Source organism: Oscillospiraceae bacterium, assembly GCA_022483045.1.
Taxonomy (GTDB): domain Bacteria; phylum Bacillota; class Clostridia; order Oscillospirales; family Acutalibacteraceae; genus Caproicibacterium.
On the sequence record JAKVOA010000001.1, the window covers coordinates 1743872 to 1801542 of the forward strand.

At 49.2% G+C, this 57671-nt stretch carries 62 protein-coding genes and 5 pseudogenes (2 of these 67 running past the window's edge); 20 read left to right on the plus strand and 47 right to left on the minus strand.

All coding sequences use genetic code 11. The annotated features are described in order from the left end of the window. From LKE53_08305 to LKE53_08320, 4 genes and pseudogenes are all read right to left on the minus strand, one after another. A pseudogene (locus LKE53_08305) lies at positions 1-203 on the minus strand (recombinase family protein); it reaches 463 nt to the left of the window's first position. Between the two features lie 51 nt (positions 204-254). Continuing rightward, positions 255-428, minus strand: coding sequence for a hypothetical protein (locus tag LKE53_08310; GenBank protein ID MCH3972747.1), 174 nt, complete (start codon positions 426-428; stop codon positions 255-257). 104 nt (positions 429-532) lie between these two features. Continuing rightward, positions 533-919 (minus strand): type II toxin-antitoxin system PemK/MazF family toxin, encoded by a 387-nt coding sequence (locus LKE53_08315; protein MCH3972748.1) that lies wholly within the window; start codon positions 917-919, stop codon positions 533-535. Positions 920-1452: 533 nt separating this feature from the next. Continuing rightward, positions 1453-1740 (minus strand): helix-turn-helix domain-containing protein, encoded by a 288-nt coding sequence (locus tag LKE53_08320; protein MCH3972749.1) that lies wholly within the window; start codon positions 1738-1740, stop codon positions 1453-1455. 475 nt (positions 1741-2215) lie between these two features. Here LKE53_08320 and LKE53_08325 point away from each other — a divergent pair, with 475 nt between their 5' ends. Then, a complete protein-coding gene (locus tag LKE53_08325) occupies positions 2216-2572 on the plus strand; it encodes a helix-turn-helix domain-containing protein (protein ID MCH3972750.1) in 357 nt (118 codons plus the stop codon). 165 nt (positions 2573-2737) lie between these two features. Here LKE53_08325 and LKE53_08330 read toward each other — a convergent pair whose 3' ends face one another. The 11 genes from LKE53_08330 to LKE53_08380 form a co-directional block, all read right to left on the minus strand. Then, positions 2738-3427, minus strand: a complete 690-nt coding sequence (locus LKE53_08330; GenBank protein MCH3972751.1) for a response regulator transcription factor — start codon at positions 3425-3427, stop codon at positions 2738-2740. A gap of 165 nt (positions 3428-3592) precedes the next feature. Further along, positions 3593-4936, minus strand: a complete 1344-nt coding sequence (locus LKE53_08335) for an MATE family efflux transporter (protein MCH3972752.1) — start codon at positions 4934-4936, stop codon at positions 3593-3595. 34 nt (positions 4937-4970) lie between these two features. Further along, on the minus strand, positions 4971-5372 hold the full coding sequence (locus tag LKE53_08340; GenBank protein MCH3972753.1) for a GNAT family N-acetyltransferase: 402 nt from the start codon (positions 5370-5372) through the stop codon (positions 4971-4973). Between the two features lie 14 nt (positions 5373-5386). Next, the gene (locus LKE53_08345) at positions 5387-5770 is read right to left on the minus strand and encodes a helix-turn-helix transcriptional regulator (GenBank protein ID MCH3972754.1); all 384 of its coding nucleotides are present in this window, start codon (positions 5768-5770) and stop codon (positions 5387-5389) included. Next, on the minus strand, positions 5767-6354 hold the full coding sequence (locus tag LKE53_08350; GenBank protein ID MCH3972755.1) for a LysE family transporter: 588 nt from the start codon (positions 6352-6354) through the stop codon (positions 5767-5769). Before LKE53_08350 ends, LKE53_08345 begins: the two co-directional genes overlap by 4 nt. A 73-nt stretch (positions 6355-6427) precedes the next feature. Then, positions 6428-6619, minus strand: a complete 192-nt coding sequence (locus LKE53_08355; GenBank protein ID MCH3972756.1) for a 4Fe-4S binding protein — start codon at positions 6617-6619, stop codon at positions 6428-6430. A 70-nt stretch (positions 6620-6689) separates the two neighbouring features. Beyond that, on the minus strand, positions 6690-7085 hold the full coding sequence (locus LKE53_08360) for a pyridoxamine 5'-phosphate oxidase family protein (protein MCH3972757.1): 396 nt from the start codon (positions 7083-7085) through the stop codon (positions 6690-6692). Positions 7086-7369: 284 nt separating this feature from the next. After that, positions 7370-8776, minus strand: coding sequence for a relaxase/mobilization nuclease domain-containing protein (locus LKE53_08365; GenBank protein MCH3972758.1), 1407 nt, complete (start codon positions 8774-8776; stop codon positions 7370-7372). A gap of 70 nt (positions 8777-8846) precedes the next feature. Further along, positions 8847-9137 carry a CD1845 family protein gene (locus LKE53_08370; GenBank protein ID MCH3972759.1) on the minus strand — a complete coding sequence of 97 codons (291 nt, stop codon included), beginning with the start codon at positions 9135-9137 and terminating at the stop codon, positions 8847-8849. After that, entirely contained in the window at positions 9134-9442 is a 309-nt protein-coding gene (locus LKE53_08375; GenBank protein ID MCH3972760.1) for a hypothetical protein, read from the minus strand. Before LKE53_08375 ends, LKE53_08370 begins: the two co-directional genes overlap by 4 nt. A gap of 78 nt (positions 9443-9520) precedes the next feature. Then, the gene (locus tag LKE53_08380) at positions 9521-10081 is read right to left on the minus strand and encodes a DUF1273 domain-containing protein (GenBank protein ID MCH3972761.1); all 561 of its coding nucleotides are present in this window, start codon (positions 10079-10081) and stop codon (positions 9521-9523) included. A 114-nt stretch (positions 10082-10195) separates the two neighbouring features. Here LKE53_08380 and LKE53_08385 point away from each other — a divergent pair, with 114 nt between their 5' ends. Beyond that, positions 10196-10594 carry a helix-turn-helix domain-containing protein gene (locus tag LKE53_08385; GenBank protein ID MCH3972762.1) on the plus strand — a complete coding sequence of 133 codons (399 nt, stop codon included), beginning with the start codon at positions 10196-10198 and terminating at the stop codon, positions 10592-10594. 141 nt (positions 10595-10735) lie between these two features. Here LKE53_08385 and mobC read toward each other — a convergent pair. The 29 genes and pseudogenes from mobC to LKE53_08530 all read right to left on the minus strand — a co-directional run bounded on the left by mobC (position 10736) and on the right by LKE53_08530 (position 38779). Next, a pseudogene (gene mobC, locus LKE53_08390) lies at positions 10736-11080 on the minus strand (plasmid mobilization relaxosome protein MobC). Further along, positions 11077-12411: a DUF3849 domain-containing protein gene (locus LKE53_08395; GenBank protein ID MCH3972763.1), complete on the minus strand. Its 1335-nt coding sequence runs from the start codon at positions 12409-12411 to the stop codon at positions 11077-11079. The pseudogene mobC and the gene LKE53_08395 overlap by 4 nt, the downstream one beginning before the upstream one ends. Next, positions 12411-12770 (minus strand): hypothetical protein, encoded by a 360-nt coding sequence (locus tag LKE53_08400; protein MCH3972764.1) that lies wholly within the window; start codon positions 12768-12770, stop codon positions 12411-12413. The genes LKE53_08395 and LKE53_08400 overlap by 1 nt, the downstream gene beginning before the upstream one ends. Next, positions 12767-16105: an SNF2-related protein gene (locus LKE53_08405; GenBank protein MCH3972765.1), complete on the minus strand. Its 3339-nt coding sequence runs from the start codon at positions 16103-16105 to the stop codon at positions 12767-12769. The genes LKE53_08400 and LKE53_08405 overlap by 4 nt, the downstream gene beginning before the upstream one ends. Beyond that, positions 16072-17211 carry an N-6 DNA methylase gene (locus LKE53_08410; protein ID MCH3972766.1) on the minus strand — a complete coding sequence of 380 codons (1140 nt, stop codon included), beginning with the start codon at positions 17209-17211 and terminating at the stop codon, positions 16072-16074. The genes LKE53_08405 and LKE53_08410 overlap by 34 nt, the downstream gene beginning before the upstream one ends. Positions 17212-17876: 665 nt before the next feature. After that, positions 17877-18233: a TnpV protein gene (locus tag LKE53_08415; GenBank protein ID MCH3972767.1), complete on the minus strand. Its 357-nt coding sequence runs from the start codon at positions 18231-18233 to the stop codon at positions 17877-17879. A 902-nt stretch (positions 18234-19135) separates the two neighbouring features. Further along, on the minus strand, positions 19136-19615 hold the full coding sequence (locus LKE53_08420; protein ID MCH3972768.1) for an MGMT family protein: 480 nt from the start codon (positions 19613-19615) through the stop codon (positions 19136-19138). Positions 19616-19744: 129 nt separating this feature from the next. Continuing rightward, complete coding sequence (locus LKE53_08425) at positions 19745-19963, minus strand: transposon-transfer assisting family protein (GenBank protein MCH3972769.1); 219 nt, start codon at positions 19961-19963, stop codon at positions 19745-19747. Positions 19964-19965: 2 nt separating this feature from the next. Further along, entirely contained in the window at positions 19966-20496 is a 531-nt protein-coding gene (locus LKE53_08430; protein MCH3972770.1) for a YodL domain-containing protein, read from the minus strand. Then, on the minus strand, positions 20442-21197 hold the full coding sequence (locus LKE53_08435) for a hypothetical protein (protein ID MCH3972771.1): 756 nt from the start codon (positions 21195-21197) through the stop codon (positions 20442-20444). The genes LKE53_08430 and LKE53_08435 overlap by 55 nt, the downstream gene beginning before the upstream one ends. A gap of 318 nt (positions 21198-21515) precedes the next feature. Beyond that, positions 21516-23310, minus strand: a pseudogene (locus LKE53_08440) (CHC2 zinc finger domain-containing protein). 34 nt (positions 23311-23344) lie between these two features. Continuing rightward, positions 23345-23632, minus strand: a complete 288-nt coding sequence (locus tag LKE53_08445; protein ID MCH3972772.1) for an immunoglobulin — start codon at positions 23630-23632, stop codon at positions 23345-23347. After that, positions 23589-25727, minus strand: coding sequence for a DNA topoisomerase 3 (locus LKE53_08450; GenBank protein MCH3972773.1), 2139 nt, complete (start codon positions 25725-25727; stop codon positions 23589-23591). Before LKE53_08450 ends, LKE53_08445 begins: the two co-directional genes overlap by 44 nt. Continuing rightward, positions 25708-25920 carry a hypothetical protein gene (locus LKE53_08455; protein MCH3972774.1) on the minus strand — a complete coding sequence of 71 codons (213 nt, stop codon included), beginning with the start codon at positions 25918-25920 and terminating at the stop codon, positions 25708-25710. The genes LKE53_08450 and LKE53_08455 overlap by 20 nt, the downstream gene beginning before the upstream one ends. Next, positions 25917-26669 carry a DUF4366 domain-containing protein gene (locus tag LKE53_08460; GenBank protein MCH3972775.1) on the minus strand — a complete coding sequence of 251 codons (753 nt, stop codon included), beginning with the start codon at positions 26667-26669 and terminating at the stop codon, positions 25917-25919. The genes LKE53_08455 and LKE53_08460 overlap by 4 nt, the downstream gene beginning before the upstream one ends. Before the next feature lies 1 nt (position 26670). Further along, positions 26671-26913 (minus strand): DUF4315 family protein, encoded by a 243-nt coding sequence (locus LKE53_08465; protein MCH3972776.1) that lies wholly within the window; start codon positions 26911-26913, stop codon positions 26671-26673. A gap of 18 nt (positions 26914-26931) precedes the next feature. Beyond that, positions 26932-28683, minus strand: coding sequence for a C40 family peptidase (locus LKE53_08470; GenBank protein ID MCH3972777.1), 1752 nt, complete (start codon positions 28681-28683; stop codon positions 26932-26934). Positions 28684-28716: 33 nt separating this feature from the next. Beyond that, a pseudogene (locus LKE53_08475) lies at positions 28717-30435 on the minus strand (conjugal transfer protein TraE). After that, positions 30389-30841, minus strand: coding sequence for a PrgI family protein (locus tag LKE53_08480; GenBank protein ID MCH3972778.1), 453 nt, complete (start codon positions 30839-30841; stop codon positions 30389-30391). The pseudogene LKE53_08475 and the gene LKE53_08480 overlap by 47 nt, the downstream one beginning before the upstream one ends. Positions 30842-30861: 20 nt before the next feature. Further along, a complete protein-coding gene (locus tag LKE53_08485; protein MCH3972779.1) occupies positions 30862-31731 on the minus strand; it encodes a CD0415/CD1112 family protein in 870 nt (289 codons plus the stop codon). 68 nt (positions 31732-31799) lie between these two features. Then, complete coding sequence (locus LKE53_08490) at positions 31800-32015, minus strand: Maff2 family protein (GenBank protein ID MCH3972780.1); 216 nt, start codon at positions 32013-32015, stop codon at positions 31800-31802. Between the two features lie 160 nt (positions 32016-32175). Further along, positions 32176-32391 carry a Maff2 family protein gene (locus tag LKE53_08495; protein ID MCH3972781.1) on the minus strand — a complete coding sequence of 72 codons (216 nt, stop codon included), beginning with the start codon at positions 32389-32391 and terminating at the stop codon, positions 32176-32178. A gap of 40 nt (positions 32392-32431) precedes the next feature. Continuing rightward, a pseudogene (locus LKE53_08500) lies at positions 32432-33748 on the minus strand (type IV secretory system conjugative DNA transfer family protein). 52 nt (positions 33749-33800) lie between these two features. After that, positions 33801-33995 carry a transposon-encoded TnpW family protein gene (locus tag LKE53_08505; GenBank protein MCH3972782.1) on the minus strand — a complete coding sequence of 65 codons (195 nt, stop codon included), beginning with the start codon at positions 33993-33995 and terminating at the stop codon, positions 33801-33803. A gap of 92 nt (positions 33996-34087) precedes the next feature. Continuing rightward, positions 34088-35179 (minus strand): helicase RepA family protein, encoded by a 1092-nt coding sequence (locus LKE53_08510; GenBank protein ID MCH3972783.1) that lies wholly within the window; start codon positions 35177-35179, stop codon positions 34088-34090. Further along, a complete protein-coding gene (locus LKE53_08515) occupies positions 35088-35759 on the minus strand; it encodes a CHC2 zinc finger domain-containing protein (GenBank protein MCH3972784.1) in 672 nt (223 codons plus the stop codon). The genes LKE53_08510 and LKE53_08515 overlap by 92 nt, the downstream gene beginning before the upstream one ends. A 44-nt stretch (positions 35760-35803) precedes the next feature. Beyond that, entirely contained in the window at positions 35804-37372 is a 1569-nt protein-coding gene (locus tag LKE53_08520) for a MobA/MobL family protein (protein MCH3972785.1), read from the minus strand. A gap of 285 nt (positions 37373-37657) precedes the next feature. After that, positions 37658-37960 (minus strand): DUF3847 domain-containing protein, encoded by a 303-nt coding sequence (locus LKE53_08525; protein ID MCH3972786.1) that lies wholly within the window; start codon positions 37958-37960, stop codon positions 37658-37660. A gap of 75 nt (positions 37961-38035) precedes the next feature. Beyond that, the gene (locus LKE53_08530) at positions 38036-38779 is read right to left on the minus strand and encodes an MT-A70 family methyltransferase (protein ID MCH3972787.1); all 744 of its coding nucleotides are present in this window, start codon (positions 38777-38779) and stop codon (positions 38036-38038) included. A gap of 142 nt (positions 38780-38921) precedes the next feature. Here LKE53_08530 and LKE53_08535 point away from each other — a divergent pair, with 142 nt between their 5' ends. Further along, positions 38922-39128 carry a helix-turn-helix domain-containing protein gene (locus tag LKE53_08535; protein ID MCH3972788.1) on the plus strand — a complete coding sequence of 69 codons (207 nt, stop codon included), beginning with the start codon at positions 38922-38924 and terminating at the stop codon, positions 39126-39128. A 13-nt stretch (positions 39129-39141) separates the two neighbouring features. Then, the gene (locus LKE53_08540; GenBank protein ID MCH3972789.1) at positions 39142-39750 is read left to right on the plus strand and encodes a MunI family type II restriction endonuclease; all 609 of its coding nucleotides are present in this window, start codon (positions 39142-39144) and stop codon (positions 39748-39750) included. Between the two features lie 370 nt (positions 39751-40120). On the opposite strand, the gene LKE53_08545 is transcribed toward LKE53_08540, so the two are convergent. Genes LKE53_08545 through LKE53_08555 form a run of 3 tightly spaced genes read right to left on the minus strand, consistent with a single transcriptional unit; the run spans position 40121 to position 42720 of the window. After that, positions 40121-40396, minus strand: a complete 276-nt coding sequence (locus LKE53_08545) for a hypothetical protein (GenBank protein ID MCH3972790.1) — start codon at positions 40394-40396, stop codon at positions 40121-40123. Between the two features lie 12 nt (positions 40397-40408). Continuing rightward, the gene (locus LKE53_08550) at positions 40409-40786 is read right to left on the minus strand and encodes a TnpV protein (GenBank protein ID MCH3972791.1); all 378 of its coding nucleotides are present in this window, start codon (positions 40784-40786) and stop codon (positions 40409-40411) included. After that, positions 40786-42720, minus strand: coding sequence for a recombinase family protein (locus tag LKE53_08555; GenBank protein MCH3972792.1), 1935 nt, complete (start codon positions 42718-42720; stop codon positions 40786-40788). The genes LKE53_08550 and LKE53_08555 overlap by 1 nt, the downstream gene beginning before the upstream one ends. A 253-nt stretch (positions 42721-42973) precedes the next feature. Here LKE53_08555 and LKE53_08560 point away from each other — a divergent pair, with 253 nt between their 5' ends. The 16 genes from LKE53_08560 to LKE53_08635 all read left to right on the plus strand — a co-directional run. Next, on the plus strand, positions 42974-43792 hold the full coding sequence (locus LKE53_08560) for a ParA family protein (GenBank protein ID MCH3972793.1): 819 nt from the start codon (positions 42974-42976) through the stop codon (positions 43790-43792). Continuing rightward, on the plus strand, positions 43749-44687 hold the full coding sequence (locus LKE53_08565) for a ParB/RepB/Spo0J family partition protein (protein MCH3972794.1): 939 nt from the start codon (positions 43749-43751) through the stop codon (positions 44685-44687). Before LKE53_08560 ends, LKE53_08565 begins: the two co-directional genes overlap by 44 nt. A 68-nt stretch (positions 44688-44755) precedes the next feature. Continuing rightward, a complete protein-coding gene (locus LKE53_08570; protein MCH3972795.1) occupies positions 44756-45343 on the plus strand; it encodes a hypothetical protein in 588 nt (195 codons plus the stop codon). A gap of 48 nt (positions 45344-45391) precedes the next feature. Continuing rightward, positions 45392-45982, plus strand: coding sequence for a hypothetical protein (locus LKE53_08575; protein ID MCH3972796.1), 591 nt, complete (start codon positions 45392-45394; stop codon positions 45980-45982). A 67-nt stretch (positions 45983-46049) separates the two neighbouring features. Then, positions 46050-47912 carry a DUF5057 domain-containing protein gene (locus tag LKE53_08580; GenBank protein ID MCH3972797.1) on the plus strand — a complete coding sequence of 621 codons (1863 nt, stop codon included), beginning with the start codon at positions 46050-46052 and terminating at the stop codon, positions 47910-47912. 28 nt (positions 47913-47940) lie between these two features. Next, positions 47941-48822, plus strand: a complete 882-nt coding sequence (locus LKE53_08585; protein ID MCH3972798.1) for a helix-turn-helix domain-containing protein — start codon at positions 47941-47943, stop codon at positions 48820-48822. Between the two features lie 57 nt (positions 48823-48879). Next, positions 48880-49245: a hypothetical protein gene (locus LKE53_08590; protein MCH3972799.1), complete on the plus strand. Its 366-nt coding sequence runs from the start codon at positions 48880-48882 to the stop codon at positions 49243-49245. Between the two features lies 1 nt (position 49246). After that, on the plus strand, positions 49247-49471 hold the full coding sequence (locus LKE53_08595; GenBank protein ID MCH3972800.1) for a hypothetical protein: 225 nt from the start codon (positions 49247-49249) through the stop codon (positions 49469-49471). 39 nt (positions 49472-49510) lie between these two features. Further along, positions 49511-50002 (plus strand): PcfB family protein, encoded by a 492-nt coding sequence (locus LKE53_08600; protein MCH3972801.1) that lies wholly within the window; start codon positions 49511-49513, stop codon positions 50000-50002. Next, positions 49999-51789, plus strand: coding sequence for a type IV secretory system conjugative DNA transfer family protein (locus LKE53_08605; GenBank protein MCH3972802.1), 1791 nt, complete (start codon positions 49999-50001; stop codon positions 51787-51789). The genes LKE53_08600 and LKE53_08605 overlap by 4 nt, the downstream gene beginning before the upstream one ends. Positions 51790-51830: 41 nt before the next feature. Further along, a complete protein-coding gene (locus LKE53_08610) occupies positions 51831-52046 on the plus strand; it encodes a Maff2 family protein (protein ID MCH3972803.1) in 216 nt (71 codons plus the stop codon). Positions 52047-52108: 62 nt separating this feature from the next. Then, positions 52109-52978 carry a CD0415/CD1112 family protein gene (locus LKE53_08615; protein ID MCH3972804.1) on the plus strand — a complete coding sequence of 290 codons (870 nt, stop codon included), beginning with the start codon at positions 52109-52111 and terminating at the stop codon, positions 52976-52978. A gap of 16 nt (positions 52979-52994) precedes the next feature. Next, the gene (locus LKE53_08620; GenBank protein MCH3972805.1) at positions 52995-53402 is read left to right on the plus strand and encodes a DUF3848 domain-containing protein; all 408 of its coding nucleotides are present in this window, start codon (positions 52995-52997) and stop codon (positions 53400-53402) included. Next, the gene (locus tag LKE53_08625) at positions 53403-53861 is read left to right on the plus strand and encodes a PrgI family protein (protein MCH3972806.1); all 459 of its coding nucleotides are present in this window, start codon (positions 53403-53405) and stop codon (positions 53859-53861) included. Beyond that, complete coding sequence (locus tag LKE53_08630) at positions 53788-56166, plus strand: ATP-binding protein (protein MCH3972807.1); 2379 nt, start codon at positions 53788-53790, stop codon at positions 56164-56166. The genes LKE53_08625 and LKE53_08630 overlap by 74 nt, the downstream gene beginning before the upstream one ends. A 34-nt stretch (positions 56167-56200) precedes the next feature. Continuing rightward, positions 56201-57671: the 5' portion of an NlpC/P60 family protein gene (locus LKE53_08635; protein ID MCH3972808.1), read on the plus strand. The gene runs 257 nt beyond the window's last position; 1471 of the gene's 1728 nt are visible here — the first part of the coding sequence; its start codon is at positions 56201-56203; its stop codon lies off the right edge, out of view.

Sequence of the window (57671 nt, forward strand, 5' to 3'; positions counted from 1 at the left end):
CGTAGCATCTTTTGGAATGCCGGACGACCCTCAATTGATTTACCGGATTTGCCGGCATCCTCATAAATATCCACTATTACCATTTCTTCTCGATCAGCAAAACGAGATAACACATTTCGCTGTCCCTCAAGACTGTATCCATCGACCTGCATCTCTGTACTTACACGAGGATACAGAACACATCGTTTTCCATAACGGTTCATTATCATACCTCCAATTTGTATTCTGGAAAATACCGATATGTAAAAGCTGCATTACGCAGCTCCTTCAAGCTCAGCCAGCACATCATCACCATATTTTGCAACGATAACTGCCAGAGAGTTGATAGAGGCTTCAAATTTCTGCGAAGCGTGCAACCTATCTTCACGCAACGCTTTACTATACGAAACCGATAATTTCCGATTATCAGCCATACCGGTATTTTCCATGTAGAACCACCTCCGTAATTCTCAACCTCATTATAGTAGAACCCTGATATAAAATTAAAGATGTCGCTATGTACTGCGACATCCTTGCTTTTTTGAAACTGATATTAAATTGTTTCTGACTTTGTTTTGCCAACGCCGAGCGACAAACTGATATAAAGTGCCTTATCAACCCCAATCTGCTCTTTATTGGAAAGCCTACCTAAATACCTCTGCACACGCTGCTTATCAATCGTAAAGAGCTGTTCCAGTTGCACAACAGATGCTTTTGTAAATGCACTGTTTTTCTTTATCAGAAAGTGTGTCGGCTGGCTCAACTTCTTATCAGCACGAGATGTGACCGTGCCTACAATCAAGGTCGGCGCGTGGTAATTGCCCCGATTGTTTTGAATGACTACAACCGGGCGAATGCCGCCCTGCTCAGAACCGAGGTACTGTGTCAGGTCGGCATAATAAATATCGTCTCTGCGATATACCCAATTTTCTCTTATCATTGCGGTTCCTCCTTTCATTGGGTATGTACCAAAGAGCAGCACGATGGCTGCCCTTTCTTAAAATATGTGAGTTTCAAATTTGTCCTCGACACCCCTGAAACAAGGAAGCTGTTGTCAGCTCCATAGGGAAATCATCAGGCGGCCAACAGCGAACCGGCTCCACAGGTGTTCAACCTCCCCATCTTCTTTGTGATCGGGCCGCGAATTACGGAAGTATCATTATTCCTGTCATGTGTTATCGCCATATCGGTTGCTGCCCGATATTTACAAGCCGGTCTTTCTCGCTCCAACAGCCAAAAATCGTTATCAACATACAAGGAAACAAATTGCATGATTTTGTGCTGCCATCATGGCGTACCGCTGATGTGGCTGCTGCATTCGCATCCATGACAGTAATGTACCTGATGAATGATATGTAATTTTCAAGGTGCCGTCAGCTTATATATTTCCTTTCGCTGTAAGTAAAGTTTATCGTGGATAGCCATGTTTTTTTAGCGCATAGCTTTCCCGGTAACCGCCCATCTAAAGGGCGGTTAATATTCATTCACACAGGTGTTGAGTATGTTAATTGCAGCGTTAATCCGCTTGCGCATGATTTCCTCCGAAAGTGTTTTTCCAAGAACCAGATAATCCAAGGAAACATCAAAACACTCTGCAATCTCAACAAGCAGGTCGATAGAGCCGCCACTCACGCCGGACTCTACTTTTCTTAAATGGCTGTCACTGATATTCAAATGCTGGCTGAACTGCTCCTGCGTCAAGCCGTGGGCGGTACGGAGCTTCTTAATTCTTGCTCCGCTGGATTTAGGGTCAAAATACATAGTCTGTTTCCTCCAATTTTTTGAAATTTGAATGGGCGAATTTCAAACCCGGTCGGAGGGGACCGGCAATGGAATGGTCTGCCTAAAAGAGCGCAAAAAAGCGCACCAGAACTCTTAATAGAGCTACTGGTGCGCCAATAGAAACCGATATGATATTTCTTGTTCAGATACCCCGATAATGCCGATTGTGCGGTAGAATAAGTTTGTGCAGTTGCTGCAATTTTTTTAATTGTTTACCGATGCGTGGCTTTTCTACCGCCAGCAACTTTATAAAAAGAAAGACCAAAGCTACCTCCAGAACGGCAACCTTGGTCGAAGCATGACAAACCGCCCTGATGAGTTACCGTTTTTTTAACTCATCAGAGTGGTTTCTTATATTATGAGATAATCGGCATAATCGTACTGATTTAGAAGACCGATAAGGTCATACCACGAAGCAAATCGGAACGATAGAATAAGGTTGAGGTGAACAATTATGCCGAATAGTGATTTGAAATACTTGGGTCAACAGCTGCGCGCTGCAAGGAATGAGGCCAAACTCACGCAGGAGCAGCTCTCTGATCTTAGCCATGTGTCCATCAAGCATATTGCAGGGATTGAAAAGGGACAGAAAAATCCGTCCTTTGAAATACTGCTTGCACTCTCCAAAGTGTTGAAGCTGTCTTTAGATGGGCTGGTAGTATCCAATATGTCTGAGGAAGAAAAGGCCTGCAAGCAACTTGCAGTCAGCTATATGTCCTGTCCTCCTGCAGCACGGGATGCACTGTTAAAGTCCACGCAGGCACTTGCAAATGAGTTGAGTACGCCGGTTAAACACATGGAAACGAAATAAGCCAGTGGGTGAGGAGAAGTCCTTACCCACTGGTTTTTTGCTACACAAAATAAAAACAGCACTGCATCATTCCCAACTCGATAGGTATGATTATACAGTGCTGTTTTGAGATAACACGGAGTAAATTTAGAGATTTTGCAGAGATTTCAGCAATGGGATTTATTGTCACTCATTGCCGCATCTGATGCGGTATCCAATCCCATGCACGGACTTTATCAGCTCTGGGTCACCCAGCTTACGCCGGAGCTGCTTTATCTGAAAGAAAATGGTGGACTTGTCCTCCATATAGATGTCATTCCAGACTGTTTCATAAATTTGCTCGTATGTAAGCACCCGGTTTCGGTGCTTCAGAAGATAGTACAACACATCAAATTCTTTCTTGGAAAGAGCAACCTCCTCGCCCTCCACCAGAACGGTGCGGCGAGCAATGTCCAGCAATAGTTTATCATAGCTTACAACAGCATATCCACGCTCCGCAATGTAGTTTAGCTCCGTGTACCGCCGAAGAAGCGCCTGCGCTTTGGCAAGGCATTCATTCAGTTCATACGGTTTCGCAAGAAAATCATCTGCACCATGATTGAGCGCTTCCACTCGTTCTTGTGTGCTGGCACTTTCTGAAAGGATCAGGATTGGCATAGGCTGTAAATCCCGCATAGCCGCAATCACTTCACGCCTGGATTGTTCCGAGAGAGCCACATCCATGACAATCAAGCTGTAATTATTCATCCGCATACGAAACAAGCCTTCCTCTGCAGTGTAAACATGGCTCACGCTAATGACTTCATTTTCAAAAGCATCCCTGATGTGTTCAAACACTTCCTCGTCCCGGTCAATGACCAATATTTCTTTTTTCATTATGCTCCTCCTTTCAGATAAGGACGGCATTTTTCTGTCGCACTTAAATTTACTATTTGATGCATATAACTTTTAATTTGTATGATACCTCAGTCTTACTTAAATAGGCCTATTCTTGAAGAGAATCAAATATATTCTGCCGTATCATCTATTTGCTTCTATCAATCACTTTATTGAACGATAGTATTTATAAAACATTGGTGCTGTTGTACAAACCGCAATAGTATCTGCAATCGGCTCTGCGAGATATACGCCCATGACTTGATTTTGGATTACAAGAGGCATCACAAAAATTAAGGGGATCAACAAAATGATTTTTCTCCAAATAGTTAGAAAAATTGCAGTAGGCGCTTGATCCAATGCTACAAAGCTATACTGACAAGCAACTTGAATTCCATAAATCAGTAGCATAGACAAATAAACTCGCATACTCCACCCTGAATATAAGATAAGCTGTGTATCACTTGTAAAAATACCTGCAACTGTTTTCGGCATAGTCATGCATACAATCCAAATAATAAACGAACCTGTCACGCATGATATTAAAAGCATACGGAATATTTGTTTTACTCTTTTTAAGTTTCCAGCTCCAAGATTATAACTTAATAGCGGCTGAGCCCCCTGCACTAACCCCGGCAGGAGAAGCATGACAAATTGCATGACGCTGTTCAAAATACTCATTGAAGCAACCGCCATATCTCCGCCATATTTTTGAAGCGAAGTATTAAAGCTGATTGCTACCAAATTTTCGGTTAGCTGCATAAGCGCTGGTGAAGCACCAAGTAAAATACAAGGCAGAAGAATATTCTTGCGAAATCGTATCATACTCCACTCTAACTGAAGTGTACTTTTTTTCCCTCGCAAATACCTCACCACGAAAAATGTTGATACCGCCTGCGAAATAACAGTTGCCAAGGCAGCTCCGCATACTCCCATCTGAAATATGTTTATCAAAATAGCATCTAAAACGATATTCGTTATTGCGCCAATTGCTACGTTTTTCATGCTTACAAAAGTTTTCCCTTGTGCGGTAATAAATGCATTTAATCCCAGCGTAAGTTGAGTAAATACTGTGCCAAGGCAATAGATGTTCATGTAATCCGTAGCATAGCCGATTGTGTCACTACTTGCACCAAACAGCAATAAAATAGGTTTTCCAAAGGCCAGCATAATTATCGTGATTAATACTGAAATCCAAATCAGCATCCATGTGCAGCTTCCTAATACCTCCCTTGCTTGCTCTTTATCCCCTTTGCCAAGGAATATAGATGCCTTAGGTGCGCCGCCCATACTGACCAGTGCAGCAAAAGCAGAAATTGCTAAAATGACTGGTGTAGTTACTCCGACTCCTGCAAGAGCCTGTTTCCCTGCAACTGGAATATGCCCGATAAACATTTTGTCAACGAGATTATATAAAATATTAATCAGCTGTGCCATGACTGCCGGAACAGCTGATTTTATAAAAGCTTTGTGGACTGGCATAGAGACCTGCAGATTTTCATCCTCCATTTTTATCCTTCCAAACTTCGATGTTATATACTTTTTATCTGTGGCAAATCTGCATTGCTACTCCATCTGCCATAATTTGAAAACCATGTTTTTGGTAGAACGATGCATTCTTGCTCTCTTCCGGCATGATTTCAATATAAAGATAGTTTTTATATTTTTCTTTAACCAGTTCTATCATCTTGCTTGCAATGCCATGTCCATGATAATCCGGATTTACCAATACATAATGCATATATGCAACCATTTCTGTATCATCTAATAAGCGTACCAACCCCACCAGTCTATCTCCATCCCATGCGGTAATGACAGTAGATGAATTTATTAATGCTTTATAAAGCCTTTCGGGATATTGACCGGATACCCAACCTACAGACAAAAAGAGTTTTTCCGTCTGCTCCATTGTAAAAATTTTGTCCTCTGTATATTTGATTTCCATGAATATCACTCTTTCTATTTATAATCACATTTCTGGCAATGAGCCATCTTCATATCGGAATCTTCTTTATAAAAGATACCCGCCCAATGGCAAATGCTTTGCAAAATAGGAACAACGGTTTTTCCACGCTCAGTTAATGTATATTCAACTCGTGGAGGAATCTCGTCATATGATTTTCGATCCACAATTCCGTTTGCAATCAATTCCTTTAGCGTAGCTGCAAGCACAGCATCAGTAATATTTCCCATCTCTTTACGCACTTCGCTATAACGAAGTGTTCCTTTTGAGGCAAGCACACAGATAATACGGGAATTCCATCTCCCACCAAAAATATCCATTCCATATTCCAATGGACAACGAATGTCTTTATCCAGTTTTCTTTGATACAAGTCGATCATCCTTTCACGATACTGAATGCACAGTAAGCAAGGAATACTCCTAAAACAGCATTTATCAGCTTAAAGTGCTTTTCATAGATTGTTTGTAATTTAACTCCAAGAAAAGCCCATGTAAGACACGCAACACTTCCGATGCTCACAGCAAATATTCCGTATAATGCCAGGTCAACTGATGTTTTGCTATTTGGAATAAAATAAACACTAAGTAGCGTAGAAATATAAAAATAGATTTTTACATTCACCAGTTGTAATAATAGCCCTTCCTTTAGTGTGGGATTTCCACTTTTACTGTTTTCAGCCGCTGTACTACGAACAATATGAATGGCGAGCCATATCATATATACTCCACCAACATATTTTAGAATCGACAATAAGGAAGCAAACTGATGGGCCAAGCAGTAAATTGCTATTGTACACATCGTTTGTACAAGAGCATACCCCAAACAAATCCCAAGAATCAGTTTTTGGCTTTTTTTCCAACCGTACTGACTTGTTGTGTTGATCGCAAGGATATTCCCCGGTCCCGGTGTAAAAGAACAGGTAATCATATATAAAAATAAAGGTATCAGTACAGATAGTGGCATAGCTTTTCTCCATTTCAGTATAAGGGGACAACTTGTGATTGACAAGTTACTATTAAATTTATGAGTGTCAATTTTATGAATCTATCAATGAAACTGCTTTACGGTGGCAGAGAACTGTGCAACGCCCGCAGCCAATGCACTTTTCCCAATCTACAGTGCTTTTCCAACCAACCACTATTTTTATAGCCTGAACAGGGCAAACTTGCGTACAGGCTCCGCAGCCAACGCATTTTTGTTTATCTACAATCGCTTTTGCATTAGCCAAAATTCCACCTCCCAAATAAGAAAAAGCGAACACGGAGCTTTGACCACTCTGTGCCCGCTTTTCTTGACCATTACAGAATTTTCTTGTTATCAGCACCTGGCGTTGTAACAATAATCTTTTCTGGTGTAATGATCAATGCTCCCTTTGCTGTGGCTGCATTGTTAAACATCTTTTCCACCATAGCTTTGAACGTGTCAACCACAGCACCCTCAGTCACATATTTTGCAGTGCCTTTGATCTGGTAACCTTCCAAGTTCTGTGCATCATAAACGGAAATTGCAATTTTACCGTTGTTTGCTTTGATGTTTGCCAGAGTGGTTTCAAGAAATACGTCACCAACCAAGAGAGTACCATCCTCGGCTACATCCTTGAATGCGACCGGAACAACATTGGGCTCTCCATTTGCACAGGTTGCAAGATCCCACATACTGCTTTGCAGCAATTTTTTCACATTTTCATTCAACATAAAATAACCTCCCTAAGATAATTGTTTTGGGGCTTGTGCCTTATGCAATATTATATTTAAGCAACGCATCTGGAACAAGATATTAGTTAGTTTATAAGTAGCTATTAAATTTAATAGTATTGGTTGTATTGACTCACATAAATTCGGATATGAATGTCCAAATTTATGTGACAACAAATACTGGCAAGCAATGCTTGTTGAGGGCAACGCCCCCAAGCCCCTTTGAACACAGAATTTCATTCTGTGGCTGCGCGTTCTGCGAACGCTTTTAGAACATGACCGGCTCATCGCTGGCCATGTTCTTTTTCTTTCTCGGCATTCTGTTCCTCCGTTCCCATCAGCCGGTCAACATTGACTTTGGCGGTCAAAACCTCCTGCATTTCCTGACGAGCCTGCTGGTATTCCGCATAGGCTTTTTTCTTTGCTTCCAGCAAAGTCGCATACTCAATCTGCAATTCTTTTACCCGTGGCAGCTTCTGTACGCCCAGCTCATCAAATGCTTTCTTTGCCGCCTTGTGGAGCAGAATATCTGCTTCATGCTCTGCCAAAAACTTTTTGGAATACCCGGCTTTCCGATAAGCGGTATAGACCTCGCGGGTTTTAGAATAGTTGATGATCTGTGTCCGCAGTACCGCAAGCTCTGCCATACGCTTTTCTGCCGCCTTGATTTGTCCGGCAAGTGTATTATAGCGGTCAGTTGCAGTCTTTGCTTTTTCAGCAAGCGCCGCATACTCTAACAGCCCATTCTCCGAGAGATAGTTCATAGTCTTTGCCATCTGCTTTAGATTGAACACCTTTGCCCAACGCGCATAACCGGAGCTCTTGCCTGCCTGCAATTTTGCCTGAATGTCCACCAGAAGATTGACCTTTTTTGGCTCTGCCTGAACCAGCTTTTTATTTCTGGGTGCATGACTTTTTTCTCTGGCAAGAACGGCGGCAAGTGCGCTTTCTGTGTAATCAGCACCCAGCGTATCCATGCGGGCAAAGCGTTTTTGTCCCGGTGCTAACAGCGAAGCCGTCTTGCCGCGCTTCACTTGAACACCTTCACTCTGGAGCAGCGCGAACAACGCATTCAAGTCCTCTGGCTTTTTCGCAAGAGCGTTGTCGATGGCAACACGCAGCAGCTCCCGGTGTGACGGTTTTGCAGCATCACCCAGCCACTTGTTGTAGCTCTTTCCGTGTGGCTTCGGGTTCTCCTCGATAGACAAACCATTCTCAATACAAATGGTATCGTTCAGACGGCGCACCGCTTTTGTGCTACCCCAGAAGTTACGAAACTTTCTTTCACAATCCACCGTGACGGCGTTCCAGATAATGTGATTATGAATGTGCGCTTTGTCGATATGGGTGCAGACCACAAACGCATTGTTGCCTTTTGTAAATCGCTTTGCCAGCTCACAACCGATGCGGTTTGCTTCCTCCGGCGTAATCTCTCCCGGAGCAAAAGACTGGCGCAGATGATAAGCAATCACATCATCCGCACCACGCACCCGTCCTGTCTTTGTAATGTACTCCCGCTTGGCTAACACAAACTCTGCATCAGCGGTACGGCTGTCACAGCCATAGCAGGAAATCAATTTACCCTTTTCTGTTTTCTGCGGATTTTCCACATAGTCGATGATGTCGGAAACGGCTTTGCTGACTGTCCGTCCTTTGCCAATATGAAGCGGCATAATTCTTGTTGTTGCCATATCAAAACACCTCCTTTGGCATACTCAGAAAAAGAAAATGCGGAGTGGTTTTGTCCACTCCGCAAACGCTTTATCCATATATCAAGTCTTGAATCCAATACCGTAAGTCCTGCACCTTGGCGAGCAGCCATGCCGCCGCCATTGGAAGCCCCATCGGGCTGACCAAAAAGGCAATCACCAGCAGGATAATGCCGTTTGTCACTGAATATGTAATCAGCACTGCCAATCCCAACAGTGCGATTACTGAACCGGCAATACCGAACACAAATGACGAGCAGTACAAAAGCCCCATGCAGAGCCAAACGAACAGTGCCAGCAGTGCTATTGCCGGTGCGAATAAGATTTTTAGCAAAATTCTCATAGTTCTTCCAGCTCCTTTCGCTTCTCATAATACGGCTGGCACAACTGCTCTACCAGTGCATCATCTTCGGCTGTAACTTCTCGTTTTCCTTTGGTCAGCATCAGCTCCTGATAAGTCTTGAAATCCCCCAGCAGCTGCTCAAATAATTCTTCCGGCGTGGCGCAAAGGTAAACCTCATTATAACAGGGGGAATGCTCATCCCACTCAATCTTCAAATAACCACGGCTGGTTTTTACAACCTCTATTTCCTGATCCTGCTTCAAATATTCTTGAAAAATTTCAATGACATTTTCGTTAGTCAACACGGCATTTGCCTCCTTTTTCATTCTTTACCTTAATATTAACTGCGTTGGCCAACCTCATGCAAGGATGCGGCGGAAAAATCATATTTCAGATGTTTTCTCCTTGTGACCGAGCAGCTTTTTCGTTTTCTCCATCTCCTCGTTTCCATGCAGCACAACAAGGTTTGGAACAATGGTCTGTTTTTCCGAGTCAATCCGTATAACATGGCAACCCTTTTTTCGTGCGTAATCAACCGTATAGGCAGTGCCGCCTTTTTTCTCACCGTTATAAACTGCCAACAAATATTTAGCATGGTCTACCATCCAGCGGTTTCGGCGGAACATACAATCCGGCGTGTAATGATTACTGATATAAACTGTTTCATCACATTGGACAAGCAAATCAAAATACCGCTCCCGCTGTTCCACAGACCATTTATTTGCCTGCGTTTCACAGGGAATGGCGGCAATTAGTTGAATCTGCGGGTTCTTTTCCTTTTGCGCCAGCACCAGTTCGGCACCCCAAATATCCACGCCCAGCGCCACACCTGATATAAAAGTTTTAACACCATGCTCCATCAAAAAAACAATTTCCTGCTGCATCAGCTCTTTGAGCCGGATGCAGCCCGGGTGTTCTTCATCATATCCAAAGCTAAAACTGATGGGGCGATGCCCCGTAAATGCAAAGTTGTATTGTAATCCATTGTTTTTCCTCGCTTTTGTATAATATCGTATTACTAATGCGATAATTATAATGCCAATAATGAGTTTAAGTCAATGACACCATTACATAAACTAATGGTGATAGGTGGTGTTGCAATGAAAGAGAAGAAAACAATCAACATGGAAATCGGAGCGCAAATCCAATCCGCGCGAGAAAAGGCAGGAATGACCCAAGAACGCTTTGGGGAACTGGTAGGGCTTGGCACAAAAAGTGTTTCCGCGATTGAGCGCGGGGCTGTCGGCGTTTCGCTTTCTTCTATGAAGAAGATCTGTCAGGTATTGGCCGTGTCCAGTGATACGCTGCTGTTTGGTCCGGCAGAAACACGCGATATGCGGGATTTGACCTCCCGCCTTGAACGGCTCTCCCCAGAACAGTACGCGATTGCCGAGCGCATCCTAAATGCGTTGGTCGAGGGATTTGCACTAAATTCAGAGAATAGCAAGGATAGCTGAAAAAGCTGCCCTTGCTTTTTTCTTTTATCATAACCGTATCACGCCTTTTTCTGCAAGGATACGGCGGCATAAAAAAATCAGCGGAGGAAGCAGCGGCGCGTTATGCCGTTCTCCCTCCGCTGATTGGGGTTTATACCCCTGTTAGGAAATAGCACTGAGCCGAGCCAATACCTCGTTCAGCCCCGACCAGATTGCATCCTGTTTCTAGTGTATATCCTCCATATCCGCATCATAAATGCGCCCGGTTTCATGCACCCGTTTGGTGAGCTGATTTAGGTTATTGCTGCTGCGCCGCATGAGGGAAAGCAGCTCCTTGATTTCCGGCAAATCCAGCTTTACCACATAACCGTCTATTGCCATTTTTCGCAAATAGGCTTCTCGGTTGATGGTTCCCATCTGCGCCATTTTGGTTTCGATCAGCTCCAGCTCATGGGGCGATACCCTGAAATTCAGCTGCACCTCACGCTTGCGCTTTGGTGCGCTCATCGCTCCACACCGCGTTTCTTCGGAATGGGAGCCTTGGGCTGTTCCTCCGTGGCCTGCGCCAGCTTCTTACGCACGGATGCCTTTCGCAAAGGCTGGCTGCGATTTTCCTCTTTGGAAATCAGGGCGAATAGTCCTTTGCGGTCTTTCATGCCGGAAAAGGTAAGGGATGCAAAGGGCAGCATGGCAAAAAGTTTATCCTGATCTTTGGACGAAGCACGCAAAAGAAAGTCCTGCGAAATCTGTGCCATAAAGTGCGTTTCGTTGGGGCTGTTTGGTTTCTGCGGCTCCTGCAGGCGGCGAAGCAGCCGCGCCGCTTCTTGCTGAATGTCCTCTTTGGTAAGGGGCTGTGTCAGCAAATATTCACGCCTTGCTTGTGTGGTAAACAAATCCAGCAAGCCGGGGTGCGCCTGATTTACCACAAACTCATGGTTTTGGTCACTGCCCCAGCTGTCTTTATCCTCATAGACAGGAATGGTCTTTGCCCAGCTCTTGTTGTCATGGGAGATGCGCCCGTCCCAATCCTTTTGGCGCACGGTATTCGCCAGCACATAAAGGGTGCGGTCATAACCGAATTGCGCCACTACCTGTTTTACAGCATCACGCCCCAGCGCATTGTTGCGATAGTTGTCCGCAATGGCGGTATCAATGGCATCACGGCAGGCGATATTTGCTTTGTGGGATGCCCGGTACTCCGGCAGTTCCTCATGCTCATGTGCATAGGATGCCGGATACGGATACACTGGCAGCTGCAACAGCTCCAGTTTTGCTTCCTGCTCTTGCTGCACCACATCATTTGCTCTGGAAGTGATGCAGTCCAGCACCTCGTCCATGTAGCCGGTTTCCCGGTTTTCAAATTCGTGGAACACATCACCCAGCGGGATGGGCGATGCAAGAAGTGCCGAAACCTGTTCAATGTTCAGGCTGTTATTTTCCAGCGACATCAAAATATCCTCCCGCACCGTATATTCATAGGTATGGTGCAGGATTTCCTCCGGGGTCTGCTTCAAGAGCCAGCCCCGATAGGTGTCCTGTTCGGCAAACATCTTTTCATACAAAGCGGTGTTCAATGCTTCTGCCGCTTTTTCCTGATGCTCGGTTTCCGTACTCTGGTAATGCGCCAGATCGTGCGGGTTATCCTCGCCGTATTCGTTATAGACCAAATCGTCCACGGCTTTTCGGGTGGTGGCATCTGCCGCCATCACCTGAAAAGTAAAGCCGGAAGTGCTGCGATAGGGCAGCTCCTCTTGCACGGTCTGGATAAACTTTTTCGGGTCAGTAAAAATTTCCTGCTCTCCACTTGCGTAGGATGCAGTTCCAATAATATTCGACATTATAATACCTCCTCATGTGGTTTCGGTTTCTTTTCGCTGGTGCGCGGCGGCAAGGGGCGTTTCAGGCCCTCCAGCACAGAGGGGCGGCTGCTTTTGGCAATCGCCTGCTCCGGCACAGAACGCCGTCCGTCCATATTCAATAGGGCATCCAGCTCGGTGAGCCGCGCAGTTTTCACTTTCAATTCTTCTTCCTGCGGGAATGGCTTTCCGACCTCTGCCTGTGCCGCCTTTTGCTGCTGGTAAAGGTTTTCAAGCTGTGCTTGTACGCTGGTCAGGCGCTCCGGCATTTTATCCAGGGCGTTGTCAATGCGGACAAGGTTGCCGCGCGGGTCAGCGCCAAGGACAGCCCGGTGTGTCATCTGCCCACGCAGAGCAAGCTCATAGGTTTTTCAAAGGCGTTAAAGCTGACGGACATGGTAAAGCCGCGATAAGTGCCAATCTGTACCGGGTCACTTCCTTTGACCTCCTTGCAGGCATCCAGCAATGCCGCGCCTGCGTTTTCCTTATCGGTCAGAACATCACCACGAATTTCCATGCCAGCAAAGCCGTCTGTCGGGTGCGGGTGTGCCGCCAGCGTTTCCATATCTGCCTGCAAGCCCTTAACAAATCCTTTGTTGGCTTCAATCTGCTCCGGGTAGTATTTCAGCAGATTGTCCTCCATACGGAATTGTTTGCTTTGGTGGTCGGCTTTCATGATTTTGAGCCTGCTGACCTCCACATCCAAATCCATGCGCTCCTTGATACGGGGATCTCCGGCACACAGCGCCTTGATTTCGGCAAAGGACAATGCGGTTTCGTCCACATCTTCACAGGAGCGCACCGGGCTTTTGCTGGACATTATCTGACTGATGAATTTCTGTTTGTTCTCCACGGTCTGCCACAGGTACGCATCAAAGGTTCCCTCAGTTACATAGCGGCAGACATGGACTTTCTCGTTTTGATTTCCTTGGCGCTCGATGCGCCCTTTTCTCTGGGTCAGGTCACGAGGACGCCACGGACAATCAAGGTCATGGAGCGCCACAAGCCTGTCCTGCACATTGGTTCCGGCTCCCATTTTGGCAGTGCTGCCAAGGAGAACGCGCACCTGACCGCTGCGGACTTTGCCGAACAGCTCTTTCTTTCGCACATCAGTGTTGGCTTCATGGATGAACGCGATCTGCTCCGCAGGGATACCTTTTTCAATCAGCTTTCTGCGAATATCCGCATAAATCGTAAAAGGCGGCTCCGGCGCATCCAACGGAATGGCAGTTTCCAGACCGTGCAGCTCCGGGTTATCCAGATTGCTGCTGACGGCTTTTGCAGCTTTCACGCTGGGCGTTGGCTGGGGTGTGGAAATATCACAGAACACCAGCTGGGTCAGCTTTTCCGCTTCGCCGTCACGCCAAAACTGCAAGACATTGTCCACGCACTGATTGACCTTGGTGCTTTCCTCATCCGGCAGCATCGGGTTGATGATACGCTGGTCAAGCCCCAGCTTTCTGCCGTCCGAGGTGATTTTGAGCATATTGTCAACGGTAGGCTCTACTTCGCCGCTGTGTACCTTGCTGGCGCGTTCGGAAAGGCTTCTCACCATTTCCTGCTGAATTTCGGTAGGCTTGGATGCGTAGGTGTGATACTCCACTTCCGGGGTCGGCAAATGCAGCTGGTCAGCGGTCTTGATATCCGCTACTTCCTTAAACATCGCCATCAACTCCGGCAGGTTGAAAAACTTTGCAAACCGCGTCCGCGCCCGGTAGCCGGTGCCTTCCGGGGCAAGCTCCAACGCCGTGACGGTTTCGCCAAAGCAGGAAGCCCAGCAGTCAAAATGTGTCATGCCTGTTTCCTGCAAGCGGTCATACTGCAAGTACCGCTGAATGGTATACATCTCGGTCATGGAATTGGAAATCGGCGTTCCTGTTGCGAATACCGTGCCGCGATTGCCGGTGACTTCATCCAGATACCGGCACTTGGCAAACATATCGCTGGATTTCTGGGCATCGGTGGTAGACAGTCCTGCCACATTCCTCATTTTGGTGTAGAGGAACAGGTTCTTGTAATTGTCCGACTCATCTACAAACATTCGATCACAGCCCATCTGCTCAAAGGTCACTACATCGTCCTTGCGACTGTCTGCCCGGAGCTTTTCTAAGCGGGCTTCCAATCCCTTTTTCGTGCGTTCCAGCTGCTTGACGGTAAACCGTTCGCCGCCGCTGTTCTGCACTTCCTCAATGCCGGATGTAATCTCCCAGATCTGCTCCTGAATTAAGCGTTCCTGACGCTCTCTGCTGATGGGGATGCGCTCGAACTGACTGTGACCGATGATGACCGCATCATAGTCCCCGGTAGCAATGCGGGCGCAGAACTTCTTGCGCCGGTGGGTTTCAAAATCTTTCTTTGTGGTGACTAAAATGTTGGCTGACGGATATAGCCGTAAAAACTCAGATGCCCATTGCTCCGTCAAGTGGTTCGGCACGGCAAACAGGGCTTTGTGGCTGAGTCCGAGACGCTTGGATTCCATGCACGCCGCGACCATCTCAAAGGTTTTGCCCGCGCCCACTTCGTGCGCGAGAAGCGTGTTTCCGCCGTAGAGAATATGCGCCACGGCGTTTTTCTGATGTTCGCGCAGCGTGATTTCCGGGTTCATGCCGGAAAAGCGGATGTGGCTGCCGTCATATTCGCGCGGCCGGGTGCTGTTGAAAATTTCATTGTAGCGTTTCACAAGATCCTGCCGCCTCTGCGGGTCCTTCCACACCCAGTCCTGAAAAGCTTCCCGGATTGCCTGCTGTTTCTGCTGTGCGAACGTTGTTTCCCTGCTTTTCAACACCCGGCGCTCCTTGCCGTCCGGGTCTGTTACGGTGTCGTAGATACGGATGTCGCGCAGATTCAGCGAATCCTCAAGAATCCGGTAGGCGTTAGCGCGGTCAGTTCCGTAGGTGGTATAGGCGGCAACATCATTTCGCCCCACCTGTGTCTTGCCGGTAATCTGCCATTCTGCCGTAAAAGCAGAGTATTTTACATCAATGTTGCCGCGCAGATAACGGGGCGTGTCCAGTAGCTCATACATAAACTGGCGGTAATAATCCGGGTCAATCCATGTAGCACCCAGACGCACCTCAATTTCCGATGCATCCAAATCTTTAGGCTGCGCCTTTTCCAATGCCGCTACATTCACCTGATAAGCCGGGTCATGGTCAGCAGCGCGTCTTGCTTCCCGCAGCTTCTTTCGGACATTGCCGGAAAGGTATTCATCTGCGGTCTGCCAGCCGGATAAGGGGTCACTGCCAAAGGCAGGGTCTTTGAAGATAACGCCGGACAACTCGGAAATAATTTCATCCTCACTTTTACCGCACAGCTCTGACATATACGGCAAATCCACCCGCGCCTTTTCTCCGATGGAAACCGCAAGGGCTTCGCTCGGCGTATCCACGGTGGAAACAGCGGTGTGCTGCTTGATGGTGCGTTTCGTGAACATATCCGCCTTGCGTTCCAGCTTGCCGTCATCATCCACGATTTCCAGAGAACAGAGCAGATAATAGGAAGAATCTGCTGAAAATGCCAGACGGTTGGCGCGGTCATTGATTAGACCATTCTTTGCGGAAAAGCTGTCATAAAGCCGGTTTAGCTCGCCCTGTTTTTCGGTGATAACACTGTCCGGGGTATAGGCATCCATCTGAAGGTCAATCAGCTCATGCACACAATCCCGGAGTGCCACCATGCCCCGACGCGCTCCTCGGCAGTCGCGTTTAGCTTCGGGCGTACCATGATGCTGTTTTCCCGGTAATACACCTTGCCATCCACTACGGTATAGGAATAGTTTTTCACATTGGTGTCGGCAGGAATAGAGCTATCCGCTGCTTCGTTCTCGTCCAGATCCGGGAGTTCTGCCTGCGTGTACTGACCGCGAATGTATTTCACGGCATCATGGAGCTGGTCGGGAAGCTGCAAGGCTTCGATAGACAGTACAGTAAAATCCTGCCTGCCATATTGGGTGCTTTCCTCGGATACCGTTCCCAAAATCATCTCGGGGTGGTCGGCAAAATAGCTGTTGATGGCATAACCGTTGTCACTCTCTCCCAAATGCACCCAATCCGGCTGAATGTCGATTACCCGGTCACGCTTCTGGAAAAAGAGAATATCGGACACCACTTCCGTACCGGCATTTGCCTTAAACGCATTGTTAGGCAGACGGATAGCACCCAGCAGCTCAGCGCGTTGCGCCAGATATTTGCGTACCGCATTATCTTTGGAATCCATTGTGTAGCGGGAAGTGACAAACGCCACCACGCCGCCCGGACGTACCTGATCTAACGCCTTGGCAAAAAAATAGTTGTGAATGTTAAAGCCCAGCCGGTTATAGGCAGGGTCATTGACCTTATACTGACCGAATGGCACATTGCCTACGGCAAGGTCGAAAAAATCACGGCGGTCAGTTGTTTCAAAACCGGCAACCGTGATATTGGCTTTGGGGTAAAGCTGTTGTGCAATGCGCCCGGTGATGCTGTCCAGCTCCACACCGTACAAGCGAGAATTGCTCATGCTTTCCGGCAGCATACCGAAAAAGTTGCCGACACCACAGGACGGCTCCAAAATATTGCCGGTAGTAAAGCCCATGATGCCGACTGCTTCATAAATAGCGCGAATAACCGCAGGGCTGGTGTAATGGGCATTTAGGGTACTGGCTCTTGCCGCTTCATACTCCGATGGGGAAAGTGCTGCCAGTAGTTCCTTGTATTCCTCTGCCCATGCCGGTTTTCCGGCATCAAAGGCATCTGACAGACCGCCCCAACCTACATAGCGGGATAACCCTGCCTGCTCCTCCATCGTGGCTGTGCGGGGTTTGAACATATCTGCCGCCAGCTTAACATTATCGCTTTCAATCTTTTTCAGCGTGGCAATGGCATCCATATTGGCGCGGAATTTTGCTTTTGCACCGCCCTCTCCCAAATGGTCATCGGTGATGCGAAAGTTTTCCGAAGCTGGCAGCTCCGCTTCCTGTTCAATGCGCTCTGCATCTTCCATGACCTGACGGACAAAGGGACTTTCCTCACCGCTTTCCAGCTGCTCCCTGACATAATCGGTGTCGATGTTGTCAAAGTTATTCTGTTCTTCCTCGGTGAAAAATCTGTCCTCTTTGACCAGCTTTGCAAGATGGCGCTGCACCTTTGCCCACGGCAGCGTGGCGGTCTGGTCTGTGCCAGATAACGAAACCGAAAATACCGGCAACTCTCCGCCAAATTCAGCTTTCAGCCATGCCGCTGTATCCTTATCACGGGCATGGTCAAGCATATACCGTTCTGTACGCTGTTTGCTCTTTATATCGCCGTTCCACACCTGCAGGGCAGCATCAATATCTGCCTGTGTAACTTCCCGCACTGGCTGGGGCGTTTCTTCCTGCGGTTTGGCAAAAGAAAAAGCGAAGGGCGTTTGTTGTACGCTCTCCGCTTCATCAATGCGATAGATTTGTTCTGTTTCGGTGGGAAAAAAACTTAGCTGTGAATAAGCTCCTTCAGGACGATTTCCTCCGCCTGTGCCTTGCAGTTGTTCATCAGCCCGACCCACATCATCTGGTCGGTGGCTTTCAGGCTCTCGGTCACGCCTGCCGCCTGCATCAGTCCCGGCATCATCAGCTCGATGCGGCTGTTCGCCGTCTGCTCGATCTCCGCGAGGTGCGGATACAGAGTTTCCGAGAGAAGCATCTGGCTGTAAATCACCGGGCGATGCTGTTTCAGGTACGATTTTCTCATTCTCCCGTACTTGCCCAACGGCTGGTTGGCGGTCTGGCTCAGTTCGAGGTCGGGTATCTGATAATCCCCGTTCGTTTTGTAAGTTAAGCTGTTGTTCATCTCTGTTTCTCCTTTCCTCGATGGCTTCGCGTTCCACATTTTGAATGGTAATTCCAATCTGGCGTAGCACTTCCTGACAGGACTTGCTGACTGCTGTGCCGAGTGCCGCCACCGTTGCCGGGGTATTGAAATCGAATATCGCCATGAAATCCTCATGGTCGAAATAGCGTTCCGGCTCCAGCCCGCAGTGTGACATCAGGGCGTAGGTGATACTGATGGTTGTAGCGGATTTGAACTGCACCGCTACATTGAGGTTATCGTACTCCTCCAAAAAGGAACCGTCAACGATGCGAAGAATGTCCGCGCCGTTGTCCGTCCAAAATTCATCTGCCAGCTTTCCGGCAACATCGGCAAGCTGCTGGGGCAGGCTGTCACCGCTAATATCATAGCGGCGCTCAAGCATTGCCTGTACCGGGGCAGTATGCTCCTGATCCATGCTCCACAGATAAGGATGGCGGGAATGTGGGCGTGTGCCGGTATCTGCAATATCAAAGACATAGCGCAGGCGCGGGGTATCGCCGCTGTCGTCCACCAGCGCAATGCCCTTGGAGCCGCGCCGGATATAGCGCCCCATTTTATCATTCCATAAATCATATTCCGCACAGGATGTTGCTTCCGGGCGCTGGGCGTAGATCATCAGCTGCTCGTGGTAGGATATTTATACAGACGGGCGGCGGTAGTCAAAAAAGCCGCCCATTCCTGCCAGCTGCCGGTGAGCCGTGTGGCAACGCTGTCTGCCATCTGTGCGTATTGTTCTGCTTTTGTTGCCATAGTCTTGTATCCTCCTCTCAAAATTTTGACAAATAAAAAGGACAGCCGCTTTTTGAACGGTTGTCCTCATGTAATTTGGGGTTATCTACTTTGTAGGGTTTTAGTTTTGCAATTCAACAAATCGGAATTGTCTATTTCAAATCAAAGAGAGAGTTTTCATAGTCCTTTACATAGTATCGTATATTTTTACGACCTTTTTGAAAAATGGTGTGTCCCTCAGCTTCTAATTTCTCTTTCTGTGCTTCAATACCATTTGGATATTTGGCATTTAGTTCTCCGTTTGCTTTCAATGTTCTCCAATAAGGTGTTTCATCTTCGGAACGCTGATAACTCGCCCATGCAGCGATGGAAACAAAAATTCCTGCTGTAATCGGTTCTGTAAAATCTGCACCACTCGATTTTGCAAAGTATTCTCGTATTTCCCCGACGGTAATCACTTTACCGTATGGAACTTTTTTCATTACTTTGTCATAGTCGATTGGTGGTGCAAAATACATTTTGCTTCCAGCATATTTTTCAATGCTTTTCTGGTCTGTTATGATTTGAAATTTTGGCATATCTTTATTATCGTGTAGCATAGCATTGAAATCTTTTTTATCTTCGTTTGCCATTTCTACCACCTTCTACCTTAAGGATAGCCTGTTTGTCATTACTATGCAATGAGGCTGTTTGAAAATTTTGATAAATTCAAATTTGTCTTTGAAGATATTATAGCTTACTGCGCCGCAGATGTCACCCATTTACTCGTCAAATTCAGGGATAAGCTCCATCTGGGCAAATGCCGTATCGTCCATGCGTTCCAGTTTTTTCAGTGCAGAGTTTGTCAGCTCCATCATCTCGGTTTCGTCTTTATCCAGATACCCGCGCATTTCCGTCAGGGCTTCCATCAGTCCCTCACGGGTGCTGCTGGCATTGTAAATCGCCATCAGGTTCATTTCTTCAAAGGTAAATTCATTCATAATCAAAGCTCTCTTTCCGCGCTCCGCTTGGGCGCTGTCTTTTTGGTTTCCTGTGCTGACTGGCTATGCAGCTGCTCCACCACAGATTTTTTCTTTTCCTGCCGTTCCCGATGCACGGCATCTGCCAAGTCCATAAGTGAAATCGGCTGCCCTGTGCGGGCTTGCTGTTCCAGCTCTGCCACGGTGGGCTGCTTCGTGCCGTTGTTGATAATGCCGTCAATCATTCCGTAATCATCTTCGGTAGAAATCTCCGCCGCTTTCAGATAATTTTCCGGCTTGATGAAATCCGGCACTGGTGTAAATCCGAAGCTATCAACATAGTGACAGGATAGCGTACCGTCCTGCCTGATCGCAACGATGTCGCTGACCGAAAGGGAATGTCCGCGATAATCTGCAGGGTGGTCGAGATTGAATTTCTCATACAGCTTATCCAGCTGGGTGTCGGTATCGCCACCAACACTAAGAGGTGCCGTGTAAATCAGATCGTAATGCTCACGCTCCACTGCAAGTCCGTGTTCCTGCAAACGCTCCATTCCCTCAAAACGGTAATCTCTTGTTTCATCGGTATGTTGGAGCTGGTAAATTGCAAAGCAATCTCCCTCATGGTTGAGAAACGCCTGCTCTCGTTCCTGCTTGTGCGTTTGCCGGTCATCCAGCTTACCCGAAAAGCAGAGCTTTCCTGCCATTCCTCGCGGCTCATGGCAAATATCATATCGGCGGACTGTGATACCAAATCTTCCTCGTCAAAAATCATCTGTGCGCCCTCATGGGTTATGGCATACACAGTAAAGTCCTGTGTAAGAAATTCCTGCGCCATCTCTCTGAAAAGAGGGAGCATATCACCATCCAGATAGCCGATCTGTTCAAGGTCGGCCTGTGTCAGTTCTTCATCCGGCATGGGATATTCGTCCAACGCCAGCTCCGGCGTGTCCGGGCGCATTTCACTTTCATAGACCGCCTGCGCGTCCTGCAACTGTTCCAGTAAATCCAGAGAAACCGGCTCCACAGTTTCACCAGGCATTCCGTGTATCAGGAAAATCTCTTTGCAGGCATCCAGCAGGGAAATATCGGGGTTAGCAAGTACACCACCATCTACTTCGTGGCTGCTTTCTTTCTCATAAATGGTGTAATCGTAACCCTCGCCACAGGTCTGAATGTGCAGATAATTGGCATCATCCACAAGGAACAACGCTTCTTCATCCTGTATGGGCTGTAACACACGCGCATCCGGCATAGCGGCAATCAAATCCGCAACAGCTTTCTGCACCAGCGGGCTGTCCCGGAAATAGGCAATACTGTTGATGGTATCCACATCAATGGTGTTGCCATTCAAAATCGGAAAGTCCCCCTCATAATCGCTACCGTCATTCAGGGTAAAACCTATTCCCTTGATACCGTTCATGCGCTCTGCCGGAATTGCTTCATAGTGCCGGATGGCTTCCTCCAGTGTAAGGCTTTCGTGATATTCGCCCATAGAGGGAAATTCCATGCACTCAGCGGCATAATAGGTCAGCGGTTCGGGCGTTGTCAGAGGAACTTCCGGGTTGTTCTTGGAAGATAGCAATGCTACTTCGCTCAGCTGTGTTTCGGTCAGCGGCTGCGGATAGTCAATGTACCCGTAGGCTTGCACCGCACCGTCCTCATAATCGGTAAGCTGCGCCGCTTCATGGGTTTGTCCACCCTCCATAAAAGGATATGACCCATGTGTCAGAGCTTCCGGGGTAATGTAATAACGATAGGTTTCCTCTGCCTGTTCCGGCTCGATTGCCTTTTCTGCCACCTCCGGCGTAGGCTGTTCCGGCTGGGCTTGCTCCTGCTCGGCACTCAAATCTATGCCGCGCTCCTTGCAGACCTCCGCAAAATGGCGGTCAATATCCATAATCAGACCGCTGGCTGTTTTATTGATGGTTTCCAGACTGGCTTTCAGCTCTGCCAGCTCCTTGCTCTCGCTCCATGAAGCAATATAGCCAAAGCTGTTCTCGCCGGTCTGAATGCCGTAATATTGGCAGACCACATAGGAAACGCTTTCGGCTTCCATCCTGCGTGTGACGGTCTTTTTCTTTGACCGGCTCCTTGGTTTCCGTACCGGCGGCAGCTGCAAGGCGTTCCTTTTCGGTGTTGTGAAGAATAGAGTGTGCGATTTCATGCACAGCGGCAGATACCGTCTGCACCTCGCTCATGCCCTCACGGATGGCAATGCGCTGGTCGGTCAGGCTGAAATAGCCGTCCGTATCGCCAGCAAGCGGCACAACCGCCATCGGCACAGGAGAAGTCCGGCGCAGGGCTTCCATAAAGGCTTCATACTGCTGGACATTTCCCGAAAGGTCACTTGCCAGCTGGGGTAACGGCTTTCCGTCTGTCTGGCTCACATCAAATACCTTGACCGGGCGAAACATGGGAATTTCCACCTCTTTTTCCTCGGTGACGATTTTGCCCTCTTTATCAAGCACTGGGGCTTTGGTGTCCGGGTCAAGTTTCTGTTCCTCTATTTTCTTCTTAAAGGGCGTGGGGGCAATGATGGTAATGCCATGCTCACCCTTTTTCACATGGCGTTCAAACTGGTTAATCCACTTGTTGAAGCCTGCCACCAGCGTGGCATCCGGCTTTTGCAGATAGATCAGCATGGTGTTGTTGAGAGAATAGCGGTGAAACCGTGACATGGTAGAAAGATACTGCCGATATTTATCACTCTCGAACAGTTCCTTAATGCCGGTTTCAATGTTCTCGGTTATCTCCCTTAAACGGTCTTTATTGCTTATTTTCTCAGGCATGGGTGTGTTCCTCCTTTGTTCCATTCTTTTAATTTCTTTTTCGCATTCTGCAATCAAGGCTTTCTTTTCCTCAGCGCTGTCAAAAATCAACGCATCCAGCAGATACTCCACATAATCGGTTTTCTGCACCGCTTCCACAAACAGGTTATGCCATGCTTCGTCCTGTGTGGTGGGCGCATATTCTGTTTTCCATCGTTTCAGCTGATGGGAGTAATCAGCAAGCACAAAAAAGCATTTCTGTTCCTTTTCCCGAAGCAGCTGCGCTTTTGTCTTTTAACGGACAGGGCGTTTTCTCACAGGTGCATGGCTGTCATAGCCCAGCCCGAAATCCTGTGCCAGCTTTTCGGCGGCTTCCTTGGGCGATAGATTGTAGAGCTTAGATGTGAAGTCGATGACATCGCCATCTTCCCCACAACCAAAACAATGAAAGCGTTTGTCCACCTTCATGCTGGGATTGCGGTCATCGTGGAATGGGCAGACTGCCATTCCGCTTCGTTTGACCTCTATCCCATACATTTGGGCGGCTTCTCTGGTTGTGACAGCCCCTTTTACTGTTTCAAATACATTCATATCCACCTCCCGCGCCGGGGCTGCCTACGCTGTTATCCCATCAGGCATCTGCGGCTTCTTTGTTGTTGACAGGTGGGCGATACCCATTGGCTTTTGCCCGGTCACTGGCAGCTTTTCGGCGTTCCTCGCTGTAAGGCTCCCGGATCAGCACACAGCCTTTCGGTACAAGGTACTGCCGTTCGCCGGTGCGGGTAATCTGCTTCGGGTATTTTTCTGCCAGCCCCTCCAGCTTGTGAAGCAGCTTCTGGTCATAGGTGAACACTTCGGCGGTGGACTCGGCTTCGTTATAAAGGACAATGGTTTCCTGCTCCACCTTGGTCAGCTTCATGACTGACCGCCTTTCTTGCAAATTCCAGCTTAAAATTCGCCCACTGACCATCATCCTCCAGCAGCACCGTGGCATCGTAGGTCTTGCCGGTTTTCTCCGAAAAGCAACCGCTTAAACTCGCCTTTCCCTTGTTCAAGAGGTCGGATGCAACCGCCTTTGTCAGCTGCTTTTTCTTCATGGAAAAGAACTTGCTGTTTTTCCAGAGCGCAAATTTGCAGACGGCATTCTCACAGAAAAAGCCCTGCTTGCTCTCCGTGACAGAGCTGCCGCAGCGGGGACATTTGCCGATGACCTCTTTATCCGAGGGAAACAGCACCTCCGCACCCTGAATGGCATGGTAGGTAGATACCAGCTCCTTTAGCATCTGGACGATGCCATCCAGAAACGCATCCGGCTCCAGCTCACTTTGCTCAATTTCTTTCAGGCGGTATTCCCATTCAGCAGTCAGAAACGGCGATTGCAACTGCTCTGGTAATACTGTGATAAGGGATACCGCATCGTGGGTGGGAAGAAGCTGCACCGTTTTCTTTGATTTCTTACGCTCCACAAATCCGGTAAATACCAGCTTTTCCAATATCCCGGCGCGGGTGGCTGGCGTACCCAGTCCTTTTCGTTCTGCATCCTCCGGCATATCTCTCGCTCCGGCAACCTCCATTGCTGAAAGCAGCGTATCCTCCGTAAGGTGCTTGGGCGGTGTGGTCTTGCCCTCCTTGATTGCAGGGGCCGTCACAGAAAAGATCTGTCCCTCGGTCATGGCAGGCAGGGTTTTCGCATCACTTTCTGCTTCCTGTTCCGGTGCATCCTTTCCATCGGCACGATAGCTCTGCTCGATTGCTTTCCAGCCCGTCCCCTTTACGGCGCGGCCTTTGGCTGTGAAGCTGTGACCGGCACAGTCCAGCGTGACAACCGTTTCTGCATATTCATAGGGCTGTGTCACCGCACACAGCAGGCGCAGGGCTACCAGCTCCAAAATAGCGCGTTCTCCCACAGTCAGGGTGTTCAGGTCTGCCTTTTGCACATTTCGGGTAGGGATGACGGCATGGTGGTCGGACACCTTTTTATCATTGATGACCTGTGCGGCATGGACGGGAATGGTCACACCTTTGGTACAGGGCATGGTGTTTCCCACAAGCTCCACCAACTCCGGCAGAGCGCCCGCCATATCCGAAGTCAGATAGCGGCTGTCGGTACGGGGATAGGTACAGAGCTTCTTTTCATACAAGTTTTGTAGATAATCCAAGGTCTGCTGTGCGGTAAAGCCAAGCAGACGGTTGGCATCACGCTGCAGGGTGGTCAAATCGTAAAGGGCAGGCGGCTTTTCCGCTTTGTCCTTTTGCTCCACCGCTTTTACAACAGCCGGGGAATGGGAGCAATCCTCCTGTGCCTTACTTGCCGCTTCCTTTTCTTTCAGCCTTTCGCCGGTGGCGGTAAAATCAGGAAGCCCCAGCACCACCGTATAAAACGGCTCCGGCTTGAACGCATCAATCTCCGCTTCCCGCTGAACAACCAGCGCCAGCGTAGGTGACATGACGCGCCCGATGTTGAGGGTCTTGTGATACAGCACCGAAAACAGCCTTGTGGCATTGATACCCACCAGCCAGTCCGCCTTGCTGCGGCAGAGCGCCGCCTGATGCAGACCGTCATACGCCGCGCCGGGTTTGAGCTGGGCAAAGCCCTGACGGATGGCGCTGTCCTCCATTGAGGAAATCCACAGGCGTTCCATCGGCTTTTTACACCCTGCCAGATTGTAGATCGTGCGGAAAATTGCTTCTCCCTCGCGCCCTGCATCACAGGCATTGACTACCGCATCTACCTTGTACGAGTGCATCAGCTCACGCAGTACGCCGTACTGCTCCTTTTTGTCTTTACCCACCACAAACTGCCAGCTTTCCAGCAAAATGGGAAGGTCATCATATTTCCACTTCGCGTATTTCGGGTCATAGACCTCCGCATTGGCAAGTCCGGCAAGATGCCCAACACACCAGCTGACCAGATACCCACCACCCTCTAAATACCCATTGTGGCGTTTGTCCGCGCCGATCACAGCGGCAATGGACTGTGCCACCGATGGCTTTTCAGCGATTACAAGTTTCATGTTGTGTCCTCCGTTTCTTCAGATATTCGTTCAATTCCCGCTGGCAGATACCAAACCACCGCTGTCCGGCGTTGGCACAGCCATAGCAGGGATGACCTTTGGGGAGAGAAGCCAAAGGGCGGGGCTTAACGCTCCCGCCGCTTGGTTTCTGTGTCATCATTCGTTCAAAGGGACTGTCCGTGAACTGGGTCAATCGTCCGTGTCCTCGGCAGCTTCGTTTTCTTTGTCCGGTTCCTGTGCATCATCCTCGCTCTCCCACGGGGCATCGTCACTATCTGCATCTTCCTCATCGCCATAATCATAATCGTCAAGATCGGAGCTACCCTTGGTTTTCGGCTTGTTCTTAAAAAACTTCATATAGGCAAAGGCACCGCCGCCAGCCAGCACCGCAAGCAGAAGCACCAGCACAGCCGGGTTCATACCGCTGGATTTCGGTGCTTCCTCCGGCTCCTCCACAGCAGCCGGCTCCTCGGTTGCCACAGGCTCCGGCGTTTTTCCAGCACACTCGGTCATATCTGCCGCGCATACCGGGCAGTCCATATTAATGGCACCAGGCGCACATTTTTCTGTACAGGTGCAGGCAATCGGTGTGGTTTCGGCTTCTTCCGCAAGGGCTTTCAAATCGTCCGTATCCACCGGGTTGAGGAAATAGGTCTTGTACTGTTCCTCGTCCTCGCCCACCGGGGCATCGTAATCAATGACCAGATAGAACACATTGCCGTCCCTGTCTGTAATGGTGATGAACTGCTTGTTGGTGGCTTTGTCATACAGCAGATCGCGGGTGGAAATATCGCTTTCTTCGGACAGCGGTTCGCCGGGTTCGATGGTCGGTGCAGGGGTTTCCTCGGTTACCGGCTCATTGCTCTGGGCAAATGCCGTAGTGGAAAAAGCGGTGGCGCACATCATCATCGCCAGCGCACAGGTCAGCACTCGTTTTTTCAATTTAATCATGGTTGATTTCCTCCGTTTCTCCAGCCATCACCGCAGCGCGGCTGGTATCCAATTTCTGAATCAGGGCAGACAGAGCAGCATAATCCAAATGATGCTCATGCACCAGCTCCAGAATGTCGTTGTTTTTGATGTCGGTACGCTGTCTGTCAAGCTCTCGCTGCCTTGCCTGTAATTCGGCAATCTTGGCAGCGTTCTTGTCATATTCAGCATCTATTTTTTTTAATTTCGGGTTCATGGTTTGCTGTTACTCCTTTCAGGGCAGACGGGCAAAGGTGTAGAAATGCGCCTGCCAGTAGTTCGTGTTGATAGAGGTATAGGAAATCGGGTCACCGCAGTGGATCATCATTCCGTTGCCTACATAGATGCCCACATGGGATGCGCCCGTGGTGTTATAGGTGCCTTGGAAGAAAATCAGGTCACCGTGCTTTGCATTGGCCGACGATACCGGGGTGGAGATATTCAACAGTCCATTTGCTGTCAGCCTGCCTACATTCCAGCCGGAATGATTGATAACCCAGCTGACAAAACCGGAGCAATCAAAGCTGGCCGAAGGGCTTGCGCCGCCCCATACATACGGGTAGCCCAGATACTTTTCCGCTTCCTTAATCATGGCGGCAAAAGTAGCATCAGCGAGGGCTTCCGGCGGAACATCATAATCGGTAAAGGGCTTATTTCCCACTGCATTGGGATACTGCTCGGTTGGGAACAGGTCGGGGCTGTTGCCCAGCGTTGCCATATACCCGGCATACAGCCCCAGCTTATCCTCATTCAGCAGATATACCGGCAGATGAGACAGGTCGAAGTTTTCCAGCTTCACATTGCAGATGTAGTAATCGTAAGGCACTTCATAGGTATCGGTGTGGCTGGTTCCATCCTCATCCGTCCAGCTGTCGGTTTCGGTTCGGTATCGGGTTTCCACCACCACATTTTCGGTAAGCGTATACTGGCGGTCAAAGACCTCGGATAGAAATGCCTGCGCCTGTGAAAGTGTCCATTCACCCTCAAAATAAGCGGTCAAAAGGGACACCAGCACATAGGGGTCATGCTTGATGTCATCCAACTTATAGCGGTATTCGTCATAGCCGGGATTCAGCGTTTCGTAGTGGTCTACCTCATACTGCAAGTCCGCTTCCTTGGCGGCATAGGCAGCTTCGGCACCCAGCATATCCTCATCCCTTGATGGGTAAGAGGTGGACACCAGCGAGGAAACCGTACTTTCAAACAATACCGAGCAAGAGGACAGTCCGCCCATCAGCATGGCGGTGAGAAGCAGTAAAATGATTGCGACAAGAAAACCTTTCTTATGGCGGCCAATAAACGCTGCCGCCTGTCTGCTTTTTTCTGCAACGGCTTCGGCTGCTCTGCCGGTGGTCTGTGCCGCTGATGCAGCACTTGTCCCGGCGCTTTGTCCGGCGCGCTTGGCTGCGGCATACTGCTTTTTGATTGCCTGCTTTTGCTGCCAGCGAGATACCGGGTTGCTGGCAAGCTGGGGATTATCCTGCAAGGACTTCTGATAGAGGGCGTTCACATTGGCTTTTTCCAGACGATGCTCCGCCTGTGCTGCCTTGCGGTACGGCTTTAGCTGATGGGAGCGATACCCCTCACGCACCAGACGCGCCCCGGTTTCCGCTGCTTCCTCGGTTTTATGGGCGCTTTCCACACCCACATTGTCCTGCTCTGTTTCCCGTACTTTCTGGTGCAGCTTTGCCGATGCCATGACACCCGGCGCATCGCGGGCGGCATGGGACAGCTTGGCAGGCGGCTTTTTCTTGTCCACTTCCTCAAATTTCAGCTTCACCGTTTTTTTGCCGGTGGTGGTGTCCACCGTGGTTTCTTTGGTCTTTACCGTCTTTTTCGGAATTTTCGCCTGTTCCTTGTCTGCCTTTTTCGCAGCCTGCTCCGCTTTGCGAATGGGCTTTTTCAGCACCGGGTCAATGCGCTCCTCCTCGGTAAATTGCAGGTGTGGTTCCTTATTCAAACCACGCACCATCCAGCAGCGTTTCAAGCATCACCGATACCTCCCTGTAAATTCCAAGCTCGGCTCGTTCAAATATTTCTGGTAGACCATACGCACACAACGGTCAATGATGGTTTTCTGTACCGGCTGTAAGCCCTCTTTGCCGCCCACAATCAGCTCACACAAGGACAGGATAAAGTCTGATTTCAGGCTCAGCGGGCTTTCATCATCGGAATAGTCCAAATTCAAGTCCATCGGATTGATATAGTCCGTAGAGGTAGGCGAGATTTTGATAATCTGACCATGCAGGCGCAGTACCAGCGGCGCGTACTCGGCTTCTGGGTCGCAGATAATGATGTCATCCTGCGTCACCAAAAACGCATTGGAGATCTCACGCTTTGCGAAGAAGGACTTGCCAGAGCCGGGTGTTCCGAGAATCAAGCCGTTGGGGTTCTTCAAGAGCTTGCGGTCAACCATGATAAGGTTGTTCGACAGCGCATTGATGCCGTAGTACAAGGCTTCCTGCCCGGTCTGGAACAGCTCCTGCGTGGTAAAGGGAACAAAGATTGCCACGCTGGAGGTGGTAAGCCCGCGCTGAATTTCCACCTGATTTTGTCCCAGCGGCAGGCTGCTCATTAAGCCTTCCTCCTGCTGGAAGTCCAGCCTTGTAAGCTGGCAGTTATATTTCTGGGCGATGGACTTTGCCTGAAAGATGTTGTTATTCAGCTGGCGCATGGTATCGGCGGTGTTCAGCACCAGAAAGGTGACAAGGAACATTCGCTCATTGCGGCTCTGCAAGTCCTGTAACAGCTTTTTGGCTTCGCTGCCATAGGTGGCAAGGTCAGAGGGAATGATGTCCATGTCATATCCGGCGCGGACGGCTTTTTTCTGTTCCTCAATTTTGGCACGGTCAAGGTCTGTGATTTTTCGCTTCACGGTCTTGATTGCCTTGACCTGATCCAACGATTGAATATGCAGATTAACGATAACGCTGCTCTCCATGCCGAGGAAATCTGCCAGCATACGGTCATTCAGCTCCGGCGCGAGGATTTGCAGAAAGGATACTGCTCCCAGCTTCTTTCCCATTGAAAAGCCCTTGCCGTTCTTAAATTCAAAGCTGGCAGGAGCAATAAAATCCTTGGTAGAAAGCCCGGATGCCGGAAGCCAGTCCCATTCAAACTGAAACGGCTCCTGTTCATCCATGCAGAATACGCTGTGCATCTGCTGTAAGCGTTCCTTGCCATCCAGTACCTCCGCCGCCACGCCCATGCGCTTGAAGCTGTTAAGAATGTCTGTTTCGATACGCTCCAGACGGGGTTTTGCGGTCTTGATACTGTCTGCATCAATGCCAAAGGTCAGATACTTGGTCTTAATCAGACCATTGTTGCCACGGGCAAGCTGGTTTTGCAGCATCCCCGTGTATTCCTCACGGATGTTGTCGAAATCATCGCCCTGCGCCGGGATATTGATGCTCTTGGCAAAGGCATCGTCCGAAGCCACCAGATTAAGAAAGGACAACTGAAACTGCACCGAGCTGTCAAAGTAGTTGAGGAAATCACACCATGCTTCAAAAATGGCGGTCTTATCCTCGTTTTGGCTCAGCTGATAGTTGATGTCCTGAAACTGAATGGACTTGGTGTAGTGGGTGTCATTTACACGGCAGATACCATTCTGCCACATTCTCTGATAAGGGATACTGTCCTGCGCGGACTGCTCCTTTTTATCGGTACGGTTTGCCCTCGCAATGGCAGCTTCAATCTGCTTTTTCTCTGCGCGGGTCAGTTTTCGCTTTGCCGCCACCGGTTTTTTCTTTTCTCCGGGTTCGGCGGTTTGATTTGTCTTTTTTGCAAACAATGGATTGCACCTCCTTGTCAAGCTGTTCCTGCCGCATGATTACGGCATAGAAGTTGTTGATTTTATAAGGGCGCTGCTTGGGGCGGATAAACGCAACGCGGATGATATTGCCGATGATTTTTTCTAAATACTGACCATTTTTCTCATACATGGCCAGCAAAAAGAATGGCAGCATGGCAACCACCATACACATGGCGGCGGCACTTGTGCCAACAGGGTTTTTCAGCAAAAAGAAAAGCGGGACGCCAAACAGCGCACCGCCCGAAAAGCAGACAAGCTGCCTTTTCGTAAGATTGAACATGACCTTCGTTTTTACTTTGGTCAAGTCTTTGGGTACGGGTACATAAGCCACTTGATTTCCTCCTTTCGGCGTTAATGGGCATTGAACACAGATTTTGCAAGGCTTCCTGTCTTAAACAGGGTGAAGCACAGCAGTACGGTGTAGCCCATACAAGTCCAGATTGCCTTGATAACATCCGTTTCCGATGTGATGTTCTGCACCAGCACGGCGTAGATCTCCACACAGACGATAATAAGAAATGCCTGAAAGCCCAAGGCAAACAGGCTTCGCAGATACCCTTGTCCCATTTGCCCCCATTTCTTGCTGGTCATGGTTGCCATCGGGATTGGTGCCACGCTGGTGACTAAATAAATCTCAATCATGCGCCCGTAAATGACGATGAAAATACAGATGGTCAGCGCCCACATGGTCACGCCAACGAACAGGGATTGAAACCACAGCCCGAACAGCGGACCAATATCCATTTCCATAAGCCTGTCGTGCATATTGGTAATGGCAGAAGAAATGTCGATGGCGGTATTGCCCACAATCACGCCGGATGCCCGGTTTACCAGACTCTGCGCCACATCAAATACGCCCATGACGATATTCCATGTATTCGTGACGATCAGAATAGAGCAAGCGGTTTTGAAAATCCACTTGAAGAACATCCATGTATCCACATCGTTCAGGTTGTTCTTGTCGGTAATCAGCTGGATCAGCTCCAAGGTTATAACAAACGCCAGTATCAGACCAGCAATCGGCAGGATAACCGTTTCCGAAAGGTTTTGTATCATGGAAAAGATACCGCCATTCCAGCCATGCGGGGTCTGTCCTACCTGTGTGGATATTTCTCCGACCTTCTGGTTGACCGTATCGAACATCCCGGAAAGGTTACTTTCAATGCCTCCTACAAGGATTTCCTTGAGCCATTCGGTAATTTGTTCTTTGATATAATCCACTTACTTTTCCCTCCTTTCATGCCCCGCCCGCGTGGTACGGGAGGGGCAGAGGATTTTTGACGGAACGATTAACCGAACAGCCCGGACAAAAGCGGTACAAGGGTGATGCCGATGAGTGCGACACCGCCGCCAGCCATCAGCTGTTTCATGCCCTGCGACTTCGCGCCGGGGTTATCGTTGCCGTAGCCCTCCATCAGATTGATCGCACCCCAGATGCCAAGACCGGCACCCAGTGCGATCACGAGGGTCTGCAAAACGGTTACTGCGGAATTGAAAAATGCCATAAATAGTTACCTCCATGTTTTTCTGCCCATTCGGGCAAGTCATAAGTTGTTGATTGGTTTCATACAGCGGCAAAGCCGGCAGGCAAACAGCTCTTTCAAAATGGTTGTGGAGCTTTCCTGCGTTCGGCGTTGGCTGTTTTACAGGACTGTTATCCGGCGATTAACCGAACAGCCCGGACAGAAGCGGTACGAGGGTGATGCCGATAAGAGCGACACCGCCACCAGCCATCAGCTGCTTCATTCCCTGCGACTTCGCGCCGGGGTTATCGTTGCCGTAGCCCTCCATGAGATTGATTGCGCCCCAGATGCCAAGACCGGCACCCAGCGCCACAACGAGGGTCTGAAGAACAGTAACAGCAGAATTGAAAAATGCCATAAGAATTTACCTCCATATTTTTGTAAAAGAAAAAGCACCGTCAAACAGCGGTGCTATCGGTTGTGTCTACTTCGTACACATCGTAGACTTCATTGGGTTTTGTTTTCAGCCGGGTGGACAGGAAACGCTCTATGTCAAAGGCATTATGGCTGTCCGCATCGGCTGTCAGATGATAGTTCGGGTGCTGCGTGATGTCATATTTGTTCGAGAAGAACGGACGCACACCGCGCAGCTGCAAAATGCACTTGCTGCCGTCCATGACCGCAAGCTCATCTTGGCTCATCAGCTCTTTGCCGAGTTTCTGATAGTTGAGGGAGTGGGAAGTTTCCCGCCCTCGGCTCTCGCCGGTGTTATAGGTGTCGATGGTTTCCTTGCCCAGCACAGCCGCCAGCTCTTTCAGCGTGGTCGGCTCCTTGCCGCCCAGAAAGATGGAACAGTCCATATTTCCGAGAATGGTGTCACAGTTATCCTTGTAGATGGCTTTGAGCTGTGACTGTGCCTGCAACACCAGACAGGCAGAGATCTCACGGCTTCGGATGGTTGCCACCAGCTTTTCCAGCTTCGGAATCTGCCCAATGTTGGCGCACTCGTCAATCAGGCAGCGCACATGAACAGGCAAACGCCCGCCGTACACATCGTCCGCTTTCTCACACAGCAGATTGAAAAGCTGTGTGTAACACATGGAAATCAGGAAGTTAAAGCTGTCATCCGTATCCGACATGATAAGGAACAGGGCTGTCTTTTCATCGCCCAGCGTATCCAGCTCCAGCTCATCATAAGCCGTCACCTCGCGCAGCTCCTCAATATCGAATACCGCAAGACGAGCACCGCAGGAAATCAAAATGCTTTTCGCGGTCTTTCCCGCCGCCAGTTTATATTTCTTGTACTGGCGCACAGCAAAGTGCTTTGGCTTTTCCGCTTCCAGCGCATCAAACATCAGGTCAACCGGGTTTTTGAACTCCTCATCGTCCTCTCGGACTTCCATTGCATTGATGAACTCAATCAGGGTTGAGAAATTCTGTTCCTCCACCGGGGCTTCATAGTGGATATAGCCGATCAGCGCCACATACAGCAGCGTTTCGGCTTTTACCCAGAAATCGTCCCCGGCTTTGCCCTCACCCTTGGTGTTGGCAATCAGGGTGGTGACCAGCTTCAAGATGTCCTTTTCGCTGTGAATATAGGCAAAGGGATTGTAGCGCATGGACTTCTTGAAATTGATGGTGTTCAGTACCTTGATACGGTACGGCTCATAAATGACCTTGCCGTGCTTATCTTTTTGGGGCTTGCCGTCCTTTCCCAGCTTTGGTGCGCCGCGCTGGAGCATCTTGCCGCACTCCACAAGGATGGTTCCCTTTGGTAAAGTGCTTTTAAGATAAAATTTTTCGGCTATCACGCACTCCATAATTTGCTTAGAAATTCCCTGATTTTACATCGTTTTTCATGAGTTTCTTGACCTTATCTGTAACACTGTCATTACTGTTTTTGCTGAAATGTACTCCAACACAGTAAGTTGTGTTACCATGTCTCATTTCAAATCTTCCGGCAGGCTCTGCCATAACTTTTTTCTCGATTGTATTTGTATCTCCCATATAAATTCCTTTCAAAATGAAATATCCGGCAGGGCATTCCCTTACCGGATTTTGTAGTCTATGACGCTAATGACGCTTTGTGACGCTATTTTACATACCGCACTATCTTACGGAAGAGTGTCATTGTCTTGCTCTGCATGAAGTAAAGTGAAAGAACGCTTCTCCGAACTTCGGTCATGCTTCTGGTACACAATGCCGAAGTCATTGAACAGTACCGATATATTTACATTCAACTTTCTAGTCAATACATGAGGCTTCATATTAATGTCTGGTATCAACTCCAATAGCTCTGTGGCTGTGCCAGTCCATTCTGTGCGGTCTTGCATGAAATCAGCTATCTTCATAACAACTGCTTCTGGCTCTTGCTTAATCATTGGAGTTTCTGCCTTGGTCAGTTCCCAGATACAACGCTGTTGATTGAACTGCAAGGTCAGCTCTTGATCTGGCTGGTCACGACCAACTATCTGCATAATAGCTGTTGGGTCTGTTCGCTTCTTCTTTTGCAGAATAAACGCTCCATCGGCAGCTCCCAACAATCCATTCGTGCCAGAAATCATATCAAAGCTGTCACTGGCTTCCATTTTTCTTGTATGATGAACTACCAGAATCGCCACATTATGCGTATCACTAAACTTCTTCAAGGCTGTAATATTCTGATAATCCATAGAATAACTGTAATTCTCGTTACCGGCTTCTCTGACTTTTTGCAGAGTATCCACGATTATGAGTCTGGTGTCCTTGTGAAGCTGGATAAATTCCTCAAGCTGTTCATTTAGTCCATCAGACAATGTCATGGCTTGCGTTGCAAAGTGCAATCCTTCGACAGCTTCCACTCCAAACATCCTATTCAATCGTCCTTGTAATCTTCCGAAATCATCTTCCAATGCCAGATAAAGTACACTGCCTTTCTTTACGGAACAATTCCATAATTCAGTGCCAGTGGCGATGTGATAGCCAAGCTGTGACATGAAGAATGATTTACCGATTTTGGGAGAACCTGCAAAGATATAAGTCCCACTATAAAGTAATCCGTCAATTACTGCTGTTCTCGGGGGAAATGCCATATCAAGTAATTCCTCCATAGAAACTGTGTAAAGGCTTCTCTTTTTATCTAATTGGGGTTGCTCGTTCATTTCTCTTATGGCTTGTAGAACTGCCATCTGTTCGCTCTGTGGCAAGTTCTGAAATTCGTCTTTCAAGTGTGTGTGCCTCCTTTCCTTGGCTTTTCACTATTTCTGCTCGTTCCTCAATGCTCCCCATCAAAAGAATGTCTAATAAATACTCGACATAGGTTATCTTCTGACAAGCCTCAACAAATCGGCTGTCAGGATTTTCTTCAAATGTTTTAGGAAATAATGTCTTTTTCCAATGCTCCAACAAATGAAGATAGTCGCAGTAGACCAGATAGCAGTGTTTCTCTGCTATCTGATATTCCTGTGCCGGTGTGATTTTGGTCTTGATAGGGGAAGCTCTTATCCAAGGCTTACTGGTCTGTTTTTGCTCATAGCTGACACCAAAATCAGATGCCAACTTTTCAGCGGCTTCCTTGGGATTGAGATTGAAGAGCTTTGCAGTGAAATTGATAACATCTCCATCTTCCTGACAACCAAAGCAATGAAATCTCTTATTGACCTTCATGCTCGGTGTTCTGTCAGAGTGAAAAGGGCAACAAGCCATGCCATACCGATTGACTTTTATACCATAGGCTTCTGCGGCATTTCTTGTTGTAACGGCTTCTTTTACTGCTTCAAATACATTCATCATCGCTCCTCTGGGCATAAAAAAGCACCTGCATTTTACTGGTTAAAAAATACAAGTGCTTTTTAAAGTTCCATATTCTGTTTTTTCTGTGGTGATTTTTTCTCTGGCTTTTCCAATTCCATCTTTCTTTGTATTGCTTGCAGACTTTCTTTTGTAGATTTCTTGCCATTCACAACTGTAGGAAGTGCTTCCGGCAATACTTGTCGAATACACCATCTAACCTGCTTCAAGTCTTCAAGAGAGATATTCACTTTTCTAAGTTCTGCTAACTGTGTTTCATTATCTTTTGATAATGTTGCTCGTTCAGCATTTAGTTCCTTTCTATCAATCGGTAATTTCTCAATCAGCTTCTTTAAGGTGCGATCTGCTTTTCTGTATTTTGCCAATTCATCTGAATGTTCATCAGCAAATTTTTCTTTTCTTGACTTCCAACCAATGGATACATACTTATCATGAACAGTCTCTGTCTCCTTCATAGTTTTTACTGCCTCAAGTATCGCATCAATATCAGCAATTCTGCTGTCATTGGCTTTCATCTTTGCACGAATTTCTCTTGCAGTCGCATTGGTTTCATTCAAATATTTTCCGAGTTTTGGAATGGTATCAATGTCCTGTTCCCTAAGAACTGCAATCAAATGGAACATCTGCTTTAAGTCTTTAATTTGACCTTGGTTCTGTCCGTATGCTGACCATGTTGCTCTGCCTTCTTTGCGGAGATTCATGTAAGCATTAAGGATTTCTGCAAGGCTCTGTTCCTCTGGCTTTTCCATTGAAGACTGTTCTTTGATTTTCTCTGATAAGTCAGATAACCAGCTCTGCAGGGAACGAATAACATTGCGGATAGAGTCGAATAATTTGTTAGCAGTAATAACTTGCCTGTTCAGATTCCCAAGCTCCGTTTGAATACCTCTACGCTCCATTGCTGTAGCTTCTGGTCCGAGATGAATTTGTGGAGCATGGGGATTGCCCTGACGCTCAAAAGAGCGCAAATCAACACGTTCTGTTCTTCCGGCATTATCAAGATACTTGTTCTGGACAACTTCCCATTCGTGCCTCCATATCTCGCCATACTTTCGCTCATTCCAATCGACTGTATTAGCCTTATGGTTCTTCCAACTACCATTGGGTAAACGGATACGCTCCCCGTTTTCGTCAAGGTCATATTCCTTGTGACATTTGGGAAGCCATTGTCCTTGTTCGTCCATCGGTCTGAGGGTAAGCAAGATATGAGCATGAGGGTTTCCATCGCCTTTATCATGGATAGCAAAATCTGCAATCATGCCTTTCGACACGAACTGACTTTTGCAATATTCCTCCATCAATCGTATCTGCTCTTCACGAGAAATTTCTTTAGGCAGTGCCATGATAAATCTTCGGGCAAGCTGTGAGTTCCACTGGTTCTCTTTTTCCTCAACAGCATTCCATAAAGTGTTACGGTCTTTGTATTTTGGTGGAGCATTTTCCGGCAATATAATCTCTGTAAACGCAATCCCTCTTTTATCAGAATAGAATTTTCGTTTCTGATCATATTCAGAAAAAAGCATATCACCGGATTGATAAGCCGAAGCGGCAACTGATGATTGCCTTTTACTTCGTTGCACGATTTTAATATCGAAATGTGGACATGGCATTTTATATCAACCTCCTTTTGTGCCAATAAAAAAACCGAGTAGCAAATTTAGCTAATCGGTCATAATTAGACTTGCGGCTCAATGATGAAACGCAAAGCGGTTCTTCATTGAACACAAGTTCACTAGAGGGTAGCTGGCAGAGCCAGCGCAGGGGGAGTGTAGCTCCCACTGGTTTGTAATGAAGTCTGCGGACGAAATGGAAAACGAGCTTTCCGCAGGAACCTTCGGAGAACGCAACCACCATGAAGTGGTGTATAGTTGCGCCCTTGTCTAAAGCCAAGGGTTTTAGACAGTACCTATCTCTTGAGATTTTCTTCTGTTTTCAATCAGTGAGTTCAACTTCTTTTGAACAGTCTCTCCTTGAAAGATGAATCGTAACAATTCCATTACATCATCATCTGTCAGAAGCAGTGGCTCTTTCAGAAATGTTTCAAGCATACCTGCACGCACACAGAGCCTACGTGTACGCTCTGTTCTGTTCAGCCTTGATAATTCATGTCTGAGGGATTTCTCATCGTTCTGTGCCTTTCTGAGTTGCTTCTGTGCCTTGTCCTGCTCCTTGCGAAGTCGGTCAAGTTCCTTGTTCATAGGGCATCACCTCCTTTCAAAAAATGAGTAAAACAAAAGCACTCAGCTTGTTATAGTTGAGTGCCTTTGGCTTAATCATTTACTTGTAATTTCTAACTCCAACTGGTTATTTGAATGGTTTTCCTTAATTCCAGTTTTAATTTCTATTTTTGAATCTGGAATTTCTAATCCCCAGTTATCCCAGCCAACATAATTATTTCTTGCAAATAATTCAATTTTCTTTTGCTCTGGAAACATTTTTGTGATACCATCAATTACCTCTGCTGGTTTTTCGCTGTGTTTTCCTCTGGGAACAGCCACCATCTGTCGAACATTTCTTGCACCTCTTGGTGTAGGGAATTTACCTCTTTTGAAAGCAAGAACAAATTCGGTTTGAGATAATGTGTATCTTCCGGGGTTATGAATCATCTTATCCCAAACAAATGCCACAGTTTTGTATTCAAACCCCCATGCCTCGCCTAATTCAATGGAATTTGCTAACTGTGGTCCAGTTGTCCACATAAACAACAGGCAATCCTCATGTGCTATTGATTGAACATCAAGTTCCTTAAGCTGCTTGAGTTTTAATGTCGGGTATTTGAAAGTGGCAGAACTTAGAAAAATCTTTTTTTCAAACCCTACATTTTCATCTTTAATTGTGGTTTTATCATATTGCATTTTTCCGCCGTAATCCCAAGGCGGATCAGCATATATAACTTGGTACTTTTCTTGAGGTAATGCCGGATATATTTCGTCCAGCGGATTGATTTTTGTGCGTGCTTTTGCTTGCTTGCTATAAAGCGAATACGCAGTAATATCCGCATCATTTTTTTCTGTCATGCAATTGGCTTCCTTTCTTGGTTGTTACTCATAAGCATACGCGAGAAACATCAAGTTGTCAATGATTGTTACTCATACTCCGTTGTCTTATAGGCATATAATTTTTATCTTTACTATAAAAGAACTTTGAATGGAGGAAACTATGGTCACTAAAGAATTTGGCGAACGTGTAAAAGAAATTCGCAACAGCCTTGGTATAAGCCAAGAAAAATTCGCTTTGTCTATCGACATGGACAGAACGTATTTTGCATCTGTTGAAAGTGGTAAGAGAAATATTGCACTGAATAACATTGCAAAGATTGCCGCTGGATTCGATATGACGTTGGAAGAATTGTTCAAAGGCTTATAAGGAGGTATCAACTATGGGCAAGCGTGCTCTAAGCGGACGAGATAATTGGCAAGAAGAAGGTGGGTCAAAGGCTTCTGTTGCTGAACAAAATCTCTATGAAGTATTTCGTGAACATTTTAAGCATACAGAATATAAGTTACACGAAAAGCCAACACATCTCAAAAATCTGTATGCTAATGTAAAACTTCCAAGCAGTGTTATATCACAAATCTACAATCCGCCGATTGACTTGAGTACTACAAAATGGGGTGTTTCACCTGATTTTGCTATTGAAAACACCAAAACACATAAAATCCTTTTTGGCGAAATTAAAAGGCAAGATGGCTGGGTTGAAGGCAAAGACCCAAGTGCCGGTAGAGGTAATGCGCATGAAAGATTATGCAAACTGTTCACTCCTGGATTGATGAAAGCATATCGCAGTATTGGTCATATTACCAGCACAGATATTCTTCCATTCTGGGTTGTGTTTGAAGGCGATATTACAAGAGACCCAAAGCGTAATCGTGAGGTCGCTTTTTGGTTTGATACATATGATAAAAACTATTTTATGTGGAGACCAAATATGAGCGATAACGATTTAATCGAACATTTTGAAAAGTATCTAAAACCATACTTGCAGTAAATAGAGGGGCAAATCTTAGTGTGATTTGTCCCCATTTTTCTATGCTATTACCACGGTCTATTGAAAACGAGCATTTTCAACTTAATTATTATGGTTTCAATATACATTACAATCCAAACGGCAATATAAGGTAGAATGAATATTACAAATCCAATACATAATATCTGTATAGCTTCATTTCCATTACTTATTCCCATAATATAACTTGCAACCGCCATAAGGAAAAATATTCCGGCAAGAATATTCATGAATACCTCTGTAAAGCTGGTTACAAATATTCCTATCCATTGTATTAGTGCTAGCAATGCAATCAATGGTAACACAAAAACTTTCAAGAGTAGTTTTAACAAAAACATGCTGTATCCTCCAATCATTTAGGTAAGTAGGACAAATCATTGATTTCTTTCATCAACAATGCACCAATGGCAACTCCATACTTGTACTGTTCAATAGCTTCAATTCCAGTAACTGCTGAAAGAGCATCACTCAATTCATTAACCTTTTCAAAGGCTTCCTTGCTTATCATCTGTTCCAATTCTTTCATCAGGTCTGAAGCCTTCTTATTTGCATCAGAATAAGCCTGACATTGAGGTAAAACCTGTTCCTCTACATGAATATCTCCGTTGTATAATGCCTCTAAAATCATCTCTGAACCTCCTTACACATATATCATTTCATGCTTCACAATCTCTTCTGAACGGTTTGCAATGCTCTGCATGGCTCTTACCCATGTCATCTGGTCACTGGCTTTTAATTCCTCTTTAACGCCCTCAGAAGCCATCATCTGCTTCACAATACAGTCATAACGAGTAGTTGCTTGCTCGTTTAGATCAGCAAGGTACGAGTGGAGCTTACAGTCCAACATCAGCTCATTTAAGAGGAATGGCTTGCATGACCGCAAGTAGCTTCGGTGGAGCATTCCCCACTTACCAATAGGTCGGTTGTCTTCTTGCACTTGGAAATTCGGAATGTAATAATCTCCGACCAATTTATACTCAATTCCATTTTCATAAATTCTTTTCTTTAATTCACTCATTACATAGCCTCCAATTCTTTTTTCTTGTGGTAATCTTCTCTGCGTTGCTTTAAGAATGCCTCGTATTTAACTATTGCCTCTGGGTCTCCATTCATAGCACCTTCATACATTTTGTTATAGGTCTTTCTTGTTGCTTTCACTGCGTAGGCTCTCATTTCATTAAGCTGTTCAATGGCTTCTTCATCTCCTGCATCAGCTCTGGCAATCAATTCTTCCTTAAATGCCTTTCTTTGAGCAGTATGTCTACGAGAGTATTCCTTTCTCTTTTCCAATACTTTTGCGGAATATTTTGGGTCTTCTTCCATCCTTTTGTCCTCAGCCGCCTTCTTCCGCTTTCTTGCCTCTGCCTCTGCCTTACGAAGCTCTGCAAGCTGTTCAGCCGCTTCTGGGTCAGTTTTGGCTCTGGCTACAAGCTCTATTCTGGTTTCTTTCTTTTTCTTTGTCATTCGCTCCATACGCTTGCGGTCTTTTTCAATCATTTTCTCGGCTTTAAGTCTCTCTTTTTCTTCCATAGCCTTGATATATTCCGGCGATGCCTCCTTGATTTCTTTGAGTTTGGCTCGATACTTTCTTCCAGCTTCACGCCTGCTTTCAAGATACTGCTCATACTGTGCGGCGGCTTCTGGGTCTGTTTTTGCGTCCTCTTTAAGCTGTGCCATTTTTTCTTTCTGCTTTTCCTTTGCTCGTTCAGACTTTCTATACTGTTTTTTCTTTTGTTCCTGCTCAATCTGCTGTATTCTTTCTTCCTCGCTGATTTCTTCCATCGGTGGAAGGTAATTTCCAATGAAATTGAAATAAATATCAATACATTGCTTTCTGTATGCTCCACGACCTCCTTCAGCGGCATGAATATCAACTTTTTCGATAAATTCATAAAGCATTTGGTCTGTCAGCTCTGTAATATCCTTGTATTTGTTGACCAATGCCATAAACTTCTTGGGGTCACTCTTGGGAACAGCTTCTTCCTCATGTTCACCGGCGATTTCCCGTATGCGTTGCTCCAACTGTACTTGTTCCTCGTCATATTGGCTTACAAGGCGTTGAAACTGTCTGTCTGGTATCTTTCCTAACATACTGCTCTCATACAATCCCTTAATCAGAATATCCAATTCCTCAATACGCTTTTGTGCTAATTCAATCTCTTTTTTGCTTTCATCGGCAATGCTTGTCTCCCGACTTTCCCATTGCATTTTTAATTGCTCGATGAACTCCGACTGATTTTCCAAAGCATATTTAGTGACACTCTGTACCGCTCTTAATATGGCGGCTTCCACTGCGGAAGATTTGATATAGTGTGAGAAGCATTCTGCGTAAACATTGCGGTAATTCCTGCATTGAAAATAGTCTGAACTGTCATACTCCTTTTTCTGACCAGATATCTTGCTACTGGAATAGCTCATTCTTGTGCCACAATCGGCACAGAACAGAAGTCCCGACAATCTGTGTGAATATGTTCCATTTGCTATTTTCTTTGGATTTCGCTTTCTTAGTCGCTGTGCCATATCCCATGTGTCTTGGTCTATGATTGGCTCATGTGTATCTGGGAATATCATCAATTCATCTGGTGTGGCGGCTCTGCGTTTCTTTAGCTTAAAGTTTTCTCGAACCGTCTTACCCAAAACAGTGTGTCCCAGATATTCTTGGCGGTCTAAGATGTATCCGACTGTGGTATTCGACCATACATAAGGGTCATGATAAGTCTTGCAATGAACATCTTGCGGTCTGTTCAGCTTCATATATGCCGATGGTATCAGTACCTTTTCCTCTGACAATGTGCTTGCAATTCCTGTCATTGTCATGCCGGATGCCGCCATCTGGAATATTCTGCGAACCACATTGGCTGCTTCTTCATCAATGTAAAGCGTCTGTTTATCGCCCTCTACACGCTTATACCCATAAGGGATACTGCCACTGCACCGCTGTCCGCTCTTCATTCTGGACTTGAATACCGCCTTGATTTTGTTGCTTGTATCCTTGGCATACCATTCATTGAACATGCGTTATTCGGGAAGGTGAAAACAAAAAAGCAAAAGCTCAGCATTCATGCGGGTTTGCGGCGAAGTGGCTCTCGGCCAAACCCCCTCTCAAACCTGAGAAAACCGGCTGAATGACGAATTGCATATCATTTTAGGACGTTCCTGCTGATGGAACGTCCTTTTTCTATTTCAGCGGGAGGTGAAAAGTCAAATGACCAATGTAATTGCCGTTGCCAACCAAAAGGGCGGCGTCGGCAAGACCACGACCTGCGCCAATCTCGGCATCGGGCTGGCGCAGGAAGGAAAAAAGGTGCTGCTGGTGGACAGCGACCCACAGGGTTCTCTGACCATCAGTTTGGGCAATCCTCAGCCCGATCAACTGCCCGTTACGCTGGCAACGATAATGGGAAAGGTGCTAAACGAAGAAACCATCGACCCCAGCGAGGGAATTCTGCATCACGACGAAGGCGTCAATCTCATGCCCGCCAACATCGAGCTTTCCGGCATGGAGGTTTCGCTCGTCAACGCCATGAGCCGCGAAAAAATCCTGAAGCAATATCTGGACGGAGTGAAGCGCCAATACGATTATGTGCTGCTGGACTGTATGCCCTCGCTTGGAATGCTGACCGTCAACGCTCTGGCCGCTGCCGACAGCGTACTCATTCCCGTTCAGGCGCAGTACCTTCCGGCCAAGGGCCTCGAACAGCTTTTGCAGACAATCAACAAGGTGCGGAGGCAGATCAACCCCAAGCTCAAAATCGACGGCATTCTGCTGACGATGGTGGACAGCCGTACCAACTATTCCAAAGAAATCAGCGCCCTGCTGCGGGATACCTACGGCTCAAAGCTAAAGGTATTTGATGTGGAGATTCCTCATTCCGTCCGCGCCGCCGAAATCAGCGCGGAGGGCAGGAGCATTTTCGCCCACGACCCGAAAGGCAAAGTTGCCGAGGCGTACCGTGAGCTGACGAAGGAGGTGTTGAAGATTGAAAAGCAGCGTCAAAAACATAAGTCTGAACAGTTACGATGATATTTTTTCTACGGAAGAAACCCGTGAGGACGCCAAGCGGGAAAAGGTCATGAATATGCCGCTTTCGGAGCTGCACCCGTTCCCCGACCATCCGTTTCAGGTACGGGACGATGATTCCATGAAAGATACCGTGGAGAGCATCAAAGAATACGGCGTGTTAGTTCCCGCCATCGTCCGTCCCCGCGCGGACGGCGGCTATGAGCTGATTTCAGGTCACCGGCGCAAACACGCCTGCGAGCTGGCGGGGCTTCCCACCATGCCGGTGATCGTCCGCAATCTGGACGATGACGCCGCGACCATTATCATGGTTGACAGCAACATTCAGCGTGAAAACATCCTGCCGAGCGAACGGGCCAAGGCATACAAAATGAAGCTAGACGCCATAAAGCGGCAAGCCGGTAGACCTTCTCTTGAAAATGGTGGCCAAGTTGGCCACGATTTACGAGGGATAAAAACCCGTGATTTGATTGCGGAAAACTCAGAGGATAGTGCGCGTACTATCCAGCGGTATATCCGGCTGAATGAGCTGACACCGCAGCTTCAGCAGATGGTGGACGACAAGAAAATTGCCATGACTCCCGCCGTGGAGCTGTCGTACCTCAAGCCGGAGGAACAGACGCTTTTGCTCGACACCATCGAAAGCGAACAGGCCACCCCCTCGCTCTCACAGGCCCAGCGGCTGAAAAATTTCAGTCAGGAGGGCCATCTCAACGAGGACAGTATGCTTGCCATCATGTCCGAGGAAAAGAAACCGGAGAAAAACGACCTGACCATCAAGGCTGATAAGCTCCAGAAATATTTTCCCAAGTCGTATACCCCGCAGCAGATGGAACAGGTCATCATACGGCTGCTGGACGGATGGCAGAAAAAGCGGCAGCGGGATCAGGAAAGGTAAAATAACCGTCGTTTCAGACGTTCCGAAAGGAGCGCCTTTTTTCATGTCTTGATTAAGGAGGAAACCGCATGACAACTGAAAAAATCAATGAGAGCAAACGCGGGAAGGAGGATAAAAAGAAAAAACGCAAATGGCCGTATATTCTTGCGATTCTTCTGCTGTTGCTGCTTCTCCTGCTCCTTTTGCTGCGGAGCTGCGGAAATCAGCATCCATCCCCGAACCCGCCGCCGTCCAGCTCCGTTCCCTCGTCGTCCGCTCCGTCGCTGGACGATACTGGCAGTGCGGAGCCGGGAAGCAGCAGCACCCCGTCGCGGCAGGAAATCCTGTCCCGGCTTCAAAAGCAGGAAGTCACCGTCACCGACAAGGTGAGCGCGCAGGCGTCCTTTTCCAACGGGGCCAAAGACAGCACCGGCACATGGGAAGTGGAGAATCCGTCATCCAACACCGTCATTATGCAATGTGAAATTGTGCTGAACGGCGAAACCGTGGCAAAATCCGCACCGATCTATCCGGGGCAGCACATCAACGGCCTGAACCTTTCCCAGCCGGTTTCATCCGGAAGTTACAGCGTAACCGCAACAATCAAGTATTATAACAAAACAACTAAGGCTTACCTCGGCATGGCGGACTACAAAATCCGTCTTTCTGTTTCGTAATCAGCCGGACGTCCGGTTGATATATAAAATTCATAAGGAGGCTTCTCAATGAAAAGCAAACTCAGAAAGGTTCTCGCAGGCATCATCACCTTTGCCGTGCTCGGCGTTACGGCGGCAGTCCCGGCGTTCGCCGCCGACAAGACCGACACCGGCACGGGCAGCGTCACGGGGAACGTAACGATCAACGGCTCCATCTCTCCTCTAACGATCTCCGTCACCCATCCGATCAACGTAGCCTACGCCATCAGTCCCGATGCCGAAACCTTCACCGCGCCCGACATTACAGTCACCAACAACACCAAAGTCGCGGTGATCACTACAGTGGAATCCCTGAAAGCCGCTTCGGGCGGGACGCTTACCTTCACCGACGTCGATCCGTCCGCAAAGACATGGCGTTCTCTCAACCTCGCGGATTCCAAAAAGTATATCGCGCTCGGCATTACGGCGAAGGGCGATTCCGGCTGGAATAGCGGCTACAGCGCTTCCACCCATTGGGCGGTGAACGATTCGCCGCTGCAGGTCGGGACGCTGAATCCGAACACTTCCGGCGCGCTGTCCCTGACGGCTGACTACGGTCTCGCATTTGACGGGGCATATACGGCCAACCATCAGCTCGTTTTCCAGTTCCAGCTCGCATAAAAACAGAAGCGCGGGAATTGGCCGGGATTTTCCCGGCCAACCTTCCACGCGAAAGGAGGGCTTCTATTTGAGGCAATCATTCAGGCGGCTTTTTCTCGTACCATTGCTTGCCGCCGGTATTCTGCTGTCCGGTGCTTCGCCCGTATTTGCGGCCTCCGCCGCGTCGGTTCTGTCACTGACCGCGACGCCGAATCCGTCCGGGAACTATGTAGCACTGAACTGGACCAACAGCGACAAAAGCCAGCCGTACAGCTATATGCTCTATTCCAAATCCGTGCATGAATCGACCTTCCAGAGCATTCCCGCCAAAGATCACGCGAAGGTTCTGAACATTTATCCCGTTGTCGCACCGACCGTTTCCTTTACGACATGGCAGGGCAAGAGCTACACTCTACCGAAGTCGGCGTCCCTTAAAATGTGGATGGAGACGCCGAATACGTATGATCCCAAAGGCTACGGCAAGGGTCTCATTTCCGTCGATACCGTGTCAATCTCCGATTTTAACGCCAACCCGGACGCTTACCTGAAAAACGCGGACGGCAGTTACAAATACGATGTGTTGTATTTCGGCGCGTGGGACGCTTTCGCAAGTCAGGATTTGTCCGCGGCGGCGGAAACCAAGACCGACGCCTTTATCAAAACGGGGCGCGGCGTCCTGTTCGGGCATGACACGATGGTAGACAATGATACGATCTCCATGCCGAATTTCTTCAAACTCGCGCATTACTGCGATATTCAGACTATCCCGCACTATACGGTGCTCGGCAGTTCGCAGATTAAGGTTTCCAAGAAGGGCCTGCTCACCAACTACCCGTGGAAAATCGGGGACGTGGGCACGGTTCTGAATGTCCCGATGTCCCATTCCAATCAGCTTGCTTTCGGGGATGTATGGATGACGTATCAGCCGCCCTATACCTATAGCGGCAGCGCGGAAGCCACCGGCTCCGGCGGGCAGGGCACCAACACCTTTTATCTAACAAGCTGGTCGAATTGCGCTATGATTCAGACCGGCCATTCCAACGGCGAGGCTACGCCGGACGAGCAACGCGTCACGGCAAACACGCTGTTTTACCTTGCTCAAATCACGACCGACACAAGCTGGAACGACCATAAGGGGCAGGATTTGGACGCACCGAACGAACCCGCTATTTCAAGCGTCACGCACAATTCCGACCGGACGCAGTACACCGTCAATTATTCCTCGCAGGACAACGCGACCGGCTATCAGTATTATGTCGAAGCCACAGGCCAGAACGACGGTGCGAAATATGATTCCTCGGTTATTTCCACGTCTTTGAAAACCGGGATGAAGGGCTATTCCATCGTGGAGGACAACAACCCCGATACCGTCCCGGACGGGAGCATTACGACCGCATCGGACAGCTATACTTTTTCCCGCCCGTCCGGCAGCAGTTTTTACATCCATATCGCCGCCGTGGACAACGCCGGAAACATTTCGGCTATCGCGCACTACCATGCGGATGAGCTTGTCTCTGTGACCCATCCGGTCAGTATCAGTTACGCGATTGACCCGAACAGCAATACGCCGTTCACCGCACCAGGCATTCCGATTACCAACCATTCCACTTTTCCCGTCCAAGTTTCTGTCGCGGGGCTGAAAGCGACATCCGGCATCGGCGACGCCGCCCCCACGTCCTATTCCGACTGGAACAGCCTGACGGCCTCGCAAACCGGAAACGGAATGGCGCTCGGCGTGGGAATCAGCCAAACAGCTGATTCAGGTTGGACTGCGGTTGACAGACAAGCACCGGTTTATGCAAGTGATGTTGCGTCGGAAGTTCCATTGGGGACACTCGGCGCGAACGGAGCTTCCGGGAATCTGGCGCTTACCGCTAAATTCGGTTTGGCGTGGGTAAAGACAACGAACGTGTCCCATGAGCTGACGCTGAATTTTGCGATTGCGGACTGAATCGCCCGTTCAGAAGGGAGTGATACAAATGGCAGTTTTTCGTGTGGAACGGACGCGGGATTACACGGTCATGAGCAACCATCACCTGAAGGACAGAGCCTTGTCCCTGAAAGCGAAAGGTCTGCTTTCCATGATGCTCTCCCTTCCGGACGATTGGGATTACACCACGCGGGGCCTTGCATCCATCTGCCGGGAAGGTGTGGACGCTATCGGAAAGGCGCTCAAGGAACTGGAAAACGCGGGCTATATGGAGCGCCGCCAGCTTCGCGGCAAAGACGGGCGCATCTCGGATACCGAGTACACCATCTATGAGCTGCCGCGCAAGCCGCCGGGTACGCCTTTTCCGGATACGGATTCACCAGATACGGAAAAGCCGTATCTGGATAACCCGGATATGGGAAAACCGGATACGGAAAATCCCGCGCAATTAAATACTAAGGGAACTAATATCCCTAAAAAATCAAATATGTATGGATTAAATCCTTATCAATCCAATCCGGCAGACCGAAAACAAGAGGACGGTGCCCCGGCTGATTCGATGGATGCGACGGGCGCCTACCGCGAAATCATCAAAGAGAATATTTCCTACGACGTCCTGCGGCAGAGATGCGACCCGGAAAGGCTGGACGAAATCGTGGGCATCATGCTCGACACCGTGTGCAGCCGAAAAAAGGAAATCCGGATCGCCGGTGAGGACATGCCCGCCGAAATGGTGAAAAACAGACTTTTGAAGCTTGACGACAGCCACATCGAATACGTGCTGGAGTGTCTGGACAAGAACACCACCGATGTCCGCAATATCCGAAGTTATATTCTGACCGCGCTGTATCAGGCTCCGACCACCATCAGCAGCTATTATTCGGCGCTGGTCAATCACGACATGTACGGAAGCGGCCCGCCCGGACGGTAAACGTCCCGCGCGGGCTGTTTTCATGCCCGACAAAAATCGGAAAGGAGTAATTTTACCATGAAACGACCCCTCGCATACATCACCGCCCCGTGGGGCGGAAACGAAATTGAAAACACCGAGGACGCGGCAGGGTATTGCCGCAAGGTCTATGACGCAGGCTTTTCGCCTATCTGCCCGGTCCTGTTCCTGCCGCTTTTCCTCAACGACGCCATTCCGCAGGAGCACAAGGACGGCGTGGACATTGCCTGCAATTTTCTGCGCCGCGCCCATGTGCTGGTGGTCTGCGGCAGGAACGTGGACGAAACCGTGAAAAACGACATCGCTACGGCGGAACGGCTGCACATCACCGCCACCACGCTGGACGGCATTCTTACCGTCAAGGGACAGGGCCGGGAAAAAGACGCGGAAAAGGAGCGGAGATAACGTGCCGGACTATCAGAAAATGTACCACTCGCTGTTTAACGACGTGACCGACGCTATCTCAAAGCTCCAGCAGGCGCAGCAGAAAACCGAGGAAATGTACATTGACAGCAAGGAAACCGTCCTCACCCCATTTTTGAAAAAGAGCGAAGAAAAAAGGTCGGACAGCCGGTCCGATGGGAAACCGGCTCCGGCAAAGAAAAAGCCGCCCTCTCACGACGAACGGTGACGGAGGGCGGTTTCCTCATGACAGATGGAGGTGATTTGTTTGCAGGAAGAAATTGAAAACCGTTCCGTGACGCTCGTCATCAGCGGCGCGAAGCTCACGGGCCGGGTGCTCAAAGCGGTGATTGCCAAATATCTGGCCCACCGGAAGGAGAAGAAAAACGCGAAGGCCCGCGCCGGTCCCGTGGTTCCGCGCGGCAGGCAGACGGTCAAGCAGCTCGTCGGGCAGAACGTGGGCGTTTCCAATATGGAAATCACCGACAGTAACATCAAATCCTTTGACCGCGTGGCGCGGAAATACGGCGTGGACTACGCCGTCAAAAAGGACCGCAGCGTTTCGCCGCCGAAATATCTCGTCTTTTTCAAGGCGCGAGACGCCGACGCCCTCACCGCCGCTTTCACCGAGTTTACGGCGAAAACGGTGAACCGGGCGAAAAGGCCCTCCGTTCTCTCGCGGCTCCGGCAGTTTAAGGATCTGGTCAAGGCGAATACCGTTGACCGGGTGAGGCATAAGGAACAGGAGCGAGCGCGATGAGTGAGAAAACAAAAAAGTTGCTTCTGATGAACCTTCCGTACCTGTTTGTCGCTCTGTTTGCCACCAAGTTCGGACAGGCGTGGCGGCTGGCCGCAGGCGCGGACGCTTCCGGAAAGCTCCTGCACCTGATGGACGGCCTCACCGCCGCGTTTGTCTCTCCGCTGCCAAGCTTCCATCCAGCCGACCTCGGCGTGGGTGTTCTTCTCGCCGCCGCGCTCCGGCTGGCGGTTTACGTCAAGGGCCGGAACGCCAAGAAATTCCGCAAAAACGTGGAATACGGCTCGGCCCGCTGGGGCAAGGCCGAGGACATCAGGCCGTATATCGACCCGGTTTTTGAAAACAACGTCATTCTCACGCAGACGGAACGGCTCACCATGAACAGCCGTCCGAAGGACCCCAAAACATCCCGGAACAAAAACGTTCTGGTCGTCGGCGGTTCCGGTTCCGGCAAGACGCGGTTTTTCATCAAGCCGAACCTGATGCAGTGCGATTCCAAAGATTATCCGACGAGCTTCGTGGTCACAGACCCGAAGGGCAGCATCGTCGTGGAGTGCGGAAATCTCCTGCGGCGCAGGGGCTACCGTATCAAAATTCTCAATACCATCAACTTCAAAAAGTCGATGCGTTACAATCCCTTCGCGTACATTCACTCAGAAAAAGACATTTTGAAGCTGGTCACGGCGCTGATTGCCAACACCAAAGGAAACGGCAAATCCGGAGATGACTTCTGGGAAAAGGCAGAGACCCTCTTTTACACGGCTCTCATCGGCTACATCCATTACGAGGCCCCGGTCGAGGAACAGAATTTCGCCACACTGATCGAATTCATCAACGCCTCGGAGGTCCGAGAAGATGATGAGGAATTCAAGAATCCCGTGGATCTCATGTTTGAGGCGCTGGAAAAGGAAAATCCAAACCACTTCGCCGTCCGGCAATATAAAAAGTACAAGTTGGCGGCGGGCAAGACAGCAAAATCAATCCTTATTTCCTGCGGCGCAAGAATGGCCCCCTTCGACATTCAGGAGCTTCGTGACCTGACGGCCTATGACGAGTTGGAGCTGGACACGCTGGGCGACCGAAAAACCGCCCTGTTCATCATCATTTCAGATACGGACGACACCTTTAATTTTTTAGTTTCGATGGCCTATACGCAGCTTTTCAATCTGCTGTGCGAAAAGGCCGACGACGTGTACGGCGGGCGCTTGCCTGTCCACGTCCGGTGCCTGCTTGACGAATTTGCCAACATCGGACAGATCCCCAAGTTTGAGAAGCTGATTGCCACCATCCGCAGCCGTGAGATCTCGGCCTGCCTTGTTTTGCAGGCGCAGAGCCAGCTCAAGGCTCTGTACAAAGACAACGCCGACACGATCATCGGCAACTGCGACAGCGCCATCTTCCTCGGCGGTAAGGAACGCACGACCTTGAAGGAACTGACGGAATCGCTTGGAAAAGAGACGATCGACACCTATAACACCGGCGAAAGCCGGGGCCGCGAGGTTTCTCACAGCCTCAATTATCAGAAATTGGGGAAGGATTTAGCTTCGGTCGATGAGCTGTCTATCCTCGACGGCGGCAAGTGCATTCTCCAGCTTCGCGGCGTTCGCCCCTTCCTTTCGGACAAGTACGACATCACAAAGCACCCAAATTACAAGTACCTGTCTGACTATGACCACCGCAACGCTTTTCCTATCGAAAAATTCCTGTCCACCAAATTAAAACCGAAACCGGACGATGTGTTCAGCACATATTTCGTTGACCTCTCCGGGGACCCCAAAGCCGCAAAATAGCGGCTTTTTTCATATTCAAAATCTAAATTGGAGGTAGTATTATGAGTTTCTTTCATTCCGCAATCGGCGTTCTCCAGACCCTCGTAATCGCCCTCGGCGCGGGCCTTGCCATTTGGGGCGCGATTAACCTTCTGGAAGGTTACGGCAACGATAATCCGGGAGCAAAATCGCAAGGCATTAAACAGCTCATGGCGGGCGGCGGCGTGGCCCTGATCGGCATTACGCTGGTTCCGCTGCTCTCCAACCTTTTCGGCTAATGCCGACGCGAAAACACTCCGCGCCCCCATTCACGGGGGCGCGGGAAAGGAGGTGATGCCGCTTGGATTTCATCAAGCAGCAGATTACCGAATGGCTGAAAGAAATACTGGTCGGCGGCATCATGAACAACCTGTCGGGCATGTTCGACAACGTGAACAGTCAGGTCGGGCAGATCGCCTCTCAGGTAGGGACGACGCCGCAGGCATGGAACACCGGCATTTACAACATGATTCACACCCTGTCTGAAAATGTTATGATGCCCATCGCGGGCCTCATTCTCGCGTTCGTCATGACACTGGAGCTGATTCAGATCATCACCGACAAAAACAATTTTCACGACATCGAAAGCGCCGTTTTCTTCCGTTGGATTTTCAAAACGGCCTGCGCCATCCTCATCGTGACCAACACATGGAACATCGTCATGGGCGTGTTCGACGTGGCACAGAGCGTAGTCAACAGTGCGGCGGGAATCATCGTTTCCGATACGTCCATCGACATCAGTTCCGTCACGGCGAACCTTCAGACGCGGCTCATGGCAATGGATCTCGGTCCCCTGTTCGGCTTGTGGTTTCAGAGCATTTTTGTGGGCTTTACCATGTGGGCGCTCACGATCTGCATTTTCATCATCGTGTACGGGAGGATGATCGAGATCTATTTAGCCACTTCCATCGCGCCGATCCCGATGGCGACGATGCTGAACCGGGAATCGGGCGGCATGGGCCAAAACTATCTGCGCTCCCTGTTCGCACTGGGATTTCAGGGCTTTCTCATCATCGTCTGCGTGGCGATTTACGCCGTTTTGGTAAAAAGCATCAGCGTGAGCACGGACGTCAGCAAGGCAATCTGGACTTGCATGGGCTATACGGTGCTGCTGTGTTTTACGCTCTTCAAGACCGGAAGCCTCGCAAAATCAATTTTTAACGCGCATTGACGGAGGTGATATTTCAATGCAGGACAAATTACAGGAGCTTTTTGACCGGCTGGACGCCAACCTTGAAGATTTTCGGAAAACGTGGGAATCCAGCGATAAGGCAAAGCTGATCGACGGCTCCCGCGAGATCACCGCGATTAAGGACGCCCATTATTATCTGACCGAAAGCCACGGCTTTGAACCGGAGGAAATCGACTATCTTCTCCTGTTTGAGAACCCTTTACAGGTTGTCGCGGACAAGTGGCTGGAACGCACGGAAGATCTGAGCGATTTCAGCTTCGCGCTCGACGAGGTGTTCGACAAGCAGGACGCGATCAGGGACTACGAACGGAAGGAAAAGCCGTCCATTCTGGAACAGCTTCATCATACCGCTGAGACTGCCGGGAAAGCCGCGCGCCCGACAAAAGAACAGGAGGCGCGATAAATGGCTTATGTTCCCGTCCCCAAGGACCTGACCGCCGTGAAAACGAAGGTTCTGCTCAATTTAACAAAACGGCAGCTTGTCTGTTTCAGCGGCGGCGCGCTTGTGGGCGTACCGCTTTTCTTTTTGCTCAAGGGGCCTGCGGGGTTCAGTGCCGGAGCCGCTTCTCTCTGCATGGTTCTCGTCATGCTGCCGTTTTTCCTGACGGCGGTGTATGAGAAAAACGGCCTGCCGATGGAAAAAATCGTCCGCAACATTGCCCGGGTGCTGTTTCTCCGGCCAAAGCAGCGCCCGTATCAGACCAACAATTTTTACGCCGTGCTCGCGCGGCAAAGTAAACTCGACAAGGAGGTGTATCGGATTGTCGGTAAAAAAGCAAAAACCGGCCATGAATCGGTCATTGTCCCGCGCCGAGAGGCGTCAGATCGAAGCCGCTGTCGCAAGAGCTCGGCAGACCGATAAGAAAAAGCAGTCGGCGCAGGACAGCATTCCGTTTCAGCGGATGTTCCCGGATGGCATCTGCCGCGTAACCGACAGCTATTACACGAAAACCGTTCAGTTTCAGGACATCAACTATCAGCTCAACCAGAACGAGGACAAAACCGCCATTTTCGAGGGCTGGTGCGATTTTCTCAACTATTTCGACAGCTCCATTAAATTTCAGCTCTCGTTCCTGAATCTCTCCGCGACGCGGGACAGCTTTGCGAGAAGCGTCACTATCCCGCCGCAGGGCGACGATTTCGACAGCCTGCGCTCGGAGTACACGGATATGCTCCGGAATCAGCTTGCCAAAGGCAACAACGGCCTCATCAAAACCAAGTACCTGACCTTCGGTATCGAGGCGGACAGCCTGAAAGCGGCCAAACCCCGGCTGGAACGCGTCGAGATCGATATTCTCAATAACTTCAAACATCTCGGCGTAACAGCCGCATCTCTGAACGGTGCCGACCGTCTGCGACTTCTGCACGACATCTTCCATATGGATGCGCCGGAGCCGTTCCGTTTTTCGTGGGACTGGCTGGCCCCTTCCGGCCTGTCCGTCAAAGATTTCATCTCCCCCAGCTCGTTTGAGTTCAAAAGCGGCAGCATGTTCGGTATGGGGCATCAGGTTGGGGCGGTATCGTTCCTGCAAATTCTCGCGCCGGAGCTAAACGACCGGATGCTGGCTGATTTTCTCGATATGGAATCCAGTCTCATCGTCACCATGCACATCCAATCCATCGACCAGGTGAACGCCATCAAGACGGTGAAACGAAAAATCACAGATTTGGATTCCATGAAGATTCAGGAGCAGAAAAAAGCCATCCGTTCCGGGTACGACATGGACATCATCCCCTCCGACCTCGCTACCTACGGCGAGGAAGCGAAGAAGTTGTTGCAGGATTTGCAGAGCCGCAACGAGCGCATGTTCCTCGTGACTTTTCTCGTTCTCAACGTGGCCGAGAACCGGCAGCGGCTGGACAACAACGTGTTTCAGGCAAGTTCCCTCGCGCAGAAATACAACTGTGCGCTGACCCGCCTTGACTTCCGGCAGGAGGAAGGGCTGATGTCCTCGCTTCCGCTTGGGTACAACCAAGTAGAGATTCAGCGGGGCCTGACCACGTCGAGCACCGCTATTTTTATTCCCTTTACCACGCAGGAGCTGTTCCAGACCGGGCGCGAGGCGCTGTACTGCGGGCTGAACGCGCTCTCCAACAACCTCATCATGGTGGATCGGAAGCTGCTGAAAAACCCGAACGGCTTGATTCTCGGCACACCGGGCGCGGGCAAGTCCTTTGCTGCCAAGCGCGAAATCGTCAACGTATTTCTCGTCACAAACGATGACATCATCGTCTGCGACCCGGAGGCCGAATACGGCCCGCTGATCGAACGCCTGCACGGGCAAATCATCAAAATATCGCCCACGTCTGCTGATTATATCAACCCGATGGACATCAACCTCAACTATTCCGAGGAAGAAAACCCTCTGTCGCTCAAGTCCGATTTCATCCTGTCACTCTGCGAGCTGATCGTCGGCGGCAAAGAGGGCCTGCAGCCGGTGGAAAAGACGGTCATCGACCGCTGCGTGAGGCTGGTGTACCGGGATTACCTCAGTGACCCGCGCCCGGAAAACATGCCTATTCTGGAGGATTTGTACAGCGAGCTGCGGCGGCAGGGCGAAAAGGAAGCGCAGTACGTTGCCACGGCGCTGGAAATCTACGTCACCGGCTCCCTCAACGTGTTCAACCACCGCACGACCGTCAATGTGAGAAACCGCGTCGTCAGCTACGACATCCGGGAGCTGGGCAAACAGCTCAAAAAAATCGGGATGCTCATCGTGCAGGATCAGGTCTGGAACCGCGTTACCGTCAACCGCGCCGTGGGAAAATCCACCCGCTACTATATTGACGAGTTCCATCTGCTCTTAAAAGAAGAACAGACCGCAGCCTATTCCGTGGAGATTTGGAAGCGGTTCCGCAAGTGGGGCGGCATTCCAACCGGGATCACACAGAACATCAAAGACTTGCTTTCTTCCCGCGAAATTGAGAACATCTTTGAAAATTCAGATTACATTTACATGCTCAATCAGGCTTCCGGCGACCGCCAGATTCTTGCCAAACAGCTCGGCATTTCGCCGCACCAGCTTTCTTACGTCACCCATTCCGGCGAGGGCGAAGGGCTGCTGTTTTACGGCAACGTCATTCTGCCGTTTGTGGATCATTTTCCGAAGGACACGGAGCTGTACCGCATCATGACTACCAAGCCGCAGGAAGTGGCAGCAACATGAGCGCCCATTTCCTGCGGGATAGGAGGTGACGGCGATGGAAAAACGAGCGCCCCGCCTGCAATTCACGGATGATGAACGGACCGACCCTGTATTAAAAAAATCTGTCCACAGGACGCAGAAAGCGGCGGTAAAAGCTGACCGCGCACAGGCAAAAATACCGAAAAAGAAAGTCCTTCGCAAGCAGCGCACCTTTGATAAACCTACGGGTAAAACGAAGGGGCGCTTATATTTTGAGGAAGCGGACAAAAAGAAGCCGTCGAAACTCACCCATGCCGTTCGGGACGCACCCGGAAACGCTGTTTTGATGCGGTTTCACCGGGAAATCCGGCAGTCCGAGGACGAAAATGTGGGCGTGGAGGCCGCGCACAAAAGTGAGGAAGCCGCCGAGACGGGCGGGCGTTTGGTTCGCAGTGCCCACCGTTCCCACAAGCTGAAACCTTACCGAAAATCGGCCAAAGCGGAAAAGCGGCTTGACCGCGCCAACCTCGGTTATTTGCAGAAAAAGGCCGGGCGGGACAATCCGCAGCCCTCCGGCAATTCTTTGGCCCATTGGCGGCAGAAGCGGGCCGTCAAAAAGCAGTATGCCGCCGCGAAACGGGCTGGGCAGTTCACGGGTTCCGCCGGAAAAGCCGCCGAAAACACCGCAAAAGTGGGAAAGACGGCGGCGCGGGAGAGCAAGCGGGCGGCGGCTTTTGTCGCACGACACCGGAACGGTTTTCTGATCGCCGCAGGCGTCTTTCTGGTGCTGGTCTTGCTTCTGAATGTCCTATCCTCCAGTTCGGTTCTGCTGGAAGGGGCGCTGTCCGGCGTTACCATGTCCACCTATCCTTCCACGGACGACGCCATGCTCGGTGCGGAAGCCGCTTACGCCCAAAAGGAAGCGGACCTTCAAAACGAGATCGACCATTATCAGGAGCAGCACCCCGGCTATAATGAATATCATTACAGTCTCGATAAAATCGGCCACGATCCCTATGTGCTGATTTCCATCCTGACCGCGTGGCACGGCGGCGAATGGACGCTGGATGAAGTCCGGGACACGCTTTCCGTGCTGTTCTCAAAAGAATACCAACTGACGCAGACTGTGGAGGCGGAAACCAGAACCCGCACGGAAACGGATACGGTGACGGACCCGGACGGTACGACCCACACCGAAACCCGGCAGGTTCCCTATGCCTACACCATCTGCAATGTGAAGCTCCACAACGAGGATTTGTCCCATCTTCCCATTTCCATTATGAACGAAGACCAGGTCGGCGTGTACTCGATGTACATGTCCACTCTCGGCAACCGGCCAGATCTGTTTCCCTCGTCGGCCTACCCGAACGCATCCACTGTCAAAAAGCCAACGGAGTACGACATTCCCCCGGAGGAAATGACGGACGCGCGGTTCGCCGCCATGATGACGGAGGCGAAAAAATACATCGGCTATCCTTACGTTTGGGGCGGCAACAGCCCGAAAACCTCATTTGACTGTTCCGGCTACGTGTCGTGGGTGATCAATC

Bases quoted from the DNA above. Each gene is read 5' to 3' on its own strand.
- LKE53_08310 (MCH3972747.1), bottom strand. From the start codon at position 428: ATGGAAAATACCGGTATGGCTGATAATCGGAAATTATCGGTTTCGTAT.
- LKE53_08315 (MCH3972748.1), bottom strand. From the start codon at position 919: ATGATAAGAGAAAATTGGGTATATCGCAGAGACGATATTTATTATGCC.
- LKE53_08320 (MCH3972749.1), bottom strand. From the start codon at position 1,740: ATGTATTTTGACCCTAAATCCAGCGGAGCAAGAATTAAGAAGCTCCGT.
- LKE53_08325 (MCH3972750.1), top strand. From the start codon at position 2,216: ATGCCGAATAGTGATTTGAAATACTTGGGTCAACAGCTGCGCGCTGCA.
- LKE53_08330 (MCH3972751.1), bottom strand. From the start codon at position 3,427: ATGAAAAAAGAAATATTGGTCATTGACCGGGACGAGGAAGTGTTTGAA.
- LKE53_08335 (MCH3972752.1), bottom strand. From the start codon at position 4,936: ATGGAGGATGAAAATCTGCAGGTCTCTATGCCAGTCCACAAAGCTTTT.
- LKE53_08340 (MCH3972753.1), bottom strand. From the start codon at position 5,372: ATGGAAATCAAATATACAGAGGACAAAATTTTTACAATGGAGCAGACG.
- LKE53_08345 (MCH3972754.1), bottom strand. From the start codon at position 5,770: ATGATCGACTTGTATCAAAGAAAACTGGATAAAGACATTCGTTGTCCA.
- LKE53_08350 (MCH3972755.1), bottom strand. From the start codon at position 6,354: ATGCCACTATCTGTACTGATACCTTTATTTTTATATATGATTACCTGT.
- LKE53_08360 (MCH3972757.1), bottom strand. From the start codon at position 7,085: ATGTTGAATGAAAATGTGAAAAAATTGCTGCAAAGCAGTATGTGGGAT.
- LKE53_08365 (MCH3972758.1), bottom strand. From the start codon at position 8,776: ATGGCAACAACAAGAATTATGCCGCTTCATATTGGCAAAGGACGGACA.
- LKE53_08370 (MCH3972759.1), bottom strand. From the start codon at position 9,137: ATGAGAATTTTGCTAAAAATCTTATTCGCACCGGCAATAGCACTGCTG.
- LKE53_08385 (MCH3972762.1), top strand. From the start codon at position 10,196: ATGACACCATTACATAAACTAATGGTGATAGGTGGTGTTGCAATGAAA.
- LKE53_08395 (MCH3972763.1), bottom strand. From the start codon at position 12,411: ATGTCGAATATTATTGGAACTGCATCCTACGCAAGTGGAGAGCAGGAA.
- LKE53_08400 (MCH3972764.1), bottom strand. From the start codon at position 12,770: ATGACACACCGGGCTGTCCTTGGCGCTGACCCGCGCGGCAACCTTGTC.
- LKE53_08405 (MCH3972765.1), bottom strand. From the start codon at position 16,105: ATGGTGGCACTCCGGGATTGTGTGCATGAGCTGATTGACCTTCAGATG.
- LKE53_08410 (MCH3972766.1), bottom strand. From the start codon at position 17,211: ATGGAGGAGCAGGCAGGGTTATCCCGCTATGTAGGTTGGGGCGGTCTG.
- LKE53_08415 (MCH3972767.1), bottom strand. From the start codon at position 18,233: ATGAACAACAGCTTAACTTACAAAACGAACGGGGATTATCAGATACCC.
- LKE53_08420 (MCH3972768.1), bottom strand. From the start codon at position 19,615: ATGGCAAACGAAGATAAAAAAGATTTCAATGCTATGCTACACGATAAT.
- LKE53_08425 (MCH3972769.1), bottom strand. From the start codon at position 19,963: ATGAATGAATTTACCTTTGAAGAAATGAACCTGATGGCGATTTACAAT.
- LKE53_08430 (MCH3972770.1), bottom strand. From the start codon at position 20,496: ATGGAGCGTTTGCAGGAACACGGACTTGCAGTGGAGCGTGAGCATTAC.
- LKE53_08435 (MCH3972771.1), bottom strand. From the start codon at position 21,197: ATGCCGGATGCGCGTGTGTTACAGCCCATACAGGATGAAGAAGCGTTG.
- LKE53_08445 (MCH3972772.1), bottom strand. From the start codon at position 23,632: ATGAAGCTGACCAAGGTGGAGCAGGAAACCATTGTCCTTTATAACGAA.
- LKE53_08450 (MCH3972773.1), bottom strand. From the start codon at position 25,727: ATGAAACTTGTAATCGCTGAAAAGCCATCGGTGGCACAGTCCATTGCC.
- LKE53_08465 (MCH3972776.1), bottom strand. From the start codon at position 26,913: ATGAACCCGAAATTAAAAAAAATAGATGCTGAATATGACAAGAACGCT.
- LKE53_08490 (MCH3972780.1), bottom strand. From the start codon at position 32,015: ATGGCATTTTTCAATTCCGCAGTAACCGTTTTGCAGACCCTCGTGATC.
- LKE53_08495 (MCH3972781.1), bottom strand. From the start codon at position 32,391: ATGGCATTTTTCAATTCTGCTGTTACTGTTCTTCAGACCCTCGTTGTG.
- LKE53_08515 (MCH3972784.1), bottom strand. From the start codon at position 35,759: ATGCCCAGAGGAGCGATGATGAATGTATTTGAAGCAGTAAAAGAAGCC.
- LKE53_08520 (MCH3972785.1), bottom strand. From the start codon at position 37,372: ATGCCATGTCCACATTTCGATATTAAAATCGTGCAACGAAGTAAAAGG.
- LKE53_08525 (MCH3972786.1), bottom strand. From the start codon at position 37,960: ATGAACAAGGAACTTGACCGACTTCGCAAGGAGCAGGACAAGGCACAG.
- LKE53_08530 (MCH3972787.1), bottom strand. From the start codon at position 38,779: ATGACAGAAAAAAATGATGCGGATATTACTGCGTATTCGCTTTATAGC.
- LKE53_08535 (MCH3972788.1), top strand. From the start codon at position 38,922: ATGGTCACTAAAGAATTTGGCGAACGTGTAAAAGAAATTCGCAACAGC.
- LKE53_08540 (MCH3972789.1), top strand. From the start codon at position 39,142: ATGGGCAAGCGTGCTCTAAGCGGACGAGATAATTGGCAAGAAGAAGGT.
- LKE53_08545 (MCH3972790.1), bottom strand. From the start codon at position 40,396: ATGATTTTAGAGGCATTATACAACGGAGATATTCATGTAGAGGAACAG.
- LKE53_08550 (MCH3972791.1), bottom strand. From the start codon at position 40,786: ATGAGTGAATTAAAGAAAAGAATTTATGAAAATGGAATTGAGTATAAA.
- LKE53_08555 (MCH3972792.1), bottom strand. From the start codon at position 42,720: ATGAAGAGCGGACAGCGGTGCAGTGGCAGTATCCCTTATGGGTATAAG.
- LKE53_08560 (MCH3972793.1), top strand. From the start codon at position 42,974: ATGACCAATGTAATTGCCGTTGCCAACCAAAAGGGCGGCGTCGGCAAG.
- LKE53_08570 (MCH3972795.1), top strand. From the start codon at position 44,756: ATGACAACTGAAAAAATCAATGAGAGCAAACGCGGGAAGGAGGATAAA.
- LKE53_08575 (MCH3972796.1), top strand. From the start codon at position 45,392: ATGAAAAGCAAACTCAGAAAGGTTCTCGCAGGCATCATCACCTTTGCC.
- LKE53_08585 (MCH3972798.1), top strand. From the start codon at position 47,941: ATGGCAGTTTTTCGTGTGGAACGGACGCGGGATTACACGGTCATGAGC.
- LKE53_08590 (MCH3972799.1), top strand. From the start codon at position 48,880: ATGAAACGACCCCTCGCATACATCACCGCCCCGTGGGGCGGAAACGAA.
- LKE53_08605 (MCH3972802.1), top strand. From the start codon at position 49,999: ATGAGTGAGAAAACAAAAAAGTTGCTTCTGATGAACCTTCCGTACCTG.
- LKE53_08610 (MCH3972803.1), top strand. From the start codon at position 51,831: ATGAGTTTCTTTCATTCCGCAATCGGCGTTCTCCAGACCCTCGTAATC.
- LKE53_08620 (MCH3972805.1), top strand. From the start codon at position 52,995: ATGCAGGACAAATTACAGGAGCTTTTTGACCGGCTGGACGCCAACCTT.
- LKE53_08625 (MCH3972806.1), top strand. From the start codon at position 53,403: ATGGCTTATGTTCCCGTCCCCAAGGACCTGACCGCCGTGAAAACGAAG.
- LKE53_08630 (MCH3972807.1), top strand. From the start codon at position 53,788: ATGAATCGGTCATTGTCCCGCGCCGAGAGGCGTCAGATCGAAGCCGCT.